Annotated in this window: 31 protein-coding genes and 1 tRNA gene; 15 read left to right on the forward strand and 17 right to left on the reverse strand. The window is 45.5% G+C overall.

Annotation, left to right across the window (positions count from 1 at the left end):
• Positions 1-185: 185 nt before the first annotated feature.
• Both QT992_RS08950 and QT992_RS08955 read right to left on the reverse strand, forming a co-directional pair.
• Positions 186-1,286 carry a glycosyl transferase gene (locus tag QT992_RS08950; RefSeq protein WP_333322232.1) on the reverse strand — a complete coding sequence of 367 codons (1,101 nt, stop codon included), beginning with the start codon at positions 1,284-1,286 and terminating at the stop codon, positions 186-188.
• A gap of 166 nt (positions 1,287-1,452) precedes the next feature.
• Positions 1,453-2,466 carry a hypothetical protein gene (locus tag QT992_RS08955; protein WP_333322227.1) on the reverse strand — a complete coding sequence of 338 codons (1,014 nt, stop codon included), beginning with the start codon at positions 2,464-2,466 and terminating at the stop codon, positions 1,453-1,455.
• 122 nt (positions 2,467-2,588) lie between these two features.
• Between QT992_RS08955 and QT992_RS08960 the strand changes: the two genes are divergently transcribed.
• On the forward strand, positions 2,589-3,155 hold the full coding sequence (locus QT992_RS08960) for a hypothetical protein (RefSeq protein WP_333322228.1): 567 nt from the start codon (positions 2,589-2,591) through the stop codon (positions 3,153-3,155).
• Positions 3,156-3,159: 4 nt separating this feature from the next.
• On the opposite strand, the gene QT992_RS08965 is transcribed toward QT992_RS08960, so the two are convergent.
• Positions 3,160-8,493 carry an AAA family ATPase gene (locus tag QT992_RS08965; RefSeq protein WP_333342742.1) on the reverse strand — a complete coding sequence of 1,778 codons (5,334 nt, stop codon included), beginning with the start codon at positions 8,491-8,493 and terminating at the stop codon, positions 3,160-3,162.
• A gap of 448 nt (positions 8,494-8,941) precedes the next feature.
• Here QT992_RS08965 and QT992_RS08970 point away from each other — a divergent pair, with 448 nt between their 5' ends.
• Positions 8,942-11,410 carry an ATP-dependent Clp protease ATP-binding subunit gene (locus QT992_RS08970; protein ID WP_333342743.1) on the forward strand — a complete coding sequence of 823 codons (2,469 nt, stop codon included), beginning with the start codon at positions 8,942-8,944 and terminating at the stop codon, positions 11,408-11,410.
• Positions 11,411-11,644: 234 nt separating this feature from the next.
• Here QT992_RS08970 and QT992_RS08975 read toward each other — a convergent pair whose 3' ends face one another.
• The 8 genes from QT992_RS08975 to QT992_RS09010 all read right to left on the reverse strand — a co-directional run bounded on the left by QT992_RS08975 (position 11,645) and on the right by QT992_RS09010 (position 24,115).
• Entirely contained in the window at positions 11,645-15,694 is a 4,050-nt protein-coding gene (locus QT992_RS08975) for a hypothetical protein (RefSeq protein ID WP_333340775.1), read from the reverse strand.
• 214 nt (positions 15,695-15,908) lie between these two features.
• A complete protein-coding gene (locus QT992_RS08980) occupies positions 15,909-16,448 on the reverse strand; it encodes a redoxin domain-containing protein (RefSeq protein WP_333321725.1) in 540 nt (179 codons plus the stop codon).
• A 329-nt stretch (positions 16,449-16,777) separates the two neighbouring features.
• Positions 16,778-17,377 (reverse strand): peroxiredoxin, encoded by a 600-nt coding sequence (locus QT992_RS08985; protein ID WP_015178160.1) that lies wholly within the window; start codon positions 17,375-17,377, stop codon positions 16,778-16,780.
• A gap of 126 nt (positions 17,378-17,503) precedes the next feature.
• A tRNA-Met gene (locus QT992_RS08990) sits at positions 17,504-17,576 on the reverse strand.
• A gap of 138 nt (positions 17,577-17,714) precedes the next feature.
• The gene (locus QT992_RS08995) at positions 17,715-20,189 is read right to left on the reverse strand and encodes a peptidoglycan DD-metalloendopeptidase family protein (RefSeq protein ID WP_333340772.1); all 2,475 of its coding nucleotides are present in this window, start codon (positions 20,187-20,189) and stop codon (positions 17,715-17,717) included.
• 581 nt (positions 20,190-20,770) lie between these two features.
• Positions 20,771-21,232, reverse strand: coding sequence for a tRNA (cytidine(34)-2'-O)-methyltransferase (locus tag QT992_RS09000; protein WP_333321711.1), 462 nt, complete (start codon positions 21,230-21,232; stop codon positions 20,771-20,773).
• Between the two features lie 378 nt (positions 21,233-21,610).
• Positions 21,611-22,762 carry a glutamate--cysteine ligase gene (gene gshA, locus QT992_RS09005; protein WP_333321709.1) on the reverse strand — a complete coding sequence of 384 codons (1,152 nt, stop codon included), beginning with the start codon at positions 22,760-22,762 and terminating at the stop codon, positions 21,611-21,613.
• Positions 22,763-22,843: 81 nt separating this feature from the next.
• The gene (locus tag QT992_RS09010; RefSeq protein WP_333321708.1) at positions 22,844-24,115 is read right to left on the reverse strand and encodes a transposase; all 1,272 of its coding nucleotides are present in this window, start codon (positions 24,113-24,115) and stop codon (positions 22,844-22,846) included.
• Between the two features lie 529 nt (positions 24,116-24,644).
• Here QT992_RS09010 and QT992_RS09015 point away from each other — a divergent pair.
• A complete protein-coding gene (locus QT992_RS09015) occupies positions 24,645-25,688 on the forward strand; it encodes an AI-2E family transporter (protein WP_333321707.1) in 1,044 nt (347 codons plus the stop codon).
• 156 nt (positions 25,689-25,844) lie between these two features.
• On the opposite strand, the gene QT992_RS09020 is transcribed toward QT992_RS09015, so the two are convergent.
• Positions 25,845-26,660 carry a cobyrinic acid a,c-diamide synthase gene (locus tag QT992_RS09020; RefSeq protein WP_333307918.1) on the reverse strand — a complete coding sequence of 272 codons (816 nt, stop codon included), beginning with the start codon at positions 26,658-26,660 and terminating at the stop codon, positions 25,845-25,847.
• 324 nt (positions 26,661-26,984) lie between these two features.
• Between QT992_RS09020 and QT992_RS09025 the strand changes: the two genes are divergently transcribed.
• From QT992_RS09025 to QT992_RS09035, 3 genes are all read left to right on the forward strand, one after another.
• A complete protein-coding gene (locus QT992_RS09025; protein ID WP_333321704.1) occupies positions 26,985-27,134 on the forward strand; it encodes a hypothetical protein in 150 nt (49 codons plus the stop codon).
• A 178-nt stretch (positions 27,135-27,312) separates the two neighbouring features.
• Positions 27,313-27,471, forward strand: coding sequence for a Mo-dependent nitrogenase C-terminal domain-containing protein (locus QT992_RS09030; RefSeq protein ID WP_333321703.1), 159 nt, complete (start codon positions 27,313-27,315; stop codon positions 27,469-27,471).
• Between the two features lie 330 nt (positions 27,472-27,801).
• Entirely contained in the window at positions 27,802-28,665 is an 864-nt protein-coding gene (locus tag QT992_RS09035; RefSeq protein WP_333340765.1) for an Npun_R2479 family HD domain-containing metalloprotein, read from the forward strand.
• A gap of 136 nt (positions 28,666-28,801) precedes the next feature.
• Here QT992_RS09035 and QT992_RS09040 read toward each other — a convergent pair whose 3' ends face one another.
• Together QT992_RS09040 and QT992_RS09045 are read right to left on the reverse strand one after the other, a co-directional pair.
• Positions 28,802-29,806, reverse strand: a complete 1,005-nt coding sequence (locus QT992_RS09040) for an MvdC/MvdD family ATP grasp protein (protein ID WP_333340763.1) — start codon at positions 29,804-29,806, stop codon at positions 28,802-28,804.
• A gap of 223 nt (positions 29,807-30,029) precedes the next feature.
• Positions 30,030-30,251 (reverse strand): hypothetical protein, encoded by a 222-nt coding sequence (locus QT992_RS09045; RefSeq protein ID WP_333054024.1) that lies wholly within the window; start codon positions 30,249-30,251, stop codon positions 30,030-30,032.
• Positions 30,252-30,450: 199 nt separating this feature from the next.
• Between QT992_RS09045 and QT992_RS09050 the strand changes: the two genes are divergently transcribed.
• The 3 genes from QT992_RS09050 to QT992_RS09060 all read left to right on the forward strand — a co-directional run bounded on the left by QT992_RS09050 (position 30,451) and on the right by QT992_RS09060 (position 34,194).
• The gene (locus QT992_RS09050; RefSeq protein WP_333340760.1) at positions 30,451-30,945 is read left to right on the forward strand and encodes a hypothetical protein; all 495 of its coding nucleotides are present in this window, start codon (positions 30,451-30,453) and stop codon (positions 30,943-30,945) included.
• Positions 30,946-31,087: 142 nt separating this feature from the next.
• Positions 31,088-31,981 carry an Rpn family recombination-promoting nuclease/putative transposase gene (locus QT992_RS09055; RefSeq protein WP_333340757.1) on the forward strand — a complete coding sequence of 298 codons (894 nt, stop codon included), beginning with the start codon at positions 31,088-31,090 and terminating at the stop codon, positions 31,979-31,981.
• Positions 31,982-32,268: 287 nt separating this feature from the next.
• Positions 32,269-34,194: an alpha-amylase family glycosyl hydrolase gene (locus tag QT992_RS09060; RefSeq protein ID WP_333340754.1), complete on the forward strand. Its 1,926-nt coding sequence runs from the start codon at positions 32,269-32,271 to the stop codon at positions 34,192-34,194.
• 123 nt (positions 34,195-34,317) lie between these two features.
• Here QT992_RS09060 and QT992_RS09065 read toward each other — a convergent pair whose 3' ends face one another.
• On the reverse strand, positions 34,318-35,418 hold the full coding sequence (locus QT992_RS09065; RefSeq protein WP_333340751.1) for a glycosyltransferase family 4 protein: 1,101 nt from the start codon (positions 35,416-35,418) through the stop codon (positions 34,318-34,320).
• Between the two features lie 436 nt (positions 35,419-35,854).
• On the opposite strand from QT992_RS09065, the gene QT992_RS09070 reads away from it, so the two are divergent.
• From QT992_RS09070 to QT992_RS09090, 5 genes are all read left to right on the forward strand, one after another.
• The gene (locus tag QT992_RS09070; protein ID WP_333322248.1) at positions 35,855-36,715 is read left to right on the forward strand and encodes an inositol monophosphatase family protein; all 861 of its coding nucleotides are present in this window, start codon (positions 35,855-35,857) and stop codon (positions 36,713-36,715) included.
• Between the two features lie 569 nt (positions 36,716-37,284).
• On the forward strand, positions 37,285-37,965 hold the full coding sequence (locus QT992_RS09075; RefSeq protein ID WP_333288543.1) for a Crp/Fnr family transcriptional regulator: 681 nt from the start codon (positions 37,285-37,287) through the stop codon (positions 37,963-37,965).
• A complete protein-coding gene (locus QT992_RS09080; protein ID WP_333376863.1) occupies positions 37,962-39,899 on the forward strand; it encodes a M61 family metallopeptidase in 1,938 nt (645 codons plus the stop codon). The genes QT992_RS09075 and QT992_RS09080 overlap by 4 nt, the downstream gene beginning before the upstream one ends.
• A gap of 244 nt (positions 39,900-40,143) precedes the next feature.
• Entirely contained in the window at positions 40,144-41,418 is a 1,275-nt protein-coding gene (iscB, locus tag QT992_RS09085) for an RNA-guided endonuclease IscB (protein WP_333376865.1), read from the forward strand.
• Between the two features lie 298 nt (positions 41,419-41,716).
• Positions 41,717-42,190, forward strand: coding sequence for a TerB family tellurite resistance protein (locus QT992_RS09090; RefSeq protein ID WP_333376867.1), 474 nt, complete (start codon positions 41,717-41,719; stop codon positions 42,188-42,190).
• Positions 42,191-42,744: 554 nt separating this feature from the next.
• Here the strand turns inward: QT992_RS09090 and QT992_RS09095 are convergent.
• Positions 42,745-43,275 (reverse strand): peptidoglycan-binding protein, encoded by a 531-nt coding sequence (locus QT992_RS09095; RefSeq protein ID WP_333376869.1) that lies wholly within the window; start codon positions 43,273-43,275, stop codon positions 42,745-42,747.
• A gap of 397 nt (positions 43,276-43,672) precedes the next feature.
• Complete coding sequence (locus tag QT992_RS09100; protein WP_333319331.1) at positions 43,673-45,322, reverse strand: NAD(P)H-hydrate dehydratase; 1,650 nt, start codon at positions 45,320-45,322, stop codon at positions 43,673-43,675.
• Positions 45,323-45,437: 115 nt separating this feature from the next.
• Here QT992_RS09100 and mnmA point away from each other — a divergent pair, with 115 nt between their 5' ends.
• On the forward strand, positions 45,438-46,529 hold the full coding sequence (mnmA, locus tag QT992_RS09105; protein WP_333319329.1) for a tRNA 2-thiouridine(34) synthase MnmA: 1,092 nt from the start codon (positions 45,438-45,440) through the stop codon (positions 46,527-46,529).
• The last annotated feature ends 37 nt before the right edge of the window (positions 46,530-46,566 follow it).

The following is a 46,566-nucleotide window of genomic DNA, read 5'->3' on the forward strand; positions in this document are numbered from 1 at the left end:
GTCCCCGCTCGCGTATTGTACAATACGCGAGCGGGGACGCTCGCACTGTAAATGCAAAACTGAGATGCTCCCCACGGGCACAACCTACCACTACCACTACTACCACTACTGGTATATTAGACCTCTCCAATAATTATTGTGGAACAGGCATCCTGCCTGTTCAAAACTTACTATTCGGTCGAGGTCTAATAAAAATAGTCTACAACAGCTTGGGCGACATCCTCCGTACCATTTTTATCCAATTTATCCGACAAACAGGGGGGATGCAGCGGTTGTCGCAAAAACTCCCAATCCCCCTCAAAAAACTCCGTCGCCGTCAAAATTTGATGTTCCGCATAATTTTGAATCCCTTCCAGCAACACCGCAGCTTCTGCAAAACCTTCTCTCCTTATAGAAACAACAGGTATTTCCAAGCGCAAAGCTTCCGCAAAAGTGCTGTATCCCGGTTTAGAAACTAAGCGCCCGCAGACAGGCATAATATCAACCGGACGGGGTAAAATCGGGAGAGATTTTGCAAACTCCTGATTTTTGACTTTAATCAAATTCGGCAAATCGGGAGCGCCCGCATCAAAAGTAATAAATTGCCAGTCGCTAAATTGCTGTAAATTTTGATAAGGAATTTCCTCTAAACCCAATCCGCCGAAAGTCAACAATACAGTTTTTTCCAGCGGTGTTTCGATGCCGAATACTTCCCGAATTTTTTCGTTACTGTAGCGAGGATTGCCGCCAGTCAAGCCCACATCTTGAATATTTGGGAAAGCTGGCATCGGTTCGTGCAAAGGAAGACGAAAAAGGCGATCGCACATTCCGAAACACTCACCAATCCAATCTGCCATTTCTAGAAATTCCCCGCCCCAATCGCGATAGATAAAATCCCACCCAAAATTGCTCATCATCCAGCAAGGAACCCCAGCCGCTGCTGCCATTCGCGTTGCCAAAGGAGGAATATCTGCCAGCACCAAACCCACCCGATTTTGCTTGATAAAATTAACTTCGCTGGCAATTAGGGAATTTTGCTTTTTCCGAATTTCCCGCAATTTTTCCAGCGTCGCGTCTTTATCCATATTCAAACTGTCAGCTTGCACGACTCCGACATCAAAAGCGCGGGGACGGTGGATAAAGTCGCCCGTAATATAAGATTCTAGCAGCCAGCGAGGTGCTGTTGTTGTGATAATTAGTAAGATATCTGGATTTAATTCTTGAATTTTTGCAGCTACGGAGGAGACTCGGACAGCGTGCCCGAATCCGTGATTTGTGATGGCAATATATAATGTTGGTCGAGACATTGATAATAGGGAATTAGGAATTGGGAATTGGGAATTGGGCATCGGCCAAACAGGGAATTGGGAATTGGAGGTAGAGACTGGAAGCCAACAAGGCCAAGCTTCAAGGGACGCACAACCAACAATGACACAATTAATAACTAATGAATATCGAATATGCAAGAACTCATCAATCGCGCGCACCCTCAGACCAAACAGGTAATTGATTAATTTTGTCCAGGGTTATATCTACATACTTTTTACCGTCCGCTGCTAGATTTTCCCCAAAATATCCCTCATCGCCGTCGTGCTTGTGAGGGCCGCTCAAAGCTGCTGCATAGCGGCCTTGCAAACGAGCTTGGTTGAAAGGAGAAGTCGCGTACCAGTACCAGCGACTCGGAAAAACTATGCCGCCAATATCCTCAATTGAATCGCGAGTGCCGCGAAAGTGGAAAATGCGATCGGCCTCTGCAAAACCATTTTCTCCCGAAAACACGCCTCCAACCGAAACAACCGTAATTTCTGCCTTCAGCCATTCTTTAAGATAGCGAGTAGCACCCAAAGCAACTTGGGCGCCGCCGCTAGTGCCAATTAAAATAACTTTCAAAGGTTGTTGAGGATTAACTGAAATGGGAGATTGAGCATTCATGCGATCGATAATTGCCTTAGCCATTCCCTGATTGTATGCAAACCCGTAGCGATAATCTAGAGAAATGGCAAACCTCCAGAGATTGCGAATTTTAATGAATATATCCCCCGCAATCGGCCCGCTTTTTGCCTGTTCTGCAAACCGCCAAAAAGGAGCTAGCCACCGCTCTCCTCCTAAACTTTTGTTAGAGGCTGAATAAGGAAAAACATCGCCCACTGCTACGCACTGCGGGTGACTTTTCACTAAACGCTTGAGAAAAAACTCTTCACCAGGGGTTAATTCATCCCCCGAAAAATCGCCAACTCCCGGTAAAAAGATTATATAACAATTGATCGGCGAAGACTTGCGGGCTTCTAAATTGCCCTTGTTTGAGGGCAATATCTCCGGCGGATTTTTCTTGATACCAAACGTTTCGGCACTTTGATTCAGCCACCATATAACAGTTCCCACCGGCGAAAGAATGCCCCAAACTAACAGGATTACGCCTGCGATGAGCAACAAATTTAAACTTCCCCCGCGCAGCCATGCAAGTATCCGTAAAATCAATCTTAGCATTTAATAAAATCTGGTAGAATGCCAATTAATTACCTAATTACCTAGAAATAGTTCGGTGATTCTGCTGTATTAGAGCTTATTTTGTAAAAGTTGTCAACTATCTTGAGGAGCAGGAGTTCAACGTGAAGGGAGAAGATTCAATTGCAGGCTTGGGGGCAACGCTTTGGAACGCACTTTCTTTGAATGGCAATTTTTACGAAAAAACTCCCTACACTCGCAGAACTAAGCGGATAGCTTTAACAATTGTAATTTTAGCTGCGCTGTCCCGCGTTTTGGGCAGTGCCGTCATTTTGTTAATCAATCGAACTGAGCTATCAGTGTTATTTTTAGCACTTTGGATAGATGGTTTGGCAATCGCGGGGGGTTATTATTTTTGGACTTTCACTATCTTTAAAATCGGGGAGTGGCTGAAACCGGGTCACGTAGCTTATAGGGAGTTGTTGGTTCCGATCGGGTTTGCTTACGCGCCCCAAGTGCTGAATTTCTTAACCTTAATTCCCTTGCTGGGAGAAGGAATAGAGCGGATATTAGCTGTGTGGAGTTTGCTAGCTGTAATTGTGGCGGTTCGCCAAGGTTTGGATATTCAAACTCGCTGGGCGGTGTTAATTTGTTTTGTGGGTTGGCCGTTGATTCAAATTGCGATCGGCTTTGTGAAAGTAATTGAACAGTTGCTTTCACGATGGCTTTAATTCATCAATACGGCAGCAGTATAGTAAACTCGCTTCCCTCTCCGGGTTCCGACTTGCCAATTAACTTTCCTCCATGTTGTTCAACCACAATTTGATAACTGATAGACAATCCCAAACCCGTCCCCTTACCTACCTCTTTAGTAGTAAAAAACGGGTCAAATATTTTACCCAGTACCTCCGAACTCATCCCCACACCATTATCAACAATGCGAATCGCTACTTGATTTCCTTCGGCGACTTCAGTCCAAATCTGAATTGTCGAGTCAAATTCTTTCCCTCTTTCGCGAGACAAAGCATCAATCGCATTAGTCAGTACATTCATAAATACCTGATTAATTTCTCCCGGATAGCAGTTAACTAAAGGCAAATTGCCGTACTCCTTGATCACTTGAATCTCAATTAATTTGTGATCCAAAATCATCAACGTGCTGTCGATACCTTCGTGGAGATTAACCCATTTTCTATCTGATTCATCTAGCCGAGAAAAGTTTCGCAGCGACAGCACAATATCGCGAACTCTCGCAGCCCCAAATCTCATTGACTCTATCATTTTAGTGAAATCAGTCATCAAAAAATCTAAATCTATTTGCTCTGTTTCATTGACTATTTCTTGCACGGGATTTGGGTAATTATTTTGGTATAAACGTAGTAAATTTAGTAAGTTTTCAGCGTATTCATTGGTGTAATATAAATTTCCATAAATAAAGTTAATCGGGTTATTAATTTCGTGAGCAATTCCCCCGACCACTTGCCCTAAACTGGACATTTTTTCACTTTGAATTAGCTGCAATTGAGTGTGGCGAAGTTCTTCCAATGCAGTATGCAATTTCTCAGTTCTTTGCGCTACTCGCGTTTCCAGAATAGTATAAAAACGGGCATTTTCTAGAGAAATAGCTGCTTGTGCAGACAATATTCCCAAAAGTTCAAGCCTGTCGCTAGTAAAAGCACCTTTGGTTAAATTATTTTCTAAATAAAACATTCCCGTAAGGTTGCCTTGATGGATAATTGGCAATACCAGGATAGACAGGGGGTGATTGCTCGCAATATACGGGTCATATTGAAATTGATCGGATCGTGTAGCATCATCTAAAACTAAGTATTTTCTGGTTCTTTCTACATAGTCAATTAAGGAAATTGGGAGGAGATCAGATTCCGCAATAGGGAGAGATTGCAACAGAGTGACATCATTAAACTCACCTGTAAGTCCAGCTTCTATGAATAATTGATTACCTGTCTGGGCAAGAAATAATACTTTTTGAGCGCCTGCGTTTTCCTTCACAAGCTGTACGAGTTTCTCTAGCAAACGGCTGAGGATAATTTCGCTCGAAACAGCTTGAGATGCTTTGACAACAGTTGGTAAATCCAGCACCAAACTATTGTTGATAGTAGTTGTGGCAGTCGTGACCACATTTTTATATATTGCTTCTTGATTGCGATCGACTAAATAATGATAACGGGATTCTAAGTATTTAACTTTTGCTGTAGCTCCCCAGCGGATGTAGGCATAATAAGCTTTTCTCACATAAGTTCGAGCAATTATCTCTTTATCCCAAGATTGATAAAACTCTCCCGCTAATTCATAAGCTAATGCTTCTTCTTGGATGTAACCGTTAGCAGCCGCTCCTTTAATAGCTAAGTCATAATAATCCATAGCTGCAAGTTTATCGCTGAAAAGTCGAGCTTTCTCAGCTTCAACTAACTCGTACTTGTGCTGATAATTCATGGGTGCATGGTATGCCCACTTTTTCATAATTTGCTGATTAGAGTTAACAATAGCTAAGTCTGCTTCTTGATTGTCACTGTCAGGATAGTGAGCGAGGATAGCCAGCGAATAGTAGAAATTGTGTACCCCAACAGTGATTAAGCCGATCGCCCCATCTGCATATTCTGCCGCTAATTTACCGCTGGCAACAGCCGCAGCATAATCTTTAAGTAAATAAAGCAGCATCAATTTAGCAACATAAGCTGCAAACAGCGACATTCGATTATTTTCTTTCTGCCAACGCGACATCACAGCAGGTTCATCCAACCTGTCGCTAACTAATCGTACTTGATCTGCTGTTTTGCTTCTTAAGCTTGAAGCAAGTAATTGCCAAACTTTAGCATAACCTATGGCAAATTTGTGTTTATTTTTTATCAAAAAATCCATATAAATGATTTGTTTTTCCGTGACATATTCTAGCGGTTCTCCCACCAGAAATAAATTAGTAATATAGTGCTTAGAGTTATAAATTGCCCATTCTAAATCACCACTTTCCAGAGCAAAATTCCTTCCTTCTAGAAAGGAAGCAAGTGTATTTTTAGTAGACTCTTTCCATATTCTTATATGACCATTAAACATTACATAAACCTTAGCTTTCTGTTGGCTAGCATTAAATTGTTCTAGCAGCTTTAAAGCGATTAGCCCAGCGTAGTAGCCCGCTTCGATGTCGCCTTCGATGCCGCACAGCATCATTCCATAAAGAGTATAGGGAAAAGTAGCTAATGCTGAATGACCCCGATCGATACAAAGATTAACCATAGTCAAGACGAGGGAGGACACAATTTCTGGTTTGGCAATATAAGCAGGAGGATAGAGGGCTGTCAGGATTTCCATAGTTGCCAGTTGATAAGGATCTGTCATAACTGGCAGGTTTTCTAATTCCTCAATTCGCGGCAATTTGGGCACTGCAATGGTTGGGCTATCTAATAGGTTTACTCCCAGCATTTCCAGCACTTCTAAACCTGTTTCAACAGCTTTTAGCATCTGGCTTTGAGCCTGATAAAATAGGATCTTTAGCTGATACACTTTCACTATGTCAAGCTGGTTTTTAGCCGATCGCAAAACCACTTCTGCCAAATTTTCTGCTTGCTCGAAATTGGTGTTTAAATATTCCGCTTCCAGCGTCTCTACATACAGCCGCAGCGTCATGCTATAGTTGCGATCCCAGCTATCAGGTGCTAATAAGGAAATTCCCACATTCAAATACTTAACAGCGGGTTCATAAGCGTTAGCTGCTTTTGCCTTATGTCCAGCCATTAAATTTAATCCTGCTAATTCCTCTTTTTCTGATGGCAGGCTTAGACACTCACTTCCTACATTCAACTGGTTGATAATATCAAAAATTTTCTCTTCTACTTTATCGGGTGGCGTATTTTCAAACAACAATTTACCGATGCTAAGATGAGTGGCTTTCTTTTCATTATCAGGAATCAGCGAATATGCAGCTTGCTGGACGCGATCGTGCAAAAATTTATAGCCGATTCGCGAAGAATCGAAAGTTAAATTAAATCCGGCTTCTCCATCTAAAAATAAAGGAATGAGGTAACTCTCATTCAAGGGAAGTATTAACCCCGCTTGCAACGCATCCCAGAGTTCAGTCGCAGTGACTGACGGAGATTTTGCGTTGACAGTAGAGAGAACATCTAAAGTGAATTTGTCCCCAACACAAGCCCCCAATTTCAAAACTTGTTGTGTAGTCTCTGGCAATTGTTGAATCCGACTGGCTACCAGTTCAACTACACTCTTATCTGTGATGCCAATAGCGTGAATATCCTCAATGTTCCACTGCCACTGCCCTTTTATTCCGGGAGACAGCAGCCTGGGAAAGTCAAATCTCAAAAGTTTTTCTTGATAAAGAGTGTTGAGCAATTGCGTCAAGAAAAAAGGATTGCCACCACTCTTATTCCAAATTAACTCCGCTAAAGGTTGAATTCTTTCTGAGTCATTCAATGTCTCAGAAATTAACTCAGTCACATGAGCTAAAGAAAGAGGTTCCAGCACTAAATTGTGGAGAATAATCCCCGTTTTTTGAAGGTACTCTACTGTTTGCATTAAAGGATGGGTAGAGCTAACTTCATGGTCTCGATAGGCTCCAATTAATAGTAAATATCTGCTATCTGGGTCAGTCGCCAGCAATTCCATTAATTTCAATGTCGCTGAATCTGACCACTGCAAGTCATCGATAAATATGACTAAGGGATGCTCTTTTCGCGCGAATACGTGGATAAATTCTTTGAATAGCCTGTTAAAGCGGTTTTGTGCTTCTGTGGGGGCAAGTTCCGCAACCGCAGGCTGTTTGCCAATTACCAATTCTAGTTCGGGAATCACGTCAATAATTACTTGTCCGGCATCGCCTAGTGCGGCTAAAAGTTTATCTTGCCAATCTTGTAATTTTTTGATATTTTCCGTAAGTAACTGCTGGATCAAAGATTGAAAAGCTTGAATTAAAGATGCGTAAGGTATATTCCGCTTGAATTGGTCAAATTTACCTGAAATAAAATAACCCCGCTGTCTGGTGATGGGTTTTTGAATTTCGCTAACTACGGCCGATTTGCCTATACCTGCATAACCCGACACTAATATCAGTTCAATTTGGGAAGGGGAATAATTTTCTTCGCAAGGATTAGCTACACGTTCAAATGCTGCCAATAGTTCGCTGACTTGTTTTTCGCGACCGTACAATTTTTGAGGAATCAACAACTGACTCAATATATCTAAGTTTCCGGGCGTAAAATAGACTATCTTGCCTGTAGTTTCTAACTGATGCAAACAATTTTCTAAATCCGCTAACAATCCGCCTGCTGTTTGATATCTATTTTCGGCATTTTTAGCCATTAATTTCATCACAATTTGTGAAATTGCTGGTGGAATGTCGGACTTAATTTGCTCCGGTAAAATTGCTTGAGAAGCTATGTGACTGTAAACTATTTCTAAAGGGTCGTTACTCATAAATGGTAATTGACCTGTCAGCATTTCATATAAGGTAATCCCGATAGAATAAAAGTCGGTGCGGTAGTCGAGGGTGCGGTTCATTCTCCCGGTTTGTTCGGGAGACATATAAGCAAAAGTACCGACTATAGAGTTAATATTATTTATTTGGGGATTTTCTTTGGACAATCGTGAAGCAATCCCGAAATCTGTCAGTTTAATAATTCCTGTTTCGCTGTTGATGATGATATTGCTAGGCTTAATATCTTTGTGAATAATTTTTTGAAGGTGCAGATATTCTAAGGCTTTTATGAGTTGAATGCCCAACCTCAAACAGGTGATGACTTCGAGCTTTTGTCGGGACAGGAGGCGATCGAGAGATTCGCCATCAAAGTCTTCTAAAAGCAAGCCGAGACGGTTGTCAAAGGTTTCTAGGCTAAGGACTTTAACTAGGCCCGGATGGTCTAAATGTTGGCGAATGCGATACTCGTGCTTGATCCGGGTAATTGCATCGAGGGTGGGATATTCAGCTTTCAGGATTTTGAGTACGGTTGTATCCTGGTGGGTGGGGATTTTTCCTCGATAAATAATCGTTTCGATACCTTCGTGGAGAGTGGAGTGGATTTGGTATTGCGAGAGAAATTGCATGGAGTTCTGCTGAGAGTTGAAAATATATGTGATTCTAGTCTGTGTTCGCTGTTGACTGTGGGCTGTTGGCTGACGGCACTACCACCCTCCCTCAACAGTCAAAAATCTTGACATGGCAACTGTTATATGCTTCATTCAACCATGTACTTAGGCAAACAAAAATCAAGCTTAATTTACTGGAACAAGAATATGATTTATACATAACAATGATATTATTCATGCAATCCAGCCATTTTGCTACTATTATTCTCAATTAATATCCGATCGACAGCGGACGGCAACCACACCCCTACTATTCGGGTCTCCCCACTGTCCCTACCCCCTTAGCAAGATACATTGTTAGAGAACGAAATACACAAAAATTTACATCTATAATTTGTGTAGTGTTCCAAATCGCTCCTCACCAGCAGCGATACAGCCCTCGCCAAGACAGTAGGATAGAAAAAATATGTTTGAACGCTTTACAGAACAAGCCATTAAAGCAATCATGCTAGCCCAAGAGGAAGCGCGGCGCCTCGGTCACAATTTTGTAGGCACCGAGCAAATTCTTCTGGGACTCGTCGGCGAAGGCACTGGCATCGCTGCAAAAGTATTACTGGATATGGGCCTCAACTTGAAAGAGGCACGCAATGAAATCGAAAATATCATCGGTAGAGGTTCCGGGTTCCTCCCGCCAGAAATTCCTTTCACACCCCGCGTCAAGCGCATTTTTGAGACGGCCCTCAACGAAGCGCGGCAGTTAGGGCACAATTACATCGGCACCGAGCACATCCTGCTAGGGCTGATTCAGGACGATGAAGGGGTGGCGGCGAAGGTGCTGCAAAACTTGGGAATCGATCGCCAGAGAGTCCGCACCCAGGTAATTCGTGCCGTGGGAGAAGTCGCGGCGGTACCCGGAGGTAGGGGAGATAGTGGCGATCGCAAAATCCCGACTTTAGAAGAATTTGGCACAAACCTGACCAAGTTAGCCGCAGCAGGCAAACTCGATCCCGTCGTGGGCCGCGAAAATGAAATCGAGCGCGTGATCCAAGTGCTCGGCCGCCGCACGAAGAACAATCCAGTGTTAGTAGGCGAACCGGGAGTAGGCAAAACAGCCCTCGCCGAAGGCCTAGCCCAGCGAATTGTTAACAGAAACGTCCCGGAAATTTTAGAAGACAAACAAGTAATCAGCCTCGATATGGGTTCGCTGATTGCTGGTACAAAGTTCCGAGGCGAATTTGAAGAACGGCTGACGAAAATCATGGCCGAAATTCGCGCGGCCGGCAACATCATTCTGGTCATCGATGAAATTCACACCTTAGTCGGTGCAGGCGCAATTCAAGGTAGCATGGACGCATCCAATATGCTCAAACCAGCCCTTGCCAGAGGCGAATTGCAGTGTGTCGGCGCAACAACCTTGGACGAATATCGCAAGCACATCGAGCGCGACGCTGCCTTAGAACGGCGCTTCCAACCGATCAAAGTCGGTGAACCGAGCGTGGCTGAAACAATAGAAATATTGTACGGCTTGCGATCGGCTTACGAACAGCATCACAGACTGACAATTTCCGACGCAGCTTTAGAAGCAGCGGCCACACTGTCAGACAGATACATTAACGATCGGTTTTTGCCAGACAAGGCGATCGACTTAATTGACGAAGCAGGTTCCCGCGTCCGCGTGATGAATTCGCAAACCCCCCCCGAAGTTAAAGAGCTCAAAAAGCAACTGCCTGCAGTAACAAAAGAAAAAGATGCAGCCGTGCGCGAGCAAGACTTCGACAAAGCTGGAAAATTGCGCGATCGCGAATTAGAAATTGAAGCCGAAATCGCCGAAGCTACGATCAACAAAAGCCAACTCAAAACTTCTCCCATCGTCACCGAAGAAGACATCGCCCACATCGTGGCTAATTGGACGGGAGTACCAGTCAGCAAGCTGACAGAATCCGAATCGGAATTGCTGCTGCACATGGAAGATACTTTGCACCAGCGCTTGATCGGTCAAGAAGAAGCTGTCAGCGCAGTTTCTAGGGCCATCCGTCGCGCGCGGGTAGGCTTGAAAAATCCCAATCGCCCGATCGCCAGTTTCATCTTTTCCGGCCCCACAGGCGTGGGCAAAACGGAACTTACAAAAGCCCTAGCAACATATTTCTTCGGTTCCGAAGAAGCCATGATTCGGTTAGATATGTCCGAATTCATGGAACGCCACACGGTTTCCAAACTCATCGGTTCGCCTCCGGGTTACGTCGGCTACGACGAAGGCGGCCAACTAACAGAAGCAGTCCGGCGCCGTCCTTACACAGTCATCTTGTTCGACGAAATCGAAAAAGCTCACCCGGATGTCTTCAACATGATGCTGCAAATCTTGGAAGACGGCCGCTTAACTGATGCTAAAGGTCGGACAGTAGACTTTAAGAATACCCTGCTGATCATGACCTCAAACATCGGTTCGCGAGTGATTGAAAAAGGCGGCGGCGGTCTCGGTTTCGAGTTTGCTGAAAGTGCCGCAGACGGGCAGTACAACCGCGTTCGCAGCTTGGTAAACGAAGAACTGAAACAGTTTTTCCGTCCCGAATTTATCAACCGCTTGGATGAGATTATCGTCTTCCGCCAGTTGAACAGGGAAGAAGTGAAGCAGATTGCGGACATTATGTTGCAGCAAGTCTTCAGCCGCTTAACAGAACAGGGTATTACTTTGTCGGTGACAGACCGATTCAAGGACTTGTTAGTTACAGAAGGCTACAATCCCAGCTACGGTGCTCGACCTTTGCGCCGCGCAATCATGCGGTTGTTGGAAGATGTACTGGCTGAGGAAATGCTGTCTGGGAAGCTGAAAGACGGTCAAAAGGCGATCGTTGATGTGGATGAAAACGGTCAGGTTAAGGTAGTGCCCGATGGTTCATCTGAGCCAAAATTGCCCGAATTCGCATTAAGCCATTAATGCACTCTACCAACGGATAAATACTGTTGATTAAAAACCCGGTTTCTTCGAGAAACCGGGTTTTTAATTAAAAAATACCAGTAAAAAAAAAGCAACTTAGGAATGAGAATTAAATAACTTAGAATTTTGATGGTTCTTGTGGGATGGGCGTCCCGCCCGTCCAGAAAGGGCGGGCGGGACGCCCATCCCACAAACTTGTGTAAATTATTTAATTCGCGATCCTTATCGCTGAATCTAATCCCACGATTGTAATTGCACAACCCAATGCTGTACAAAAGCAGAAATGCGATCGCGCCGCGTTTCAAAAGTAGCAGCAATCCAAATAAACACAATCCCAAAAGCCAAACCAATCGCCCATTTAATCAGCGGATAATCAAATATCAGAACCACCAACTGATAGAAAACATTGATTAAAAATACAGCCGTTCCCACAAACAAAAATGCCCGAACTCGCAGCGCCAAACCCGCTGCAATCGCCACCAAACTAAAAGCTCCCGCAACTAAACCGTGGCTTTGCTGAGTAAAAAGAGGCAGCCCGCAAATCAGCGCAGTTGCGAGCATTCGGAGAGTGTGGCGCAGCGGTTTTTCTGCTGGTAATTTGAGAGTGCTGTCAAACTGAGTAATGTAAAGTAAAGAAAGTCCTAAAGGAGTAACATAAAACTCTGGCTGAGTCAATCCTATTTGCCAGAACCAGCGCAGCATTATCCAGTCAATTATTGCCACACTCACATAGGTAAAACGGACTTCCTCCCTTTCCCAAGCCAGGAAAAAATAGAAGGTAGCAGCTACCAGCAAGCTAATCGGATAAAACTTAGCCGGACTTTCCAAAATAGCAACTATTGGAATCAGCGAAGCAATTACCTGCCAAGGTTTTTTTGACCAACCCCAGTTGTCCCAAGGCAAAATGTAAATGAAATAGGCAAATAGAGAAGCGAGGGCAACTTTCCAAGGCCCCAGCGGCCCGGAAATATACTTAACTAAAGGCGTATTGATCCAATAAAGCCGGAGGCCAAAGGCTTCTAGCCAGCCCAAGTAAATCCAAATTTCTGCCCATTGGCGATCGAGATTATTGCGCCCTTGCAAGAAAGCGTATTGAACTAATAAAGCACCAGTGACTAATCCTAAACTTAAGCCGGATTTAATATCATTCACAGAAGCCCAAATCAGCAGCAAACTGCTCAAAACCCAGTGCAGGTGAGCAAATATTTTTAACTCTGCATTAGTTAAATGTAAATAATTGCTGAGCCAAGGAGATAAAATGCGATAGATATATGTTAAAGTTGTGCCGAGAGTGGCCAGGACAATTAAGCCATCTCCAAAAGCTCCTCCTGGTGTTTGAAAAAGTTGATATAGTAGCGATTCGTAAGCAGCAACGGAGACGCCAATTAATCCTAAATAAACCAAAGGTTTGAATTCGGGCTCCCGCCTACCAATGCCGATCGCAATTAAAGACGCACCCAACACAGTTAAACCAGTCCAATTCGCAAAAGTGTGCGATCGGAAAGTTAAACCCAATACCCCGTAAACCAAAGGTATAACATGAATGCTAGGTAAAATTGTTTGCTCGCGGTGGCGGCGCCGCCACACATCACCCAACAATTGAGTAAACAATCCGAGAGCGATATTAGCAACTGCTAAATTAATCGTAGTGCGATCGACAAAACTCAAACCCACTGCTGTCAACAACTCCAAACTCCAAGCCAAGGCATAAATTGCCAGAGGGGAGAGTTGGCGTAAACTTCGGAAAATTATCGCAGCCACTATCACCAAAATAGCAGCCAAAACTTCAGTAGAGGGCGGGAAACTCAAGGTACTGGCTGCGTAGAGTTCATAGGAATAAAAAGTAATAGTTGTTAACAGTAAGCCGGCGAGTAAGATGGCCCACCCATCTAAAGCTCGATCGTAAATTTGAGCTAATTGAGAAGAGTCAGCTAAACGGCTGGAAAAACGAACAATCATGCTGCGAACCAACCACAGACACAAAAGTGCGATCGCCCCGGCAATTCCCCAAAGCCAACCCGACACAAAACCTAATTGATCGATCGTCGCAGCTACGAAACTCAAGCCAAATCCCACTCCAATCGCAGCCGCTGGTATCTCGACTAAATAGTAAGTATTGACCAACATTAATCCGGCGGCAAAACCCAAACCAATTAACCGATATCCTGGAAAAGTAAAAATTAGAACTTGTGCAAATATTAGGGCGATCGTACTAAAGGTACTGGCAACTTGTTTGTGAGGACTCTCAGTATATTTAGCAACAGCAGTCAAAGCCAAAGGAGTCGCCAGCCAGAGCAAACTCCACGGAGGGCGATGAGTTGCAGTACCCGCAATCAAATAATTTTGCAACAAGACAAAGCTGAATCCTGCTAATACTAAGCCCAGATACCAGGAGCTTTGGAACCATGCAGGATGCCAGCGTAAAAAGGCAGAGTTTTCTCGGAAATTTGCCGCTTTCATCCAGACAAAAAATACCCATTCACTCGCCATGAATATTAATAATATTGCCGACCAAATATTGGGTGTCAGGTTTGGGAAAAATAAGTCAATTGCCGAAGCGATCGCGCCTAAACCAATAATGTGAGTTATGGGAACCAAAATTGCCGGATTTCCCCGTTGTTCAGCCGCAGAAGCCGGCCTCGAAACTCGCCGGGAATTATCGGGAATGACGTATTTCCAAGTAATCCAACCTAAAATTAAAGTAGAGACTAATAAATTGAGCGATCGCCAAAACGGATTGACAAAACTAATAACAGTTAAAACACTCCCCAAACCGAGAGCAAGGTTTTCGCCAAAACTGGCAAGTTGAAACTTTCGCTTGCGGTAGAGCCACTGCGCCACACTTACCATTAAAATTAAATAAGGCAACAGCAGAACACCCCAAAAAGCCCAAGGAGTTTCCTGAGAGTTTGTAAGCTGAGTTAAAAATGCCACAACTTGTGTTTTAATCCCTAAAGGAAGCAGTCGCCAAAACAGCCAAATACTCTGAAGTCCCACCGCCTCCAGCATTAGCAAATCAAACTCTTGCCAAAACCGCACTAAACGGTTGTAAAAAAACCAAACAGCCAATCCGCTAACTGCGATCGCCTGTAGCGGAATGTCCCGAAAACAAACCAGGTAGCCCAAACCCAACAAACCCATTCCCGCTAATTGCCATTTAAAAAAGTTGCTGGGATTTGGCTGGTCGGATATATTGTTTTCAATAGTCCCAGATGTGAGGGGGTGCTGCCAATCCAGCCATGCTAAAAGCACGCCACAAATCGCCAAAGCTAAACCCATTTCAGCGATATTTACATCCTTGACAAATATCGCTCGACCCAGTAAAATTCCTAACGAATAAGCTACTAAAGCTGCTTTTTTGTAATTCAGAAAATCTCTGCTCAAACTGAAAGCAGCGGGGAATGTTTCAGTATTTCCCCCGCGTTGGATAGATTGCAATCGTTGTTGCTGAATTTGATAAACTGTAGCAGCGGCAGTTCCCACTGTACCCACATAAACCGCAGTAAGGGAAAAGCCTGCCAATGCCCACCAAGAGTGCAAATAACTCAATCCCAAGTGATTTAGGGCGATCGATCGAGCGATGTTTTTTCCTGAAAAGCTTTGATATTGATATTTTATAATCCGGGCAGTTATCCAAGTCAAAATAAGTGCCGCTGCGATTGCTACCGCCCAATCCCAAGGATACCGCCACAATCCAAAAGTATCCATCGCCCAAAAATTGATCGGCACTAGCAACAGCGTCACTTCTTGCAAAGTTTGAGCAGTTAAGTGCAAATTCTGCTGTCTGTTTGCCCAACTGCTAATCGCCCAAAAGGTTAAAGTATAAGCTAACAAAACTCCATATTGTCCGGCCGCCGGAAATCTTTCCCACTGACTGGCAGCTAAGACTCCAGAGGAGACAACTACCATGAACACTCCTAAAAACAACAGCCACACCACGCTAATTTCTGCCATTAGCGAGTGCAAAATTTGAGCTAGAAAGTTAGGGGTTTGAGTAGTTTCTGTGGCCCTAGCAACGCTTTCTCTGCTGCTAGGTACTGCTTTTTGTGTTGATAAGGCAGGTACTTTTGGCTCGCCAATAGGATTTGGCGGGTTTTCAATTTCAGAAAAATCTACAGCGGGATCTCTGAGTGGGCAGACTAAATACTGTCGGCACAATTCCTCAACCTCAGCGGGCGAAAGTAAACCTAGCTGCAGCCACGCATCTAAACCTGTCAACAACTCAGGATGCGAGGCTAAGACGCTCAATTCAATTTTGCTCGATCGACCTTTGGGAGACGACATTGGCTTAAACTTGTACTAGCTACCTTCAAGCTATAGCCTAGATTAATGTCGAGCTAATTTGACAACATTCCGCCATCGAAAGTGGCACAATAAGTATTTATAACTAAAGAACTGTCGCAGCCAGTGTCAACCGGTGAAAAAATCCCGCTGATGGGCCTACAGCAGCGTGCCTCAGCGGTGAAAAACTCCAAATTAGGACACAGCAGCGGTTTCCTTACCGATCGACATATTGCAGCAAAGTGTCTACACTAGCATTGTGGTCTATGAAAGAAAACAAATGTTTGAAGAGGAGTTTTCCATCTGCATCCAAAACAAACTGAGCAGGCAAAGGAGCACCTAAAGCCTGACCGACTTGATAAGCCCGAAAAACTTGACAGCCTGGATCAGAAAGCAGAGGCATTTTCAAGCCTAAATCTCTAACCACAATTTGGCTTTGGCGATCGTCGGTACTGGCAACCATCAATAATTCTATATTGCGATCGGCAAATTTTTCCCAGTTTTCATTCAAAGCTTTAATGTGAGGAAAACAGAAAGGGCAATATTGCTTTTCTGTAAAAATCCGCGTAAAAGCCAGGACTACCGGCTTATCGCCCCGATAATTCGACAGCCGCACCAATTTGCCATTATTAATATCCGGCAATTCAAAATCTGGCGTCCTCTGTCCCAGCTTCAGAACATTACTCGCGGGAACAGGCAATAAATTTTGGAAAAACCGCTCATTTAACAAGCCGCTAAAATTAGTAGAAGTCAGCATATTTCCTAATTGGGTAATTGCTAATTGCTAATTGGTAATTAAAAATCCGGTTAAATAAATGCCTCTGCGGGTACGGACACGGCAGCGCCCAAGGCGTGTCAACTTAACGTCAAACCTATTCACAGATTGCTGTTTGATCGTTAAACTTAGATCCCCCCTAGCCCCCCTTAAGAAGGGGGGGACAAGAGTCTTATCAAAGTCAACCCCTACTCCCCTTCTTAAGGGGGATTTAGGGGGATCTAGACTTGGCTATGAACGAGAGATACCAAGGCTTTCAGGTTTAAGTTGACACCTATGGGCATTGCCGTGTCCCTACAAATATAATGTGCTTAAACAGCAGCAAAGAATACCTTAGACTTGACAGGATCTGGAGTCATGGTCTTGTCACCGGGCTGCCAGCCGGCGGGACAAACCTCATCGGGATGAGACTGGACGTGTTGGATAGCTTGCAGAGTACGGAGAGTTTCGTCCACGTTGCGGCCGAAGGCAAGATTGTTGATAGTAGAGTGTTGGATGATGCCTTCTTTGTCGATGATGAACAGACCTCTGAGGGCAATGCCTGCTTCTGGGTCGAGGACGTTGTAGGCCGAACTAATTGTTTTTTTGAGGTCAGCAACTAAGGGATAGTTGAGGTCGCCGACACCGCCTGATTTGCGGTCTGTTTGTATCCAAGCGAGGTGAGAGAATTCACTGTCAACGGATACGCCGAGGATTTCGGTATCGATTTTTTTGAAGTCCTCGAAGCGATCGCTAAATGCTGTAATCTCAGTTGGGCACACAAAGGTGAAGTCCAAGGGGTAGAAGAACAGGACTACATACTTTTTGCCTTTATAGTCTGACAGTTTAACTGTCTTGAATTCCTGATCCACTACGGCTGTTGCTGCGAAATCGGGTGCAGCTTGACCAACCCGGAGGCATTCACTGGTCATAGATTTTGTTTCCTTTTTTACGAACTGTTACAAATATATCATACTCATAACGACTACAAGTATCTTCTCGATCGATAAAAAAAAGACGCTCTCAAATTTGAGAGCGCAGTTTTTTTGATTAAATAATGGCTCAGGCGGGATTTGAACCTGCGACCTTGGGCTTATGAGTCCCCTGCGCTAACCACTGCGCCACTGAGCCAAATCTACTTCACGATTTACTATCGTAGCACGGTAGGGTTAGCTATGTCTTGTTTTAAAACAACACAATTTCTAATGACTTCCAGTAAAAGTTATGAGTTTTGGTAATCATTCAAAACCCATAACTTCCGACCAGTCGTTACCTAGAAGCGCTGGACGCATCGTCGGGCAGTAAAGCCATTGGGTTGATAGCACCCTGTCCGGCGGGATGAATTTCAAAGTGCAAGTGCGGCCCGGTACTGAAGCCAGTGCTGCCCATTTCTGAAATCTGTTCCCCTTGAGCGACTCTCTGACCCTTTTGCACCAAAATTCGGCTGTTGTGGGCATAGACAGTCTCAGTGCCGTCAGGATGGGTAATTTCCACAAGATACCCGTAGCCGCCGTCGTTCCACTGAGCATAGGTAACCACCCCGTCTGATGCTGCCACAATTGGCGTGCCGATCGGCCCTGCAATATCAATTCCCCTGTGCATCCGTCCCCAGCGCCAACCGTAGCCCGAAGTCAGAACACCCTTAGACGGCCAAATAAACCGGTTAGCCGACTGTGGTTTGCCGTTAGGCAGATAAGTATCAGGGTTCGACAGCGGAGGCAGTTCTGGAGAAACCATGCGTCCCAAAGACGGGTTGCTTAGGGGGTCGTAAGCCTCAGATCCCAAAGGAGCGGTTGCTACCATAGGCCCCTGCCCAGCAGAGGTCGGCGTCAGATTTATCGGTTGCAGTTCCGCTGCGCGAGCGGGGTCTAAACGCTCTTGCTGCTGCTTCTGAACCTGCTGGGACCAGGCTCTCGATGGCGGTCTGCTGATTTCATTCTGCACCGCCTCAGTATAGTCGGGGGTGTAGAGATATGGATTGACACTTGGCATATCCTCAGACGGGTTGACCGAGGGCCCGTCATTTGGAGCCAGGGACACCGCATTTGCGCCGATCGAATTGCGCGAGGCACGATATTCCTCTCGCAGCCTGACAACTTCTGCCCTCAAGCGTTCGGAATAAGGGTTGAGAGCTTCTGCGGTGGGGAGAGCCTCCGAATTCGACTCTGGTAAAGCGCTAGTTGGAGCGCCATTTGAACCCTGGGCGCTAGTATTTGCCACGAACCCGATCGGCTGCGGGTATTCTCCCGTAGCGATGGCGGTAGCCGTTGCACTGGCTGGCAAGGGCAGGGCACTGGTGTCAACTGCACCTGTAAATGTTGGTTCGCCTTGAAGATCCAGCTTCCGTGGATCGCTAATGGTTTGGGAAACTTGAGTCAGCGGAATGCTGTTAATTTGGGGAACCATCGGCGCTGAAATATTGTTCAGAGCTTCCAGGTTCTCCAGGGGAGAGACAACAGGCACTTTGGGCGCGGGGGCTGCAACGCCAGCACCGGCTATTTCCGAGGTAGACGAGCTGGGGTTCAAAGATGCGGGAACCGAACTCGCCGCCCACACAGATGTAGAGTTGGAGGCAGAATAAGAGGCTGCCGCCTGCACCCCTGGATTTTTCAACCCCACTTGGGGAATTTTGAGCCGTTGATTGACATTCAGCAAGTTGGGGTTGCCGAGCTTGTTGACGGAGATCAGATCTTTGGGCGATACGCCGTGACCTTTGGCGATCGCATCTACCGTATCTCCCGGACGCACGCTGTAGAGAACCTCAGCCGGCCCGGCGGTACTTCCTGCAGGGGGGACTAGCACAGCCGAGGGCAAACTGGGTGTTGCCAAAGACTGTTCAATTGACTCGAATGCTCGATCGGGCGATGCTGCTTGACCTCCCCCGGAATTGGGAAGTACGGGTGTGGCATCGAGGTCAGGAATAGTTGTCCCAGTTGCATATCCGGGGGAGGTCAGCGTCGGTGCTGACTCCGGCAAAAATGCCGCAGATGTAGATAAATTTGCTCCCCCCTCCGACCCGAACATAGTTCGACCCGATTCTGTGGTGCGGTTTTCCTGTTTTTTCAAACTGTCGATCGCCCCGTCTGCATTCGGGATGTCGATCGAACTTTGTTCCGGTACCATCGTGACCAGCGGGGTCGCTGCGGTTGATGGCAGCGCTGTCATTGCTGCACTATCCAATGGCTCGGAGCCAGTCAGATTTAACTCTTGTTCGGGATTGACCGTCGCTGCGCGATCTAGCGAAGCCGATGTGCTATAGCCGGCGTTCTGTTGTGGTGTGGCTTCCGTCGCAGTCGGAATTCTGAGCTGTTGCCCAACTTGGAGTATGGTATCGGGTTTGATGTCGTTGGCCGTTGCTAGTACCAACGGTTCAACTTGATAATCCCGAGAAAGCTCCCAAAGGCTTTGCCCCTCCTGCACCTTAACCGTCGCCGGCTCAGAAGGTGCTCCGGGCTGTTCGGCCCGGGAACCGTCAACTTGTGCGGACGTAGCGGGCCCGTTGGCCGATACTGGCTGTACTTCAGCGGTGGATTCCGATGTCGGTGCGAGTTCAGACGCGCGAGCGCTGTCTCCATTTCTCGGTAACAGGATGCCAGAAGCACCTACCGATATTGCCAGCCCGATCGTGGCGAGAGAGCGAACTCTGCCTGTGCTGAGCGTTGTCTGTTTGGATGGTTCCGCAGAACCGTCTCTGTCGATTTCACTAGCCTGAACAGGCTTAATTTGGGGATATGTTCGTTTCAAAAAAACGACCTCCTACTGAGAAGCGCTAACTGTCCTTGGAAACACTCAAGGGGATCGCATGACGCTGAATTTAAATCAACAAGCAAAAATATTCTGATTGTTGACAGCTATCATGCTTAGGCCAGATTACCTTGCTTTTTTAATTTAGACAAGCTCAAACCGTCAGAAATTTTAAAATTCTCGGTCAAACCTGCTGCCATTAACCCCACAACCCTTACACCGCAATAGCTGGAACGAATACATAAATTTTGCGTTCCGGTAAGGCTCTGAACTCTTACCTATTATCCGACTTTAGGCTAATTTCCGGACAGGCTACAACCGTATATTTACTAGATATAGTGTTCAGACCTAAGCTGGTGCTCGCTGACGCCCTAAATCGCTAAAATTATTTATTTTTGTTGCTGAATCCTCTTGCAGTCATTTGGTGTTGCTGATAACAATCTGTTTTTGAATGAATAAAATATATTAATGTCGGCTATCTAGATTTTCACCCCTTTGATACAAATTTCTTATATTTAAATGGAGATTTGGCAGCCTCCGGCAGCTATTAAATATCTATATATTTATGTGTTGATAATGATTTATCCCAGCTCGCCCAACTGTCGTTTAGCCTCAAATAAACCCACAGCGGCGCTGACGGAGAGGTTCAAACTCCTGACTCCAGGCTGGCTCATCGGAATAAAAACTGTGGCGTCGCAGGCATCCAAGACGAATTGGGGAATGCCTACAGTTTCCGAGCCAAACATCAGCCAGTCGCTGGGCTGAAATTGGAATTCGGCGTAATTGCATCGCCCGCCAGTGCTGAATCCGATCGATCGTCCCCCGCGCTGCTGCCGATAGGCCAGAAAAGCCGCTAAGTCTTCGTGGCAGTGGAGATTGACGTAGGGCCAGTAATCTAAGCCGGCCCGTTTCAGGTAGCGATCGCTAATTTCAAACCCCAGCGGGCCGACTAAATGCAGTTCCGTGCCTGTGGCAGCGCAAGTGCGGGCGATATTGCCAGTATTCGGGGGGATTTGCGGGTGAATCAAGACAAGTTGGGGCATGAAGCTAATTAAAAGCGAAAAATACAGCTCTTGGGAAATTTATAAAACTACCCACAGGTAGATATACCTTATAGCTTTTATTTATAACCTTTGTCGAGCTCCATTGATTAAATATTCTGATTTGTTTTTGGGTGTCCCTCTGCAACTTTTGACAATCAAGCATCCAGGATACAAGCCCCCTGATTCATCCGTCCAGAAATAAAAAACCTGTATCCGATAAAGGAGTCCCCGAATTTATCGGTAGGGTCGCCTCTAAAATCTAAAATCTAAAATCTAAAATCTAAAATCGATTGACCGGTAGGTTCGGGCTATTTGTATTGGCTGAGTACGCATAGCCAGGGGCTACTGAAAGCCCCCGTTATAATAACCGCCGATACTTCAGGCAACTAACTGGGCGCACAAGTTATCTTCTAGCTCCCATTCTTGGTGAGCCATCCCCTGAATCCCTTGCAGAATAATACTGCGGGTGTCCGAACCGCCCTCGTGTAGCTTCAACCACTGCTGGGCCGTGTTGCCTTCCCGGAGAATCTTTTTGAGGGGCGAGAGAAAGCAACTAAAGCCGCGTTTTTTGGCTATAGGCCACACTTCGCGGTAAATTTCCTCAATCCAATCTCGTGCCAGAATAGTTCTGCCGTCTTGCCAGTGGGTAAGTTCGGCATCCAAACTTTGCCGGGATGCAGCAATTTCGTTGGCGTCTGTGAGAGCAACTAAGTCTTGGTTGCGGGTGGCCGCAGGCAAGGTGCACAGTTCTAAAGGGTCTAAGCTGGGGTCTTCCATCATCTGCCAAATGCGAGCTTCTAGTAAGGCAGTGATGGCTAACAAAGCCAGAGGATTGACTTCGAGGTCGCAAATTCTCAGTTCGAGGCGGTTGAGACAGTAGGGGCGGCGATCGCCATTTGGTCGCACTGCAGACCACAAATGGCGGACGTTTTGCATAGTACCGAGTTCTAGCTGTTCTTCAGTCCACTGAATGTAATGCTTGTGACTTTCAAACAGGGGGACGATGGCGGGAGTTTTGGGAAACAAACCCCACCGAGTGGAATGATAGCCCGTGACTTCGCCGTCGAGGAAGGGGGAAGATGCGCTCAAGGCAAGGTAGAGCGGTGCTTCGACGCGGGCGAGGCGGATGGCGCGCATCAGCATTTCTGGTTGGGAGATGCCGATGTTGATGTGAATGCTGGCGGTGACGACTTTGGTGCCGTAGGTTTGCTCGATGTATGTGTGGTAGGGGTTGTTGGGATCTGATCTGTAAAATCGATCGCTCCCTCCGAGAGACAAGGTACTTCCCGGCAGCAAGGTATAGTCGCCCAATTGTTTGAGATACTCGCGCAGCCGGACTCGCGGCTTGACTAAGGCGCACAGCAGGCGATCGTAGCTGCACAGCGGGGCGGTCGTGTACTCCACATTGCGGCTATCAGGCTCCCGCACAAATCCCTCTAGATCGGCAACTATGCGATCGGAGAGACCGACAACCTCACCTTCGGGAGTGCCGGTATACATTTCTACTTCAAAGCCTTTTGATAGCAGCACGTTTATTCCTCAGCTAAGTTGAGTGCTAGTCTCTAGTATCCCAAAAATTGACCTGTTCATAGCTAGTAAAAGTATAGTCATTTATGACATGACATAGGAGGCATTGAGTCTCTCCCCTTTCGCTCGTACTTTGAGCGGATTGACCCGCCTTGGCTGAACTACGCAGCTCTCTATCCCATCGCTAAAGGCATTTGGGATTGCTTTTCTTAGGATGTTGTATGAGGCGTTGACATCGGAGTTAATTAATTGACCGACCGATGTCTTGTACAAACCTCTCTTGATTCGCTTACCGCTAAATGTGACACCATCAGCGCCAGTATGCCCGTACACAGGAATCGCGTCTAGATTCAGGAAATTCGACCTAGATGTGTAAGATTCTTCTTGCACGATTACTTTCATCCCAACCAATCGAGCTTTATATTCTATCATTTCAATCAGTCGAGCATGAGGAATGCCGACGAAGTTTTGGTTGGTTTGCTTTCCTAAATCAATCTCGGTTTTCCATTGTGCATTTTTGCCGACAACTAGCCTCCCAATTTGATTGGCGACCAAAAGGTCAACAATTAGGCGACTGGTATGATGCAAGTAATTATCGACTTTTTGGTGGCGACAGCGAGTTAAGCGTTGAATGCGGGGTGAACTCTTGCGACTTTCTTTTAACTGAGATTGTAACCCTGCTTTACGTTTGTTGTAGAACTGGTTGATTGATTTCAACGGACGCCCGTTAATCAACAGAGGTATAAAACCCGGCTGATTTGAAGTTAACGCCGCTAAATTATTCAGACCTAAATCAATACTAGCTACGAATGTGTCGTCGCGGGCGGTGGACGCCGGTTCATCATAAATCACCTCAATCACATAGGAATCACATTTGGGAACCAGCCTAACTTGGCAAATTTTAGCGGGATTTACTTGGGTCTTTATCAATATTTCCGTACCCGAAAGCTTGATAATTCCTTTTTTCAATTGCTTGCTGCTCATCGCCTGAATCGTATAGACAAGAATATTACGACCCTTGGTCTTATCCTTATATTTCGGTAGCTTCGGACGACCCGTGAATTTAGAGGAATCAATTTTGTAAGCTTTGACTGCTTCAAAAAAGGATTTCCAATTCTTGTCCAATACCATCAAGATTTGTTGACTAACCTTGGCGGGCATTGCCTTGTATGCTTGATGAGATTTCATCAAACGGTTCATCTCGTTGTAATTGATGTGGCCCCATCCATAAACAAAACTCTGACGAATGACGTAATTGGCGGCATTGTAGAGATTTTTGGATTGAAAAGCTAATTCATCAATTTCAGCAAAACGGTGTTCCGTAGATTTAATGATGTGTCGCTCTGTTAGCTGCATTTGGATTTTCCATTCTTAACGCTCGCAACATTCTTGATTTCTCTGACTGTATGATACTACTATTGTTTATTAATGCTTAAAAGTTTAATGAAGTTTTACAATACTATTTTCCACGGGGCAGAGTTGAAATTTTTCGCCACTGGCACTGAAACCGGGTTTTTCGGCGTCCGCTAGTTTGGGCGTTTGTTTCCTAGTTGGGGGCCTGCCACGACCAATACTCCCCTCGCAAAGAGTTTCCGAGGCGGTTTTAGAGTCAAAAAGGCTGTTTGGCGGTTTGTTCGATCGCGCTTGTGTTTGATTCGGCGAGCGAACTTATGGTAAATAGAACCCACCCCTCCCTCAGACAGAAGTTAGAAAGCACTGCCTACTGCCTTCCTTCCTTCTAGCTTCTTCCTTCTCCCCTCTTCCTTATTCCTTCGACATCTGTTTTCTGTCTTGAGAGGGATAGCCACAGATATATCTTGGATGCCATTCTAAAAGAGGGCTCTGCAATATTTTTGAGCTATAATAATAACCCCTAAAAATCCCTGTGAAAGAGCAAGAAAGAACCCCTCCCAATTTTTGGAATATGCTAAGCAATTTAGCCTTAGTCCGGTTTTTGCTTTTATTTGCTTCAGGTTGGGCTGGACTGCAACTTTTAGCTTACTTTGAAACAGCAGTCGCGGTTTTCACGATTGCTGCACTCGTGGCTTTTTTGCTCAACTATCCGGTGCGAACTCTCCAGAGATTTTTACCGCGAAGTTTAGCTGTCGCCTTCGTTGTCCTGCTCACCATTTTAGTTTTTGGCGGTCTCACCGTCACCGTAGGCGTCACTCTTTTATCTCAAGGACAGCAATTAATTGACAGCATGACTGAATTTGTGAATGCTTTAGCGCCTCTGTCCGAGCGCCTCGAAGCATTCCTGCGGGCGAGAAACCTGCAAGTTAACCTGCGAGTTATTGAGGAACAACTGCGAAATCAAGCTTTGGCTGGAGTTGTATCGAGTATTGCTTTTTTACAAGTATTTTTAACCAATTTATTGAATTTAATATTAATTATGGTAGTGGCTTCTTTCATGTTACTTGATGGAGAGAGGCTGTGGCTGTTAGTTCTCAAATTTATACCCAGACACCTGCACAGGCGTTTAAGTATAACAATAGAGAAAAACTTTTTAGGATTTTTTCAGGCACAAATCCTGTTAATGTTATTTTTGACAACAGCAAGTTTTTTAATTTTCCTGCTGTTAGATGTGAAATTCCCCTTGATTTTAGCCTTTATTATCGGATTGTTTGATTTAGTTCCAGGGATCGGAGCGACGCTGGGAATTAGCTTAGTTTGTTTTATTGTATTGTCTCAAAATGTGTGGCTAGCTTTAAAAGTATTGGCAGCTTGCATTGTTTTGCAGCAAATTCAAGACAACTTTATTCATCCGAGACTCATGCAAAATTCCCTTAACCTCAATCCGGTAGTGGTATTTTTTGCACTGTTAGTAGGCGCGAGAGCAGCAGGACTTTTAGGAATATTTCTGGCTATTCCGCTAGCGGGAGTGATAGTTAGCTGGTTTGACATTGAAGAAATGCAATCGGAAGGTTAAGTGATAAAGATATCATCTTTTATATCAAATCCGGCTGCAAAATTCGGTTGTAACTTACCGACTAGAAGTCCCATGCTTCAAAAACTCTCCTCTGTCCCACGCGAAACTAACAGTAAAGAGAAAAAAGCAATGTATGGTACACCTTACTGCGTACAGTCAATGAATAAATTGCAAGTCAGTAGGAAATCTTTCTTCTTCTGGTTCTGGATCGTAAATGTAATCGCAGTCAAAACGCAGAGCTTGAGAGTGGCGGCTGATAGAAAATCCGCAATTACTCACCATTTCTGTAGTAAAAGTTGCCATGACTAACTCAATCAGCTTTCTGTAGGAAATGTTAGGCAGTTGAACGTAATAGGTGCGTCTGGCAAAAAAGATTCTCTCATCTTTCGGTAGAATTATGCCATTAATTCTGTGTGCGTGTTGAATCGGCTTGATATAGGTTTCAATAAACTGCGACTGATTTTTTTGGAGTCTCGCTAATCTTTCGTGTTGCAACCAGCTCATTTGAAACACAATTTTAATAAATTCAAAGCCCAAAATGTAGTTAAAAACATTATTGCGTTCTTCTGTACTCAAGACGAAGCGGAGTGCCGATTCTAAATATTGGTCAGTTTCTCGGCGCGATTGTTGAGCTGAGTGGATATAAAATTGTTTGATGTAGCTTCTTAAATCTGATTCGTTTAATTGTTTTTTGACTCGAAACCTGATTAAATACTCTTTGACTCGGTGTAGAGTATCTACATCTTCAAACATTTTTGAGACTAAACCGTCGGCTGTATAATCATCTAAAAATTCTGCTTGCAAGTCGGGAGTAGATGCACACAATATGTAGCAGAGGGACAGGACATAGCGCCGTTGGTTCCAAGGCAAGCTTTCTGCCCAATCTTTAACTTCTACAGGGAGTTTTTGGAACACGGTATCAGTGTGGGGGAGTTGAGCAAGGTCGGCATATTTATGTTTTTGTTTAATCATTGCCTGAAACCTTATATTAGTAAGTATACAGAGTAATATATCGCAGATGATGGGAGGGGGAAGCTGCGACGGCGGCTTGCAAGTTATTCTGTCTTATTTTCTTGCCATCTATCTAAATATACATTCTGTAGGGAACAGGGGGGGTGATCTGTCTCACACTTGAGCGAGTTTTAAATCACCAATGCTAGCTCTTCGCATCACATTTGGGGGCGACGAGTGCCACCCGTAAAACTTCTTCCCGTCACCGGCGTAATAGTGGGTTTGGTTGATGATTAAGTCGGGTGATTCATAAGTTTTTGTTAGTAATGATTACTGAGATCCATCATGAACTTGACTACAAGTATTTTCCCGGAAAATCAGTGCAAAGACTTAACTTTTTGCGAGATCCTCGTGCAACCCGTGCGACAGTGGCTCGATAGCATTGCAGTGGGAGAGCCACCAGTAACTCAGTGGTGTGCCAACTTATACCCGTAGGGTGTCAATCGATTTTAGATTTTAGATTTTAGATTTTAGATTAAAGAATTGAAGCATTGACCCCACGGATAAATTCGGGGGCTCCTTTATCGGATACAGGTTTTTTATTTCTCCAGGGATGAATCCGGGGGCTTGTATCCTGGATGCTTTCGGTCATTGTGAGAGATATATCTAGTTATTGGGACACCATTTTTTCCACATACCGCCTATGTGCAAGCTTAATCCTGTGTATGAGGAATTAATGGGGTTAAGCTTTCGCTCGCTCTCGTTTGTGGGCGGGGTCAGCCAAAACAGATACAAGTTTCCGACAAGAGTAGTGAGCAACCCAAAATTGTAGATCCTAGTTCCAAATCCCAGATGTATCTGTGGAGTAAATCCAAAATCTAAAATCGACTGAGGTATGCGGCGAAGATGTAACTCTGTACTACTGATTGAGGGGTGTCATACCTCGATCGCCCATTGATCTCAATTATTTATGGCGTCTGTCGCTCTGGTAGTTGCGAGAGCCATAATTTAAGCCATAATTGTTGATAATATCAATGGATGCCTCTCGATAGGAGTGGGTATCCATCGTGGCGCTTAAGGTAAAAATAACATCAAACGGTAGCAGCAAAAACAATAACTATAAAAATAGTTTAATAATCTACGTGGGATGAGGGAAGTGAATATGTTTAACGCAACTGAACTGCTTATTAAGGCTTTTGTCAATCGCCTCATTGAAGGCTACCGCCACAGTTATGGCGGGTTTAAATCTGACTATGGCGAGATTATTGCTTGGGTGGCGAGTATGGCTTTAGAAAATATTGCTAATAGCGATGCTCTTTACCATAATGTCGAACACACTATTTTAGTGACCTTGGTGGGACAAGCAATTCTGGGTGGGAAGCACATCCGCGAAGGGGGTGTTTCCTGCGAAGATTGGCTGCACTTCCACATTGCTTTGCTATGTCACGATATCGGGTATGTTAAAGGTGTTTGCAGGCAAGATAGAACAGATTTGGGACTGTATGCGACGGGAATAGGCGACCTGAAATTAACGCTGCCTCCGGGGGCGACGGATGCTAGTTTGATGAATTATCATGTGGATCGCGGAAAAATGTTTATTGACGAGCGTTTTGGCGGTCACAAACTGATTGATGCTGAGCTGGTTAAACGTAATATTGAGCTGACTCGTTTCCCGGTTCCTACAGATGAAGATTATCAAGATACGGTAAATTATCCGGGTTTAGTTCGCGCTGCCGATTTAATTGGTCAGTTGAGCGATCCGCGATATTTGCAAAAGATTGCGGCGCTGTTTTACGAGTTTGAGGAGACTGGGCAGAATCGGGTTTTGGGCTATCAGAATCCGGGGGAGTTGCGGGATGGTTATCCGAAGTTTTATTGGAATGTGGTTTATCGGTATGTGAAGGATGCGATCGGCTATTTGGAACTGACGCAGCAGGGAAAACAAGTTGTTGCTAATTTGAGCGCGAATGTTTTTCGGGTGGAGCATTCTCAGGTTCCCAAGTCGGCGGTGGCTGTAGTTAGGTAGGGTTTGTTTGGGTGGATGTCGGGCGATCGTTCTTTTTTGGGATAAGTAAGCCCACCTAAAAAAACAGAATACCCAAATCCTCGACTTCTTGTAGAAGTCGGGGATCTAACAGAAGAATCCTTATGCAAGACAGAATTCAGCAATCCTGTTGATATTGAAGCGCTAAATCTTCGATGAGTTCCACCATTGCGCGAACCATAGGCATTTTAGTGAGAATTTCGATCCAATACCACTGTCCGTTAGGATTGAGTTCGATAAAATAGAGGGTGTCGTCTTCGTCGCGAATGATATCGAATGCACCAAAATTCAAACCAAACTCGTCAAGCATTTGATGAAGTTTGTTGAGGTAATCCATTGGCAGCTTGTCGGGAACGTGAACGAGTTTATCTGGTTCGATAACGCGCCAATCCAAAGTCACGTCTGCATCGTTGGTATGCTGGGCATCAATGCGACAAACAAAATCATGCTTACCAATTAATGTAACGCGATATTCGGCTTTCTTTTGAATGCGTTTTTGAATAAAAACAGGCGCTAATCGAATGCTCTCTCGAAATGCTTCAAGTGTTTCTACATCAATGGGGCGAGTATAGCAAGCATACTGCTTTTCATCATGTAGGAATCCAGAGTAGCGCATCGGTTTGACAATGCACTTACCCTGTTGTGTCACAAAGTTGCAAGCAGCATCGTAGGAATTGGTTACGAGTGTTGGAGGGATAGTAATTCCCAGTTTTTGAGCAATTGGAATCTGATTGATGCGATGGGAAGGCAATCTAATTTTGTAGTAGTTATTGACCCACCTCGCTTTGGGATATAAGCCAGACAGAGAGTACATTAAAGATTCTGTTTCTTCTTGACAATACTTGATTGCCCAAGCATCATCAACTTCTGGAAACACTTGATAATCTTCTGGTTTTCGCCACCAAATCACGCCAACATCTTGAACTTCTCTCAAAGAGTCTTCAAAAGACAAAAAACTTTGACTGGGATTGCCCGAAGCTTGCCACGAGTAAGCATATTTGCTTTTTTTTATAAAAGTTTCTGAATTTAATCGAATTGCTCGAATATTTGATTTTTGCAATTGGTTGATAACGACATCCGCATGAATGTCAGTCTCGGAAGTCACGATTAAAAGGTCAGTCATAGGATTTGAGATTTGAGATTTAAGATTTGAGATTTGAGATGAAAAATTACGGATTCTGTATGGGTTTGGATCTTATAGGGGATTGCATTATTTTTGGAAACGGGTATCACAACCAAACCAATTGAAATAAAATTGACAGTGAAAGACCTGTCATGCAAAAATTCATGCAGGTCTTTCAAGAAATCAGATGGCAAGCAAAAGACGACCTTAGCCAGAGCAAATTCTAGTCGTCCTCTTGCTGGTCATCATCATTCTCGTCAAACTGCCTAACAGTGGAGCCACTGCGATTACACCAGGAGCCACTCATGGAGGTGATGTTGGAGGTCTGCGTGGTGGGATCGTAGCTAAAAGTCTCCTCGGCGGTGATGCCGTACTTGGGCAAGATGCTCAGGTGCATCATCAAAGGATTTGCTTTTTTGTCTAGAGCGAGTTGGGTAGTCGTCATAAGTTAGTCTTTTTGAGCGATTGTTTTACTTTCACAATGCTACAGCTTGCCAATTAATTTGTATAGTCGAAAAAGGTCGGATAAAGTCGTATAATATAAAAAGTTTTGATAAAGCTTTAATCGTTTTTGTATTCAAGGCGAAAATAGTCGGATCTAGACGGTTTTAGTTCGATCGCTCGGATATTGTGAGGAGGCGCGGGTGAACGTTAAGGAAGCACTGGCTTTGGCAGATGAAGTGGTCTTTGCGAAAACTGGCAAGCATTTAGATGATATGCAAGTTGGTGTGATTGAGGGCGTTTTGAAGCGGCAAAAGTATGGCGATATTGCCCAAGCGCTGAATTGTACTGAGGGTTATGCTAAAGATGTGGGCTACGAGCTATGGGAGTTGTTCTCTGATGCTTTTGGAGAAGAGGTTAATAAGTTAAATTTGCGATCGACGCTGATTCGGAAGTCGATGATTAGCAATGTTACTGGAAGCGTCATTAGTGGCAATCATGTTGCTCGTGGTCATTTAATCGGAGCGCTGAATGTCTGCACATCGCAGGAAGAGTCGCCTGAGTTTTTGCGGGGAAAGCAGCGGGCGAAAATGGAGGCGATTAAACGCTTGCAAGCCGTCGGTTTGAGCGACGAGCAAATCGCGCAATGCTTGGATCTGACGCTAGAAGAGATTCGACAAGTCGATTTGACAGAATAGAAGATAGAGCAAGCGCTAATGGCTGAGGGATTCCCAGGCTCAAGCTTGGATAGAGCATCCGATATCTAGTTTTGGTAACTCGCCCCATCCATTTTCCCAATGGGTTAAAATAATAGGTAAGTCATTTTAAAAGAGATTGACCATGAGATTCATTAACCCCAAAACCGATTTTGCCTTCAAAAAAATATTCGGTTCAAATCAAAGCAAACCAATCTTAATCAGTTTTCTGAATGCCATGATTTATGATGGTAATCCCACCATCGCTGACTTAGAAATTATCGACCCGTATTTAGCATCAAGAGTACAGTATCTCAAAGACTCTTACCTGGATGTCAAAGCCAGGCTTGAAGGCGGCGCAACTGTAATTATCGAGATGCAAGTTTTAAATGTAGAATCTTTTGCGAAACGGGTGGTTTACAATACGGCGAAAACTTACTCGACACAACTGATTCGCGGTGAAGGTTACTTTAAGTTAAAACCTGTAATTGCTTTGACAATTACTGATTTTGAAATGTTTGACAATGACCGAGAAGTAATTTCTCACTTTGTGTTCAAGGAGAAAAAGCGTTTATTTGATTATGTCGATCCAGAGATAGAACTGATATTTATCGAATTGCCGAAATTCAACAAACAATTGGATGAATTAGAAACTTTGACTGACAAGTGGGTTTATTTTATGAAAAATGCTCCCAGTTTGGAAGTGGTACCGCAAACAATGGAAACAGTCTCGGAAATACAGCAAGCCTTTGCGATTGCTAATGAAACTAACTTGAATCCAGAAGAGTTGGCAGATTTAGAAGCACGCGAAAGGTATATTCTGGATCAGCAGGGAATCTTGCGAAAGGGAATTGAAGAAGGACTCGCACAAGGGCGAGAAGAAGGCAGAGAAGAAGGCAGAGAAGAAGGGCTCGCACTAGGAATGCGAGAAAAAGCTCTAGAAATTGCTAGGCAACTTATCAATGTCCTTGACAATCAAACCATTAGTAAAACAACTGGTTTGAGTGTTGAAGATATCGAAAACTTGCGGGAGGAATGAAAGGAAGGGACAAAGTGCGATCGCACAATTAGTACACCTTTTCTCCCTACTAGGATCAGCCTGGTAGCGCAGGTTTTTGACGCTTTGCCTCTTTGATTGAGAATGACGCAAAATATTAACTCTCATCGACATAATCCTCAAGGATGAGTCTGCCCTCTCTCTAAAGGAAGATTTCAATAAACCAGTAAATTCCGTATGATGCTGTAAAAGTCAGTTAGAGGGGAAAGCTATCTCCGACTCTAGCTCCGAATAACTGACCAATCTTACAATATAAAAAAATACATCTCATGACATCAGTCACTCCCAATCAAACTTCCTCTCAATACGAAGTTAGCGAACCCGAAGAAAAAATTGACTCTCTGGTAGAAGAAGTTAAGCCAGAAAGCGAAATCGATTTAGAATTCCTCTACACCAGAGACATTGAATTCCGACAAGAAACAATTTATTTCATTGTAGTCGATCGCTTTTACGACGGCGACCCCGAAAATAACGAAGGCCCAAACCCAGAACTTTACGATCCAGAAGGGAAAGATTGGGGGAAATATTGGGGCGGCGACTTGCAGGGAGTTATCGACAAACTCGATTACTTAAAAGATATGGGAGTTACCGCCGTTTGGCTGACTCCACTGTTCGAGCAAGTAGAAGCATTATTTGTCGAACAAGCAGCGATTCACGGCTACTGGACTAAAGATTTCAAGCGACTAAATCCCCGCTTTATTGCCACAGGTGACAATCCTTCTATTAACCAAACACAAGAAAGTAAAGATACGGTATTTGACAAATTAGTATACGAGTTGCACCAGCGAAACATGAAACTCGTGCTGGATATTGTCTGCAATCACAGCAACCCTGATTTTAGCGGCAAAAAAGGGGAACTCTACGACGACGGCGTAAAAATAGCTGACTTTAACGACGATGAAGATAACTGGTATCACCACTACGGCGAAGTCAAAAACTGGGAAGATGAATGGCAAGTCCAAAACTGCGAACTGTCGGGTTTAGCAACTTTCAACGAAAACAATATTGCATACCGCAATTACATTAAGTCAGCCATTAAACAATGGCTGGACAGAGGTGTTGATGCTTTGCGGGTTGATACAGTCAAGCATATGCCTATTTGGTTTTGGCAGGAATTTAATGCTGACATTTTAACACACAGACCTGATGTTTTCATTTTTGGCGAATGGATTTACAGCGACCCTAGAAACGATCGTTCTGTGGAATTTGTCAACGAGTCGGGGATGACTATTTTAGATTTTGGTCTGTGCGTGGCAATTCGAGAAGTATTGGGAAAGGGTGCGGAGGCGGGATTTCAGTTAGTCCAAGATGTCCTGAATTTGGATCACCGCTACTACGGGGCGACGGAGTTGATTACTTTTATTGACAACCACGATATGCCGAGGTTTCAGTCGTTGAATCCCGATCCAGAAATGCTGCTGTTGGCGATAGGTTTAATTATGACGACTCGCGGCATTCCCTGCATTTATTACGGCACCGAACAGTATCTGCACGATGATACAGATGGGGGAAATGACCCCTACAACCGCCCGATGATGGAAAAGTGGGATACTGATTCGCCGATTTACCGAGCTGTGCGTTTGCTGTCGGGATTGCGGCGGCTGAATCCAGCTATTTCGATGGGGAGTCAGTGGCAAAAATATCTAACTCCTGATGTTTATTGTTACGTGCGCCGCTATCGCGATTCTGTGGTGTTTGTAGCGATGAATCGTGGCAATTCTGTTACAGTTGAAGAGGTTGATACTGAGCTGCCTGATGGAGAGCATACGGAGGTTTTATCGCGCCGCAAGTTTGAAGTTAAAGATGGGAAGCTGTACAATTTAGAGTTGGGTGCGCGGGAAGTAATGATTTTTAGCCGCGTCGGAGAGCGAGTTAAGGCGACAACTATTGTGCGGGCGCAGCTTAACAGCGTTCAAACTCAGCCTGGGGAAAGAATTGTGGTGATTGGAGATTGTCCTGAATTGGGGAATTGGGATATTAGTAAGGGCTACCCGTTGGAGTATATCAATACTAATACTTGGTTTGGGGAAATTCCTTTTAATGAAAGCGCGGGTAAGTTGATTTCTTATAAGTATGCGCTGCTACGGGAAGGACAGTCGCCGCTGCGAGAAAATCTGGTTTGTCGCCGCTGGGTTTTAGTTTCGGAAGGGACTGTGAAATGGCGGGATAAGTGGGCGAGTGGACGGGAGTCGTGATTTTTAATCAACAGGCTTTCCGGCCTGTTTTACCAGTTTTTAATGAACAGGCAAGATGCCTGTTCCACAACCAAGTTTCTGTTTTGTGGAACGGGCATCTTGCCCGTTGCTGATATTACGAGTTTAAAGCGATCGCAACTTCTCGACTAAAATATCGACATAAGGTTCGCTGCTGTGCTGGTTCACAACCATTTCGTAGCCCCGCTGCGCTTGAGATTCAGCTTCTTGAGGATTTTTTAGCAAATGGACGATCGCCTCGCGCAAACCTGCTGCATCTCCCACATCTACCACTTTAGCAATATCCGGGGCCGTTAAATAATCGACGAGACCTTGAGTCCGAGTAATGGCAACCGGCCGCTTGCAGGCCATTGCTTCCAGTAAAGCCGTACCTCCAGCAGCATATTTATTGTCTACCAAACACACTGCAATTACGTCTGCATCGCGGTAAAGCTGCACTAAATCCGGCCATTCGTAGAATTTGCGCGACATATTTTCTGGCATAGTATCGGGGAAAGCTTGCGATAAAGCCTTGGCATCTTTAGAAAAACCGCTAATTTTTACGTCAACATCTAAGTCAGCAGTTGCTGCTGCTAAGAGTCGGTAGTCGCGCTTTTCTAATCCGACGCTAACAACTGTTTGCCGCTTTTTCTCGCCAGAAGCTGGGCCAGGTGTGAAAAATTTGGTGTCTGTCTGTTCTAGAAGCACTAAAATGCGCGATTCAAGTATAGCTAAATAGCTGCGGAGGAAGTTTATTTGAGGGCGGGCGTTGACAATGAATACGTCAATTTTGTCAGCCAAACCGAATAGTTTCAGGGCGACGCGGCCGCGCAGCCGATCGATATTGTGGAAAAATACAACAATTTTCGGGCGATTAGGCAATTGGCCACACACCGCCGCTACTGGAATCCCAATGTCCTCGCCCGTACAAAATATCACGTCGTCGCTGCTGACTTGCTCGGACAATTTGCGCGCGGCGGCCCAATGTTCGGGTTTAGAAGAAATTTTCGATCGCAGCTTGTCAGTCAACGATATCGCTTCGCCATCCGGCGCGTGGACGGTGGCATTTAAGCGTTCTCTGAGAGCCCGCAGGACGTGGCGAGGGCATTTGCCGAGTTGTGCATCGCGGTCAATCCCATCTAGGTCTATTTTGCGACCTAATGCCATATGGTATTTCAAAGTATTCTCCTTATAATTGTGGTGCTGGTACAAATTATCTAACCTCATAAAATTCTATCCTCTACTGTTGAAAGTGCTGGTGCGATCGATCAGTCGATTTTAGATTTTAGATTTTAGATTTTAGATTTGACTCTACAGATGAATCTGGGGGGTTCTCCCTAATGTCTAAATTTTTGTGAGTTCCACCAATCCGGTCTGGGGCTTGTATCGCAACGGCGCTGGTCGATTTGAGATTTGAGATTTGAGATTTGAGATTTGAGATTTGAGATTTGAGATTTGAGATAAATCTGGGGGGTTCTCCCTCATGTGTGAATTTTTTTGAGTTCCACGAATCCTTTCTGGGGCTGGTATCGCAAGGGCGCTGACGGTTAGGAAACCGGGTTATCGACACCTGCGCGCAAATCCTGTAGGAATAAAAAACAGTGACACGCGCCGATCGATTCCGAGGACTTAAGCTTTTATGCTGAAGTTAGCTAAAAAATTTATGTTTAACCTCATGTATATTTCTCCAGAGCAAGACCAAAAAATTCGCTACACCCTGCGCGAGTGCGGTCAAGAAGCTTACAAGCTCGCAGCCCAACCTTTTGAAGTTTCGGAGAAAGGGCCCAACGACTACGTGACGAGTATAGATCAATACCTAGACCGACAACTATCGGCAGCATTTAGCGCTTTGTTTCCTGAAGACGGCAGGATCACGGAGGAAAACGCCGCCTCCAGAGCAGCTTACTGCGCCAATTACCAGCGCCTGTGGTGCATCGATCCCCTCGACGGAACTGAAGAATTTATTCGGGGAAAACTGCACTACGCTTCGATGGTGGGGCTGCTGCTTGAGGGGGAACCGATGGCCGGCTGGATCTACGCCCCGGCTTTTGACCAAATGTATTTTGGCGGCAAAGATTGGGGATTGTTCCAAACTGTGGGAGCCCAAGCGCCGCAGCCGATCGCCCTGTGCAAACCCCCGGCTCCGACAGCGGAAAATTGTAAAATTATTCTCGGAGACAAAGACCAAAAAAACTACGCCCGGGCGATCGCCCAAAGCATCCCCGGAGCCGAATTTTACTCGCTGGGAAGCTTTGGCTTAAAAGTGATGGAAGTTATCTTCGGTCGAGCTGGTTTGTACCTGTATCTTAACGGCAGAGTTAAAGTGTGGGATACCGCCGGCCCTCTGGCTCTAGCAAAAGCAGCCGGATTGGTTTGTTGCGACTTGCAAGGTCAACCGCTGAGGTGGACTAAAGATGCGATCGAGCCGGAGACTCTGGCCCACACGCAGTCAATCGCGATCGGCTGGCCGGAATACATAGAACCTCTGTTGGGCAAAGTTCAACAGGCAGTGGCAGGCTTGTAAACCCGTTTAAGATTAAAGAATCTGCCAATTTTACGTGAACCGGGCCTCTGCACCCTTATCATCAATTAAAGGAGCAACGGATTGTTTGTGTTCCCAAACATCGATCGTTCCCTAGCTGTTGGGTGTCGCCTAATCATATTTCCCACCTCCGCGAGTTTGCGTCAGGAACCTCAGCCCTGACGGCGTGAGGCTTGGAAGAGTAATCTGACAAGCCATTCTGACGGGCCTTGCGTCTTAACTGACTGCGTTTTTTGAGTCACGACACTCCTTGAATGCGAAGCCAGTTTTGGGCTCTGTCGCTGAAGGTTAAACAGCTCTCAGGTAACAGGGGCAGTGCTTTGGGCCCAACAAGCTCACTAAACCAACGCGCAGGCTAACATCACCCCGAAAGGGAGGCTCGAAAGAGCAAAACACTATGCGTACAGGGCTGGGAAGTTTGAGGCGGTAATTGTCCCGCTGAAAGTGCAACACAAAAGCACACTCCCGCCAACCAGTCCCAAGGCGGTAGTAATCAAAAAAAGACAATATAAAGCCGTCCTAGAAGGACGGGGTTTCTACCCATTTTTTTGATGAAGACAGAAGCTTTCAGTGAGCTATTCCCTCTATTTAAGGGTGCTAACCCAGAAACCTTGGGAGGGCTGCTATCAAATGCCGTCAAGCATGAGTATCCCCCGGGCCGAGCTGTGGTGATGGAGGATTCTTGGGGCAACGCGATTTACTTTGTCGTGTCTGGCTGGGTAAAAGTCCGGCGCTTGTCAAACGATCGAGCTGTATCAATGGCTATTTTAGGACGGGGTGCCTTCTTCGGCGAAATGGCCATTCTGGACGAATCTCCCCGATCGAATGACGTACTTGCTCTATCGCCCGTGCGACTTCTCAGCGTCACAGCTCAGCGATTTATCCAAACGCTGTTTAAAGACCCGCAATTGCACCACCGGATGCTGCAACTGATGGTACGGCGGCTCCGCCAAACCAATCACCGCTATCAACTCCGAAACCGCCAGCCAGCGGTTAAACTAGCAAATACTTTAGTCGAGCTGGCAGAAAACTACGGTCAGAAAACTGCTGAGGGCAAAGAGATCTTCAATATTCCTTATGAAGACTTAGCTGATGTCACAGATATCACCCTAGATGAAACCAGCAAAATTATGGAAAAACTCGATAGTAAAGGTTGGATCAAAATAGATCCAGACCGCGAAACTATCCATTTGATCAACCTCAAGCACTTGATTAATTTGGCAAGTCAATGACTGATGTTACTTCTTTGGATACCTCGTCGGCTGCCGACAACCGTCAGGGGCAACTAACAGCACCGACAATTCAATATTCTGTGGCGATGCCCAATCCTGAATCCCACCTCTTTGAAGTAACTTTGCGCGTGCAAGGTTGGTCGGAGCCGGTTCTGGATTTAAAAATGCCTGTCTGGACTCCCGGTTCTTACTTGGTTCGAGAATACGCCCGCCACCTGCAAGATTTTAGCTCCCATGCGGGCGATTCCCTACGGGATAGCTACGCCGCGCGTGCTTTACCTTGGCGCAAGCTCAGCAAAAATCACTGGCAAATCGAGACCGATTCGGTGTCAGATGTCACGGTTTTCTACCGCATTTTTGCCAACGAACTGACAGTGCGAACCAATCATTTAGACTCGACGCACGGTTATTTCAATCCGGCGGCTTTGTGCTTTTTCTTGCCCGGTTTTGAAAGCAACTGCTACACCGTAACCGTTGTGCCACCGCAGCCCGGATGGCGCACCGTTACGACTTTGCCACCTGTTTCCGGCCAAAATCTTACTTTCGCTGCTGCGGATTTTGACACTCTCGTAGACAGTCCTTTTGAGATTGGCTGTCACGAAGTATACGAGTTTGAAGTGATGGGAAAACCCCACCAGCTAGTTGTTTGGGGAAAAGGCAATTTAGAACCAGATCGGGCGATTCGAGACATCCAAAAAGTGATCGAAGTCGAGGCAAAAATGTTCGGCGGTTTGCCTTACGAACGCTATGTGTTTTTCCTGCATTTGTCCGGCTCTGGTTTTGGTGGTTTGGAGCACAAGGAGAGCTGCACTCTCAACTATCCGCGTTTTGGTTTTCGGGCTAAGGAAAAGTATGAACGCTTTATTCAGTTGGTAGCTCACGAGTTTTTTCACCTGTGGAATGTCAAGCGCATTCGACCGAAAGCTCTCGAAGTATTTGACTACGAAAAAGAAAATTACACTCCTTCTTTATGGTTCTCTGAAGGCACTACCAGTTATTACGATTTGGTGATTCCTTTTCGAGCGGGTATCTACAGCGTGAAAGGTTTTTTCCAAGGTATGGCTAAGGAAATTACTCGCTTGCAGACGACTCCGGGGCGGAGCGTGCAGCCTCTGAGCGAGTCGAGCTGGGATGCCTGGATTAAACTTTATCGCCGGGATGCTAACAGCGACAACTCGCAGATTTCCTATTATTTGAAAGGGGAAATTGTGTCGTTTTTGCTGGATTTGTTGATTCGCGCAAAACACGGCAATGAGCGATCGCTCGACGATGTGATGCGTTTGATGTGGCAGAAGTTTGGCAATGCTAATTCGGCCCAAAACGGCGATTTTGACCTGAAGTCGGGAACAGACGGCAAATCGGCGCATTTAACCTCAAACGGACAGTTAAATTCTCCTTCGCTGCCAGCAGAAATAGGCTTTACTCCCGAAGAGTTGCAAAGTGCGATCGAGTCCGTCGCCGACATTGATTTGAGCGACTTTTTTACGCGCTATATTGACGGTACAGAAGAGTTGCCTTACAACAAGTATCTGCAACCTTTCGGGCTGGAACTCACCGCAAGTGAAACTAGCGAAACACCTCGCATCGGTTGGACGTTGGGAACGGAAAACGGGCGGGAAATGGTTAAATTTGTCGAAGTAGGATCTCCGGCACAATTGGCCGGAATTGATGCTGGAGACGAGTTGCTGGCGATCGAAGGTTTTCGGGTAAATGCAGAACAAGCGGGCGAGAGACTAAAAGATTTCAAGCCTGGGGATATCGTCTCGGTGACAGTTTTTCACCAAGACGAACTGCGGACTTGTCCTGTTACTCTCGCCCCGCCGCGCCCGATGCGTTACTCGATCGTGCCGGTGGAACAGCCCACCGCTATTCAGAAACAAAACTTTACTGGATGGCTGGGAGTTCCTCTATCGAAATTGTCAGGAACCCCATAGCTAAAGCTAGGGGCTTATAGACTGTCCGGCTCTTCGAGCGGGATGGAACAAGCCAAACCTGACCAGGCTAAGTCCTTTGAGGACTCCGTTTTGTGAGTCATGACACCAACGAATGCGTAGCCAGTTCGTTGCCCTGTCGCTAAAAGTTAAACAGTTCTAACGGGTTAAGACAGTGCTTTTAGCCGAACAAGCTCATTAAACATTGCCGAGGCTAACATTACACGCAAGTAGAAGAGACGCAAAAATGTCTAATTTTATTTTTGTTAGAGACACTAAAGGGCGACCGCTATCACCCTGTCAACCAGGAGTAGGGCGCTCATTACTTAACGCAGGTAAAGCATCTGTTTTCAGGCGATTTCCCTTTACGATAATTTTGAACAAAGAGGTTGACGCAAGTCCTAAGCCGTTAGAACTCAAACTCGATCCAGGTTCTAAAACTACTGGTATTGCCCTCAAGCAGAGCGACAAGATAATCTTTGGAGCCGAACTACAACATCGAGGACAACAAATTAAAGAAGCATTGCTGTCTCGTCGCCAACTCAGGCAAGGAAGACGCAATCGCAAAACTCGGTATCGTCAGGCACGATTCCTCAATCGCACCCGTCCTGATGGTTGGCTAGCTCCATCCTTACAGCATCGGGTCGAAACAACACTCACATGGGTTCGCAAGTTGATTCGATTTGCACCCATTGCCAGCATTGTTCAAGAGCTAGTGCGATTCGATTTGCAACTAATGCAAAACCCTGAAATCTCAGGTGTTATGTATCCGCAAGGAGAATTGCACGGTTACGAAGTCCGCGAGTATCTCTTGGCAAAATGGAATCGGCAGTGCGCTTATTGCTCGGTTGAAAATGTACCGTTTGAGATTGAACACATTCAAGCTAAGTCAAGAGGTGGTTCTGACAGAGTTTCCAATTTGACGCTTGCTTGTCACGATTGCAATCAAAAGAAAGGTAATCAGGATGTTCGGGCATTTCTAGCGACTAAACCCGACGTGCTAAACCGCATCCTCAAACAGGCCAAACTACCACTCAAAGATGCAGCAGCAGTCAACTCAACCCGATGGGGGTTGTTCAATGCACTTAAAGAGACGGGATTACCTGTCACTACTGGTACGGGCGGGCAAACTAAGTTCAATCGCAATCGATTAGGGTTGCCCAAATCGCACTGGCTTGATGCTGCGTGTGTAGCTAACTTTGACACACTCGAAGTCTTAACCTCAAAGCCGTTACTGATTACAGCAAAAGGGCATGGGACACGACAGATGTGCGGTACCAATAGGTATGGCTTTCCTACTCGGCACAAATCCAGAGTGCAAATCCACAAAGGGTTTCAGACTGGCGATATTGTCAGTGCAACCGTTACCGCAGGGAAGAAAATCGGCTGCTATGTAGGGCGGGTTCTCTGCCGTGCTTCAGGTAGTTTTGATATCGCAACCAAGTCTGAAAGAGTGGCAGGTATTGGTTATAAATATTGCAGTCCAATTCACAAAAAAGATGGCTATAGCTACGCATTTTGAAGAAAGTAACTTCAAGGCGACTGAAGTCGCTACCGCTTTCCTACCCAAGTCGGTCGCCAGGGGCTTCTCGCTCGTTTTTTGGTGAACGGGAAAGAAAAGACCAGAAGAAATCAAGCTCAATTCCCAATTCCGCTAGCATCCTCCTGCTAAAATTGAATCACCCGTCAATACTCAACTATCATTCAGTTTTTCGACTGACAGTTAACAGTCAACAGTCAACAGTCAACAGTCAACAGTCAACAGTCAACAATAATTCCGGTTGCACCGGAATTAATATTACCAATTACCAATTTTGATTATGCAAACCCCACCTCCTCCATCAATTACGCCCCGCCAAATGAATCTGCTGAGAATTGTTGCTTCTATGGCATGGGCTGACGGCCAACTCGCGACAGAAGAAGTTAATTTAATGCTCGATCGCTTTTGCGGTTTGTTTGCCCCTGATACCGACGGACAACAAATGCAACAAGAACTGCGGGATTACGTCATGCAAAATATCCCCCTTGACGAGTTGATCGGCCAACTAGAAACTCAAGATGAAAAGGAATTAGTCCTGCAACTCGGCTATGAAGTAATTTCATCTAGTTCTCGCACTCCCGATGAACCAAAAATTAACGCTGAGGAAGCCGCAGCTTATCAAAAATTAGTACAGTTGCTCAATCTTCCAGAGGATGTGGTCAAGCGTATTGAAGCTGAATCATCGGCGGGAGATACTTCGGAGGGAATTGTCGAGAAGATGGCTCAAAAATTAGAAAAGTTCATCAAAGGTTAATTTAGGACTTGTGCGCGCTTTGCTTAGAAACCCGGTTCCTTCCTAGATTTCTCGTTACTAAACCTGGAATTTTTCCTAGAAACCGGGAATAAGCCCCCCATGCGTAAGTCTTCTTAGGTAAGTATCGGAATAATAATTTTCTGAGTGCAACTCTTTACAACTAAAGCTGAAGGGAAATAAACCGGATTGTGACTCCCAATTTCCTACGATATACTAACAAAAAAACACGGCCAAGTTAAGAATATTTTTCATCGCCGAGAACGGTAACAGAATTTGCGTGAAGCGAAGCTATCCCGCAGGGAATCGCCCTTCCCGCGCGCTGCCTTCCCCTTAACGAGAATTAGGGACTTAGGCAAAGCCTAAATCCCTAATTGAGCTACCGATTTTTTGCCATCACTGAAAGTGATCTCGTTTCCGGTTGCATCAGAATAATAAAATCGAGTCAACAGTCAACACTCAACCATTCAGTTTTTCAACACCGAGTAAACAGTCAACAGTCAACAGTCAACAATTATCAGGAGTGCAACGGGAATTGATATTAATCCAACCAATCATTAGTGCGGTAACTTGCTGAGGGCGTGCCAAGTTCTGTAGCCGACAATTCCATCTTGCGGCAAAGCCTTGCTAATTTGCAATTGTCGCACTGCTACATCTGTCATCGGCCCGAATAATCCGTCAATGAAGCCGAAATAGTATCCATTGATTTTCAAGACATTCTGAACAATTTTAACAGCATTACCAGAACTGCCCTTCATGACGATCGGCATATTCACAGGTGCGCCAGAGTATAGTGCTTCCCAAGTGATAGGGCCGACAATCCCATCTTCTTTTAAAAAGACGCGGTGTTGATAGCCTATGACCCCGTTTTGAACTTGGACGCCGAAGATACCGTCAATGGCGCCGAAATAATAACCCCAATGATATAGAAGCTGTTGTAGTTCCTTGACAGCTTGACCTGTTGAACCCCTTTGCAAAGTCGGTTTGTTTATTCCAGTGGTTTCAGCAAATGCCAGAGTTGATTGAGCGGTAGTATCGGCGACGAGAGCCATAGTTTCATTGTTCAAGCTTCTTTCTTCGGTGTACATAATGTGGTTCCTCTCAACATTTAAGTTTTTGTGTTTGATATTTCAGGTATAACTGGTGGGATTTGTGGATGCACAGTCGCTTTTTGGAGTGTCACTCCTGTGAGTGTCACTCGTTTGAGTTACCCGTTGGTTTGTCGTAAGGATCGCGAATTAAATAACTTACAATTTTAATTGTTATTGTGGGATGGGCGTCCCGCCCGTCCAAAAAGGACGGGCGGGACGCCCATCCCACACACTTGTGGAAGTTATTTAATTCTCATTCCTAATGAATATAAGTTGTAATATCTTTATGAGGACTTCCGTTGTCAATACAAACCAAGGGCTAAGGTGCGCGGTGCACACATACCAAATACAAAGATGCGGGGTACGCGCCCTACCAACTCATGTTGATTGTTTGCTAAGAAAACTCTCGCAAAGCTGGAATTAAATACTGTGTCAAAGTAAAGGCATCTACTCCTAATTCCGTCCGTTCTTTGGCTGCCATGATTCCGGCTTGAGCGTGCCACCAAGCTGCTGTTGCAGCAACTGATTTGGGGGGGGATTTGCGGGCGATCGCACTTGCTAATAGTCCCCCTAACAAGCCTGTGAGAACGTCGCCGCTGCCACCTCTGGCGAGGGCTGGGGTGCTTTCGGGATTGAGGTAGGTGATGGTACGTGAAGCGTAGCTATCCCGTAGGGAATCGCCCTCATCCTTCCAACTTATGCACACTCTGGCTCCTTTGAGCAATATCGTTGCGCCACAAAGCTCAGCCGCTGCTTGAGTGGCGGCAATTCGATCGTCGCCGGTTTGGTCGGCTAATTCGGGAAATAAACGCTTGAATTCGCCCGGATGAGGCGTGATAATTGTCAGTGCACAGCGTTCGGACAAAATCGGGACTGTGCCGAGTTGAGCGAGGATATTTAAACCGTCAGCATCTAACACCAGAGGTCGATCGCTCTCCAGTACAGATTCTACAGCTATTGCGGCTTCCAATGTCAGACCTGGGCCTGCGGCGATCGCATCATAGAGGCTCAAATCAATTGCTACTGGTAACTCGCTAATTGCACCGCTTTGGGTTTCAGGACATCCTATAACTAATGCCTCTGGTAACTGGCTGCTCAACATCGATTTAATCGACTCAGGAACAGCAATTGACAGCATTCCGATGCCGCTAGCTCTTGCTCCCAATGCTGCCAAAATTGCGGCTCCGCTGTAGCGCCGGGAACCTGCAATAATTAGTAAGTGACCGTTGGTGTATTTGTGCGAAATTGGCGATCGGGGTAACGGCAAATGCTGAGTTGCCGAGGCTTTTGTAATGCGTTGTATTGCTGGCTTTTCGCCCAATATTGCTGCAATATCTGCTGCGGGAATATCAAAATCAATTAATTCTGAACTGCCGATATATTCTAACGCTCTATCTTGCAGAAATGCCCTTTTCCACAAACCCAAACATAATGTATGTTTTGCCCTAATTGCCGTTCCCAAAACTTCTCCGGTATCTGTATGAATTCCCGATGGAATGTCTATACTTAAAAGGGGGATATTTAAATTATTTATTTCGTCAATAGCGGCGGCTGTGGCGTTAGTAATTTCTCGTTCTAATCCAAAGCCAAATAAACCATCTACGAGGCAATCGCAGTTTTTCAGATTTTCAATTGTGTCAACAAATGGAATATTTAAAGAACGCGCATAATCAGCGTGACTTTTTGTTAGTTCTTTTAGTTTAGAAAACGGGCAGTAAATAACTACTTGGAATCCTTGAAAGTGCAATTCGCGGGCAACAACCAAAGCATCGCCGCCGTTGTGTCCCGGCCCAACCAATACGCCGATAACTGGCAATTGAGAATTAACAAGATTTTTCCCTTCTTGGCTTTTCCTTATATCCGTTAAATCCCGTACACTGCTAGTTGCCGAACTTCCTTCCTCCTTCAAAAGCTCCTGAATGCGTCTAGCAATAAGTCCCGCGACTTTTTCCATTAAAGCTGCGACTGGCATTCCAGCAGCAAAGATTCTCGTTTCTATTTGCCGCATTTGGTCGGCGGTGACAACAAATTTTTGAATGGTCATATTAATGCTAAAATTTCAGCTAACAGCAGCAGTGGCAAGTTGTAGTATACTTGTGGTATAATAAATTAGCTCGATCGAACAAAGTAACAGTAAAATAGCAATTTCTCTCAGAATCATGAACAAGATTGTTGTAGGCCTCTCCGGCGGGGTCGATAGTTCCGCAGCAGCCGCAATTTTACACCATCAAGGATATGAAGTGGTGGGTTTAACGCTGTGGTTGATGAAGGGCAAAGGTCAGTGCTGCTCTGAGGGAATGGTCGATGCCGCTAAAATTTGCGAAGATTTGGGCGTTCCCCACCACATTGTTGACAGCCGCGATGTCTTTCAGGCAAGTATTGTCGATTATTTGGTGGAGGGTTACAGTGCAGGAATTACGCCTCTGCCTTGTTCGCAGTGCAATAAAACTGTGAAGTTCGGGCCGATGCTTAAGTATGCTCGCGAAGAACTCGGAATTGAAAAAATCGCTACAGGGCACTACGCTCGGATTACTTACGATGCTGCTACGGGTCGCTATCAGTTGCTGCGGGCGATCGACCCTGCGAAAGATCAGTCTTATTTCTTGTACGATCTAACACAGGATTTGTTGGCGGGTACGGAATTTCCTTTGGGGGAAATTACCAAGACAGAAACTCGCAGAATTGCGGCGGAATTTGGCTTGACAACTGCTGATAAGCCGGAAAGTCAGGATTTGTGCTTGGTGGAAAGTAACGGTTCGATGCGGGCTTTTCTGGATAAGTACATTGCGCCGCAAAAGGGTGACATTGTGGACAAGTCAGGGCGGGTGCTCGGACAGCATGACGGTGTGCACCACTACACCATCGGCCAGCGGAAGGGACTGGGGATTGCTGCACCGGAACCGCTGTACGTGATTGAACTCGATGCTGCTGGCAATCGGGTAATTGTGGGCGATCGACAGTTGGCAGTAGAATCTGAATGTACAGTCCAGAAAGTGAATTGGGTTTCTGTGGCTGCGCCGATGGCTCCGATTCGGGCTCAGGTACAGATTCGATATCGATCGCAACCCGTCCCGGCTACAATTATTCCTGTAGAATCCTCCCAACCAGAGGAAAAAGTCGGCGGTACAAGAGTTAAGTTGATTTTTGACGAACCGCAGTTGAGCATTACCCCCGGACAAGCGGCTGTCTGGTATGACGGCGATATGCTATTGGGCGGCGGCATCATCGAAAGAAACCCACTGCCAAATTAAAGCAAGGGGCGGGCTAGAAGCCCCACCCCTACTCCCC

Source organism: Microcoleus sp. T3_D1, assembly GCF_036700405.1.
Classification (GTDB): Bacteria; Cyanobacteriota; Cyanobacteriia; order Cyanobacteriales; family Microcoleaceae; genus Microcoleus.

Bases quoted from the DNA above. Each gene is read 5' to 3' on its own strand.
- QT992_RS08950 (WP_333322232.1), bottom strand. From the start codon at position 1,286: ATGTCTCGACCAACATTATATATTGCCATCACAAATCACGGATTCGGG.
- QT992_RS08955 (WP_333322227.1), bottom strand. From the start codon at position 2,466: ATGCTAAGATTGATTTTACGGATACTTGCATGGCTGCGCGGGGGAAGT.
- QT992_RS08965 (WP_333342742.1), bottom strand. From the start codon at position 8,493: ATGCAATTTCTCTCGCAATACCAAATCCACTCCACTCTCCACGAAGGT.
- QT992_RS08970 (WP_333342743.1), top strand. From the start codon at position 8,942: ATGTTTGAACGCTTTACAGAACAAGCCATTAAAGCAATCATGCTAGCC.
- QT992_RS08975 (WP_333340775.1), bottom strand. From the start codon at position 15,694: ATGTCGTCTCCCAAAGGTCGATCGAGCAAAATTGAATTGAGCGTCTTA.
- QT992_RS08980 (WP_333321725.1), bottom strand. From the start codon at position 16,448: ATGCTGACTTCTACTAATTTTAGCGGCTTGTTAAATGAGCGGTTTTTC.
- QT992_RS08985 (WP_015178160.1), bottom strand. From the start codon at position 17,377: ATGACCAGTGAATGCCTCCGGGTTGGTCAAGCTGCACCCGATTTCGCA.
- QT992_RS09000 (WP_333321711.1), bottom strand. From the start codon at position 21,232: ATGCCCCAACTTGTCTTGATTCACCCGCAAATCCCCCCGAATACTGGC.
- QT992_RS09010 (WP_333321708.1), bottom strand. From the start codon at position 24,115: ATGCAGCTAACAGAGCGACACATCATTAAATCTACGGAACACCGTTTT.
- QT992_RS09020 (WP_333307918.1), bottom strand. From the start codon at position 26,660: ATGATTAAACAAAAACATAAATATGCCGACCTTGCTCAACTCCCCCAC.
- QT992_RS09025 (WP_333321704.1), top strand. From the start codon at position 26,985: ATGAACTTGACTACAAGTATTTTCCCGGAAAATCAGTGCAAAGACTTA.
- QT992_RS09035 (WP_333340765.1), top strand. From the start codon at position 27,802: ATGTTTAACGCAACTGAACTGCTTATTAAGGCTTTTGTCAATCGCCTC.
- QT992_RS09040 (WP_333340763.1), bottom strand. From the start codon at position 29,806: ATGACTGACCTTTTAATCGTGACTTCCGAGACTGACATTCATGCGGAT.
- QT992_RS09045 (WP_333054024.1), bottom strand. From the start codon at position 30,251: ATGACGACTACCCAACTCGCTCTAGACAAAAAAGCAAATCCTTTGATG.
- QT992_RS09055 (WP_333340757.1), top strand. From the start codon at position 31,088: ATGAGATTCATTAACCCCAAAACCGATTTTGCCTTCAAAAAAATATTC.
- QT992_RS09060 (WP_333340754.1), top strand. From the start codon at position 32,269: ATGACATCAGTCACTCCCAATCAAACTTCCTCTCAATACGAAGTTAGC.
- QT992_RS09065 (WP_333340751.1), bottom strand. From the start codon at position 35,418: ATGAGGTTAGATAATTTGTACCAGCACCACAATTATAAGGAGAATACT.
- QT992_RS09070 (WP_333322248.1), top strand. From the start codon at position 35,855: ATGTTTAACCTCATGTATATTTCTCCAGAGCAAGACCAAAAAATTCGC.
- QT992_RS09075 (WP_333288543.1), top strand. From the start codon at position 37,285: ATGAAGACAGAAGCTTTCAGTGAGCTATTCCCTCTATTTAAGGGTGCT.
- QT992_RS09080 (WP_333376863.1), top strand. From the start codon at position 37,962: ATGACTGATGTTACTTCTTTGGATACCTCGTCGGCTGCCGACAACCGT.
- iscB (WP_333376865.1), top strand. From the start codon at position 40,144: ATGTCTAATTTTATTTTTGTTAGAGACACTAAAGGGCGACCGCTATCA.
- QT992_RS09090 (WP_333376867.1), top strand. From the start codon at position 41,717: ATGCAAACCCCACCTCCTCCATCAATTACGCCCCGCCAAATGAATCTG.
- QT992_RS09095 (WP_333376869.1), bottom strand. From the start codon at position 43,275: ATGTACACCGAAGAAAGAAGCTTGAACAATGAAACTATGGCTCTCGTC.
- QT992_RS09100 (WP_333319331.1), bottom strand. From the start codon at position 45,322: ATGACCATTCAAAAATTTGTTGTCACCGCCGACCAAATGCGGCAAATA.
- mnmA (WP_333319329.1), top strand. From the start codon at position 45,438: ATGAACAAGATTGTTGTAGGCCTCTCCGGCGGGGTCGATAGTTCCGCA.